The sequence below is a fragment of the Romboutsia sp. LXY-2 genome (genome assembly GCF_056171995.1).
This window is the reverse complement of sequence record NZ_JBKFGI010000004.1, coordinates 1-57671: the sequence shown is the minus strand read 5'-3', so window position 1 is coordinate 57671 and position 57671 is coordinate 1. Positions and strand designations below refer to the sequence as shown.

The window sequence follows — 57671 nt, the reverse complement described above, 5'->3', positions numbered from 1 at the left end:
GTGGTGGTAAAGGATCTATGGGTACTATGCCTAATATGACACCTCCTACTGCTCAATAGACAAGATTTTTCAGATATATTTATACCCCCTGATATAAAAAAGTGTACCTTAGTTACTTAATGGCTTAAGCTCTAAGGTACACTATCCATATTGAAACTTTTGCTATCTTAAAGGATATCAAATTATAAATTTAAACATCCATGTAATTTAATAAGTCTAAAATATTTAATACCAAATTTGCTGAGTTATTTGATGCTATCTTTTCAAAATTATTATACTCATTCATATCACCATCTGCATTATCTGAAATGGTATTTTATTCATATAAGCAACTTGTGCTATAGCTGCTCCTTCCATTTCCACACAATGAGGAGAATGCTCTTTAATTATCAAATCCCTTAACATTCTATCTGAAACAAATGATTCTCCAGTTACAATTTTTCCAAAGTGGTAATTGTATTTATACAAATTCATTTTTTTGTATGCTTTTATAGCTGTATCTATTAAAAATCTATCCGCATCAAAATATTCTTTATTAGGATGCCATCTTTGCATTTGTTCTTTACGAACGTCATGATGAGTTACTTTATCCGAAATAACAATATCACATATTTTAACATCTTTATTTAAGCTTCCTGCAATTCCAGTATTTATTATATGCGTAACTTGAAATTTATCGATTAATATTTGTGTACAGCTTGCTGAGTTTACCTTCCCAATGCTACAAGATGTTATTACTATACTTATGTTTTCTTTCTTTCCTATGTAAAATTTAAAACCAGCATATTCTTTTTCTTCTATTATTTCTATATTATCCTTTATTAGATTTATTTCAATAGACATAGCACCTATTATCCCTATAGTTCTCAAATCTATCATCCCCCTTTTTCTAATCCTATCTATACTATATTTAAATTTCTTATTATATTATATTCAAATTACCTAAAATCCTTTTTACTAACCACTTAATTTTTAATGGCGATAAGCAATACAAATTGTAAAAAAATCATAAGATATGACATTAATATGTCTCTCTATAGAATCTTATTTATTTTGGAAGTTCAACTATAAAAGTTGTATCACTTCCTACGTTACTTTGAGCATATATTTTACCTTTATGTTGTTCAACTATTGATTTTGCAATTGATAATCCTAATCCATAGCCTCCTGTTTCTCTTACTCTTGAGTTATCAATTCTATAGAATCTTTCAAATATTTTATCTAAGTACTCTTTCTCTATACCTTCTCCAGTATTTTTTACTTTTAGCTTAACTTTATTTTTCTCTGAATATAGATCAATAGTTAGCTTCCCAGTTTTATTGCTGTGTTTTATTGCATTGTCTATTAAAATGCTAAACAACTTTTTTATACTTTCTTTATCTCCATTTATTTCTATATTTTCGCTTATATTCGTTTCTAATGCTATATTATTTTCATAGATTACTGCATCAAATCCAAGTAATGTACTTTCTATTGTCTTACTAATACTCATTGGTAGTAACTTAATTCTATTTTCCTCAACATCTAGTTTAGCTAAATATAGCATTTCATTAACTAACTCTGACATTCTATCTGCCTGGGAGCTAATATAATCTATCCATTTTCTTTGCTTCTCTATCGTTTCTTTTGGCTCACTTAGTATTAATGATGTATTGGTTTTAATAATAGTTAAAGGTGTTTTTAATTCATGTGATGCATCTGCAATAAATTGCTTTTGCTTTTCAAATGTATCTTTAATAGGTTTAATACTTTTATTAGTCAAATATATACTAATAAATAATAAAGCTATTAAACTTAAAGCACCTACAGCAACAAAACTTCTTAATAAACCGCTTAATAGACTTTGTTGATAAGTCCTATCTATTAATGCAATCTTTATTCCATATGAAGTAGTTTTCATTAAATATGAATAGCTTGTGCCATCTATATTTATTTTGCTATTTTCTTCATTACTATCTATTATCTTATCTATTGAAGATTGTAAAATTTCTTCATCCACATCTAAATATGTTGATTTAAAAACCTTAGCAATATTTTCGGTTGTATCTAATTCTACTATTATTGAGTTGTCATTAGGCTTGCGTTTAGGTGCAGGACCTCCATTATAATGGTCTTCAAATCCAATTATCTCTCCCAAAGACCTTAGCATGTCTCTTTCTAGATTTACTGCAGTTACAGTGAATATTACTCCAAAAATGCATAAAAAAACTATAGTCAACAAACCCATATTTATAAAAATAAATTTTCGCCTAAGCTTTTCAAACATACTACTCCTCCAACCTATACCCTACTCTTCTAATAGTGGTAATCTTTACTTTAGATTCTATATAAGATAATTTTTTTCTAATAAATGAAATATACACCTCTATATTATTGTACTCTGCTTCAGAATCAAATCCCCAAAGCCTTGTAATTAAATCATCCTTACTTACAATCGCCTTTGGCCTATCCATAAAATACTTAAGTAGCTCAAATTCTTTAGCAGTAAGTCTAATAGAATTTTCTCCCACTTCCAAATCATAAGTCGTAAGATTTAACTTAACATCTCCAAACTCTAATGTATTGTTATTAATAATTTCTCCTCTTCTTCTAGTTAAAGCTCTTAACCTTGCCAGAAGTTCCTCTGGCGCAAAAGGCTTAGCTAGATAATCATCTGCGCCTAAATCTAATCCTGTTATCTTGTCCTCAACACTACCCTTTGCAGTAAGTAAAATTATAGGAGTTGAAATTCCCTTATTTCTCAACATTTTTAGAACTTGTAAACCACTTAACTTAGGTAGCATTATATCTAAAATAATCACATCATAAATGTTACTTAAACCATACTCTAAACCATCTTCACCATTTAGAACAGCATCCACACTATATTTATACTTAATAAGAATATGACTTAAAGCCTCAGATAATTGAACCTCATCCTCTACCAAAAGTACCTTCATATCATCACCCATCCTATAATTTACATTTTTATCTATTTTTAATCTATTTTATCACATATCTCCAATCCAAACTAAGAGGTTGTAACAATATTTTGAATTACTGTTTAGTCTAGCGAAACGTCGATTAAACAGTAAATTCAATTTGCTACAACCTCTTATAATTGACTTATTCGGTTATTCCGGCTAATGTAAGTGTTATGTTTAGATTTCCATTTCTACATCTTAACTCATCTATAAACTTCTTCTGGTCACTTTCAGCTTTCATATTTATCATATAACTTAGCTCAAATAAAGCGCCAAAATCTCTAGTTCTTACTCTTTGTATTTGCCAAGAATTAGTATACTCATTTAATATTTCTTCAAAAACTCCATCATAGTTTAAGTCTTCTGGAACTATGATTCTAAGTTGCATAGCTTTATGCTTAGGCTGTCCGAATTTTGTAATATCTATTACAAACATTACAGAACATAATATTATAGTAACTATTACAGCATATCCAATGTATCCCATACCACATGTCAAGCCTACTGCCAGTGTAAAGAAAACATAAGCTATATCTTTAGGCTCTCCTGGTGCACTTCTAAAACGAATTATTGAAAATGCACCTGCTAAACTAAATGCTCTTGCTATATTGTTCCCAACCAATAAGATTATTATTGCAATAACTACGGGTAGCATTACTAGAGTTATTGTAAAGTTTGAACTATCTATAGTCTTTTTACTAGTCTTCATATAACAAACACTTATAACAAGTCCTAATATTATTGCCGAGACTATGACTATAAGTGCATTTACAAGTGTAAATGACTCCCCATTTGTTGATGATATTATTGTTTCTAACATACTTTTACTCTCCCTCTTACTTTCTTATTTTGTGTATTTCTACAATACTCTATATATTCATTTCCATATTTTGAAAAGTGTGTATTGTATATTGATAATTCTGATAGTATTTTTGTAAACCATATTGGTATTGCACCTAGGATTTTAACTTCCATTAGATATCTTTCTTCTCCTAAAATGTTTTTTCCATAGTAACCACCTTCTAAAAATAAATCTTCTCTTCTTGCTAATATTTCTGAGTCAAAGGTTAATCTAAATTCTTTATCATCTATTGAGAAGAATGCTTTTCTACTATAGCCAATGTATACTGTTTTATGAACTTTATTATTTTTTAGATAATATTCTATTTCATTTATTACTTGTTCATTTAGATAGTCCTTAGTCACTGGTCTTTGTCCAAATTCTACAAATTTAGTAGCTTCGTCTAAGGTAAGAACTACCCTTCTTTTATTTACTATTCCATTTATTTTCTTTTTTAGCTCTAGAAATACTTTGTCATTTCTACTTTTGGGAATCATGTAACTTCTAATTCTTAACTTTTCTTTAAAGTATGGCTTTCCTATAGAATGTCTTATTACATCACTTTCTTCTGTGTCATAATAAATGTTGTATATTGTGTAATTTTTTTCATCTTTACAATATTTGTCAGGTTCCATGTATTCGAAAAGTCTTGGTAATAGAGAATCATACTGCTCCTGGCTTAGTATAAATTTTTTCTCATAACGCTTAAAAGATTTAATTGCCATTTTACTCCTCCTATCTATTTACGCCTGTCTTTATGAGATAATTATATAAATTAAACCTTAAAGCTATCTTAAATTTATGTGTAGGTTTTATGAACTTGTACAAAGGTGATTAATTAAAAATATCCCCATACTTAATTGAATTTTTACTAATTCATTTAAATATGGGGATATTTAATCTATTCTAATTTTTCTCTATTTCTAAGATAATATTTATCTCATTATTGTTTTCTTCTTTTATAACTAATTTATAAGTTTCTCTATTTTCTGATATAGCATCATAAAATATTCCTGTGCTTGAACTTATAGTTAAGCTATTTCTAAAGTTTCCATCTTGTCTAAAAGAGTCAATAAATGGATGCTTCTTCAAGTACTCTTGCGATATAGATTCTTCATGTTCTATCTTACTATCTTGAATATAAATAAATTTCCCATTAGCTTTTAGGTTCTCATCACAAGCTAATAATCTTTCAACTATTTCTGTAATTTTATAAATTAATTTGCTTTTTTCATCTTTATCAAATGCTAGCTCTGTCATCTTTACTCTCCTTAATTTATTATTCCAAAGACTAATCTTAATAAGAATAACGAATGTGTGTTCGGTATTTATTTTAGCACAATACTAAATTTAAGTCTAGCAAAATTTGTTAAAATTCACTTACCTTACTTCTTTTTAATAATATATAAAAATAAAATAGCCCTAAAATATTAATATTATTTATGAGTATAAGTATATAATAATCTTCCAACTGTAGCTACAACAGTTGTAATCCCAATGGGTATACATTCCTCATCATATATAACTCTTCCATTGTGCTGAGGAATAAACTCACTTTCTTTACTTCTACTTCCTACCCATATAAACATTGATGGTACTAGCCTAGCAATAAATGCAAAGTCTTCTCCACCTGCACACTGAGGATAATGGACTACACTTTCTTCCCCAAAGTTTTCTATACAAACCTCAGTTACTAAATCTACTAGATTTGAATCATTGTTTAAAATGCAATAACCTTTAGTGTACTTTAGCTGGCACTTTGCTCCATATACTGCACAAGAGTTATTAGCTACTTGCCTTATTAACTTAGGCATATCTTCTACATATCCTGGAGTCATCATTCTTACTGTTCCATCAAGTGTTACTGTTTCACATATTATATTTCGAGCATCACCACCGTGAATTTTTCCAATTGATACTACTGCTTGATCATGAGGATCTACCATTTTTGTAAGAATTGCTTGCATGTTCATAATTACATTGGCTGCTGCTATTACAGCATCTACTCCTTTGTGTGGAGTTGAGGCGTGACCTGCTTTACCAATGATCTTTATACTGAAAGAATCTGATTGAGCTGTTACTGCACCTTCAGTTATTCCAAATTGTCCTGTTTCAAGTTCAGGCATGGTATGAGTTGCTATTGCATAGTCTACTTTTGGATTTTCAAGAACTCCATCTTCAATCATGGATCTAGATCCTCCATTTGGGCTACACTCTTCTGCTGGCTGAAACATAAACTTAACATTACCTTCAAGATTGTCTTTATGTTTGTATAATATTTCTGCGGCTCCTAACATTATGGTCATATGAAGATCGTGACCACAAGCATGCATTTTACCGGGGACTTCTGAGGCAAAATCAAGGTTTGTTTCTTCTTGAATAGGTAGAGCATCCATATCTGCTCTAAGTAACACTGTCTTTCCTTTATTTTCTCCTCTTATTAGCCCTACAATACCATTACCACCTACATTTCTTGTAACTTCTAAGCCTATATCTTCTAAGATGTTTGCTATGAAGTTTGATGTTTTAACTTCTTCGTAACCAAGCTCTGGATTCTTGTGAAAGTTTCTTCTATAAGTAATAAGTTTATCTAATATTTCATTTATTTCTTTTTGTATTAATTCTTTTTTCATTTTACTCCTCCCTTAAGTATTCATATTTTTCAGTAAGAATTCCTCTTATTTATTCTTATGCATTAAACACTAAGTTCTTTAAAACTATTTGTACATAAAAAGTGCCTAGGCAAATTAATTTAGCTAGGCACTTTAAATATATAAACTATTAAATTATTCCTAAAATACCTAATATAATAGGTATAAATATTGCGGGTAATAAATTTGCAACTTTTATTTTTGTAGCCTCTAACATATTAAGCCCTAAACCTATAATTATAAGACTTCCTATTGCAGTCATTGCTGATATTACACTTGAGCTTAAAACTCCTGCAAGTATGCCTGCACACACAGTTATTATTCCTTGATATACAAACACTGCTCCAGCAGAAAACATAACTCCTATTCCAAGGCTAGCCGTAAAAATAATTGCAGAGATTCCATCTAATATTGATTTTGCAAATAGAGTTGCATGATTACCTTGAAGACCACTTTCAAGAGATCCAACTACTGCCATTGCTCCAACACAATAAATTAAGCTTGAGTATACAAAGCCTTGTGATATAGATATTTTTGATGTTGACGCAGTCATATGCTCACAGTCTATATCAATGCTTAATTCATCATCATTTTCAACTTTTGATTTTTTACTTACCTTACTTTCTATAAAATCACCTAGTTTGTTTAGTTTGCTATCAATATCCATTAGTTCCCCAAGAAATGCTCCAATAGCCATACATACTATTGTAATAATTGTATTTTCACCTTCAAAAGATCCACTAATACCTATGTATAAAACGCATAAAGCAAGGCCTTTCATTATTGTATTGCTTATTCTTTCGGGTATTCCCCCTTTTAATAATAGACCTATTAAGCTTCCAAATATAATTGCTATACTGTTTACAATTGTTCCTAACATTTTCCCCCTCCTTATAAATGATCTTTTACTTCTTTTTAATTCATTGATTTAAATATACTAATTTATTGTATCACAATATTACTAGATTGAATTTTTTTAATTTCAATATTTTTACAATTTATAATATTTGTAAATTTTATTTTGTTATTTTTTTACTAACTTTTCTAATTCTAATAAGTGTGTTAATATAAAATATTATATATAGTAAAAATTGGAGGTTAAAATAATGGAAAACAAGAATTTAAAATGCGGCTGTTTAAGTACAAAGTGTGTGAGACATGGCAATTGTAAGGAATGTATAGATCATCATTCTGGAGGAAAGAAACTTCCATTTTGTAAGAGACCAGAAAATATAGGTTTAGATAAGAAAAAAGATTCGTTAAAACATATAATTTGCTAATTAGATAGGGACCTATTGAATGATTAATTCAATGGGTCCCTTATTTTTTTATAAATATATTTAGCTTATTTATTCATGATACAAATGCACATACTTATTTCTTCCATTTTCTTTTGCAATATACAGTGCTTCATCTGCCTTTTTTATATAATCATAATATTCTTTGTCATCTCTTACAAGTGCAGTAGTTATACCTATACTAACAGTTACTCTGTCGCTTACCTCTGAGTATTCATGATTAATATTTAGGTCATAAATATTTTGCTTAATTCTTTCTACTGCTTTTATAACTTCTTCTTTGTCAGTATTTAACATTATGATTATAAATTCTTCTCCACCATATCTTGCTACAAAATCAGAGTATCTACAAGATTCTTTTATAGTATTTGCAACCATTTCTAAAACCTTATCTCCCATGACGTGACCATAGTTGTCATTATACTTTTTAAAGTAGTCTACATCCATCATTACTATTGACACTGGCTTATTTATATTTTTGTAAGAATTCCAATTAAGATTTAAATATTCTTCCATAGCTCTTCGGTTTGCAATATTTGTTAAATCATCTGTAACACTTAAATCTTTTAAAAGACTATTTAATCTTCTAATTTCTTTGTTCTTAATATAAATAAATCCAATAATAAAAAAGGTTATTATAATTATTAATACTAAAGAAATATAAAGCATAATCATTCTCTTTTTAGCTATTTCTAGCTCTTCTATCTTCTTTAAATTTTGCTCATTTTCAAATTTTTTCAGTAAATACTGCGAGTATTGCAAGTTTTGATCTTTTTTATCTTTATCATTTATATTATCTTTCTTTTCTAAATATAATAACGCATTACCAATATCTCCTGATGCTTTATAATCTAAATATATACTATTATAGTGTATAGCTTTTAGGTGATCTATTCCCCTTTCGTCAGCTATTTTTTCTGCATATTTATGTGCTTCAAGGGCGCTTTTGTAATCTTTTAATATGTAGTATGTATCACCATAAATCTTAGCTATTTGAATATCAAAATCATAGTATGTAAAATTTTTACTACTTTCATAACGATTTGATGCTAATTCTAGTAACCTTAGTGATTCTTTAGGATTATCTAGCTTATTCTCTAAATCTGCTTTATTTACATACATAACAGTTTTAGTATCACTTTTAACTTTTCCATTTTTTAATTTACCAATATATCTTTCTAATTCTTTAAAACTATCTTTAGCCTTTTCATAGTCACCAATAGATGTGTATGCCTGAGCCAGATTTAGTAAAGCATAAGATTTTAAATCTGCATCTTCTGTTTTGTCTTCTATATGATATTCTAAAGATGACTCTAAATATTTTATAGCTTCATCATAATTTTCTTTAAATAAATAATCTATTCCAATATCTATCATTATTTCAACAGATTTCTTATCTAAATCTTTTTCTATTGCTATTCCTAGTGCATTTAATTTACAGTTAATAGCTTCTATATTTCTATTTACATACCAATAGCATATTCCTAATTTTAAATAAACGTCTTCAATATGCCCATAATCTATTTCCTTTGATAATTCAAGAGTTGATTCCATTAAATCTACTGCTTTTTTTGTCCCATCTGAAGTTTGTGATAAGTGCTTTGCTCTTAAAAGAGAAAATTTAATTATATCTTCTTCAAGATTTTTTTCTTTTCCAAGCTTAATAACCTTATCAAATGCAACATACGATTTGTGATAGTCATCTAGTGTCAGATAGCACTCACTAATTTCAAAAAATGTTCTAATAATAAACTCTGGTTTTGTATCTTTATCGAAGTATGATATTGCTTTGTCATATTTTTCAATAGTTTCATATATATTAAATTTTGTGCTTTTGATATAAGCTGACATGAAATATGCTTTTGCTAAACTTTCTTTATCTTTACTTTCCCTAATTATATCGTTGATTTCTTTTTCTATATTCTGTCTGTTATCTTCACTAAACTCTTCAATGCCATTGTATAAAATATCTTCATAAATTTTATCTACGTTGCTTTTTTTATATGAATTATCTGAAATAGCAGCCTTATACGTTATTTTACTGCCTATTCCTAAAACAAGTAGAAGTATTGATATAGCAAATATGATTTTACATATCCTATTAATCTTCATTTTGCCTCCATGCAATTTTTTTATCAGTGGTTAAGGTTAAATATTTTAAGAATATATATATATTATCAAATTTTTAGCAATATTTATATTTATTTTTTCCAGTATTCCCTTAATTTAATAATAAGTTTGTTTTTGTAGACTTAATTTTATTATGTGATTAATATATTTTTACTATCCTATTTTATTAATAGGTCAACATATAAGAGCATATTTATAAATCCCTTATACGTAAAAAAGCCTGCCCATCTTTAATGAGCAGACCTTATAATTAACTAGCTTGCTTTAACAAGCTCTCTATCACTTTCTCTGTTTACTTCTTTTTCCTTAGGTAATACTAAGTTTAATACTGTAGCTATTACAAACGTCATAATTATTCCATTTTGAGCAAATATGTTTGATACCCAAAGTGGCATTTGTTCTAATACTTCTGGAACATTTCCGATTCCTACTCCAAGCCCAATTGATACAGCAATTATTAATCCATTTCTTCCATCTATTTTTTCTCTAGTTAATGATTGTATACCACTCACTAAGATCATCGCAAACATTATCACTGCTGCTCCACCCAAAACTGATTGTGGCATAACTGAGAATATTGCACTTAACTTTGGACAGAATCCACATATTATTAAGAACACTGCCCCTGTCATTATAACAAACTTATTTACTACCTTAGTAACTGCTACTAACCCAACATTTTGGCTAAAAGATGTATTTGGTAATATTCCAAATAGTGCACCTATAAAACTTGCAACACCATCTGCTACAACTCCACCTGCTAACTCTCTATCTGTTGGTTCTCTATCTAAACCACCATTTGTAATTCCTGATATATCACCTATTGTTTCAACTGTAGTTGCTATGAACATTATTGTCATTGCAATTATTGCTTCCATGTTAAACTCTATTTGTGATACAAATGGTGTTGGTAAACTTAACCATGCTGCTTCTTTCACTTGTGTAAAATCAACCATACCTAAAGTTATTGATAATATGTATCCTACTGCTATTCCTAATAAAATTGATGATTCACTTAAAAATCCTTTAAATTGCTTTAATACTAATATAGTTATAATTACTGTACTTCCTACTAATAAATGTTGCCAGCTCCCGAAGTCACTTGCTCCTACCCCTCCTCCAAAGTATTTAACTCCTACAGGTAATAATGATAATCCAATAGCAACTACTACTAAACTTGTTACTATTGGTGGGAATAATTTCTTTAATGGCTTTATGAAAAATCCTAAGAACACTTCTATTACCGCACCTACAAGTGATGCTCCAAGTATTGCTCCGTATCCATATGTAGCCCCTATTGCTTTTGCTGTTCCTATAAATCCAGAACTTGTCCCCATTACTATTGGTAAGCCCGCTCCTACTTTAAGTATTGGATATAACTGAAGTAATGTAGCTAGACCTGCTATAAACATTGAGTTTTGTATTAACATTGTTTTCATTTCTAGTGGCATTTCTAGCATTCCACTGATTATTATAAGTGGGGAGATATTACCTAAAAACATAGCTAATACATGCTGTATTCCAAGAGGTATTGCTTTATTAAATGCAACCCTACCTTCTAATTCGTATATTGATCCATTGTTCATTATTTTCCTCCTAAGTCATTCCCTTTTTTTTACTTTTTTATAATATCATAATAAAAATATTTTTTCCATATTTTTTTATTTTTTTTTATATATAGTTCGTATTTATATTTATTTTTAATGCAATCATTTTTTTTTCATTCGATATTTAGATTTTAAACTATTATTTTTTACAAATATTAAGAGCATTTTAATATTTTTCAAGTTATTTATACTCCAATTTATAAGAATAGTTGTTTATTATATTAATTTATAATTAATATAATACTATAGAAACACACAGTATATACAAATATAAATCAAAATCTAGCAACTAATGTACGTATTTTAGAAGTCAAAATTATTATCACTGCACTTATTATTTATGGACCGTTTATTATCTAGTTTGATTTATTTATACATAAAAAGGCCAATTTCTATTTTCAGTAGAAATCAGCCTTTTGGTTTTCTTAAAGATTATTTAGTAATTCTCCATTTATTCATGTTGTAAATATTGGGTTTATTAAAGCATCATTTATACCTGATTCTTTTGCTCCTTATATTAGTTGATCGCAAAACATATCAGAGTTTCCTTACTTTCTCCTATACCCTCATTGGATTAGTATGTTTTTGTTAATTGTTACTCCCCACCATTTGTTTATATTTATAAGGTAATACTTAGAGTTAGCATAAAAAAAATACACTTCACATGCTGTACTTATATACTTATTTCTAATATTTTCCTGTGAATAACTTATTTTCATATGATCAATACATTTTATTTAGACTAGTAAGTATGGAATATTTGTCATCGTATAAAAAACATCTAAAATAGATAATAAGTCTATTTGTAGAGTATTTTTTATCTTCGTCTATTAAAAAAACTCTATTCAATCATTTTGTATATTGCTTCAATATTTTCTTCTCTAAATCCAATCATATCAATAACTATATTATTACTTAATAACATAGATTGTATTTCCTCCATTAATATACCTTTGTCTTTAGTATATAATATGGAATCATTAATATTCTCAAAAATAGGATTGTTACTTATCTCTCCACCCCAATCTCCTGTACATGTAAGATTTACTCCACAAGATGGGCTACCATCAATTCCTATTAATCCAACTATTTCATAGCCATTATTAATATAATCTATTAATTGGTCTAACACAGGCTTAAACTCTTTTCTGCATACTTCTCTAAAATGAGGAGTATTAAACTGCTCTTTTAAATGTCCCCATCTTTTGCAGCCATAGATAATTTGCTCTGGACATGGTAGCTGAATAATCCCATAATCTTTTTCTATCATTTGCTTTATAATATCTTTTCTTAGCTCTTCTTTTATAGAATTATTATAAAAGCTCTTTACTTTAGAGTTTTTATTTAAAATACAATGTGATACTAATATAATTTTTTTTGGTTCATTTATACTCATATTATTCTCCAAATGATTTTTTCGCTTCATCTAAAGCTGTTCTAGTGTTAGTTTCTGCTTCTTGTAAAGCCTCTTTAGTATCTTTTTCACCTAATATTATTTGTTGTAGTGCCTTGTCCATATTTTCATGAATAGCATATCCATTTAATACTTTTGGATCACAGTATCCTGATTCAAAGGCTTCTACTGCTATACCTTTTGCAGGACATTCTTTTTCTGCAAATTCTTTAAATTCTGTTGAGTTTAATACTGAATTTCTAAGAGGTAAGTATCCTGACTTAGTTCCCCATAAAAGTTGAGTATCTTCTTCCATAAAGTATTTTATATATTTAAATGCTGCTAATTTTTCTTCATCAGATGAAGTGTTAAATATGGTTACATCTGTTCCTGAGAATAAAGAAGCTTCTTTTTCACCCTTAGGTAATACTACTGTTTCAAATTTTACATTTGTTCCTTCACAAGCAGCTATTATATCAGGAAGGGCTGACATTGAAGATATCCCCATAGCAGCTTCTCCTCTACTAAATGGACCTGTCATATACTTTTCTTCTCCTGCAATTTTAGCAGTTTTATCTTTAACCATTCCAGCTATAAAATCAAAAGCCTTCGCTGTTTCATCAGAGTTAAATAGTATTTTATCATTTTCTTCATCTATTAAATCTCCACCTGCCTGCTTAACCCAGAAAGAAGAGTCTATTCCAACTGAAGAATTTAATGCTAGTCCATATATATCATTTTTTCCATCTTTATTTTCATCTACAGTAAGTTTCACTGAAGCTTCTTTCAACTCATCCCAAGTAGTTGGTGGTTTTACTCCGTACTTGTTCAGTATATCTTCATTGTAGAATAGTAGATAAGTTGATTTGTTAAATGGTAATGAATGATGTTTTCCTTCCCACATACCATTGTCTCTTAAGAAAGCAGGAATATCTTCCCAAGTTTCTTTATCAAATCCAATTTTTTCGTTTTCTATGTATGGATTTAAGTTTTCTACTAAGTCATTTTTTACGTATGCAGTTAATCTATTTGGATATATCATAGCTAACTCTGGTAATTGATTTGATTTAGAAGCTCCTTCGAGCTTTGAGAATAAATCCTTATAGTGTCCTTGATAAACTAAATTTACAGTTATTCCATCCTTATTTTCTGCATTAAACTTGTCTGTTATTTCTTTTAATACTGCTTCATTTTCCCCTGTCATTGCATGCCAAAACTCTATAGATACATCTTGTGTGATTTCTGTAGCGATTTGCGATTTGTCTGAAGTACCTTCTTTCTCCTCACCTTTTGAACTGCTACACGCAGTTAAGCTTAGTGTTAATAGTAGTGCTGATATGATTGATGTCATTTTCTTTAGTTTCATAATATCCCCCTCTTTTGTGCAAATAAGTATTTATTGATAAAAGTTAACCTTTTATACCCGATTTAGTAATCCCTGCTATAATGTGTTTTTGTGTAAAAAGATAGACTATAATAACCGGCAAAATAACTATTGTAGATGCTGCCATCATAAGATGATAGTTTCCACCAGCTTCTGTAGTAAAGTTCATTATGCCTACTGGTAATGTTCTCATTTCTGGCAGATTAGTAACAATAAGTGGCCATATAAATTCATTCCAACTATTTACTATTCTAAGTAGTCCTATTGTTATTAATGCTGGTTTACATACAGGGACCATTATTCTAAATAAGAATTTAAAGTCACTGCAACCATCTATCTTTGCTGCATAATATAGTGAACTAGGTACAGTTAAGAAAAACTGTCTAAGTAAAAATACTGAAAAGACACTGGCTACCCAAGGTATAGTAAGACCTGCGTAAGTATTTATTAGACCTAATTTTGCTATAGTTATGTAGTTTGGTATTAGCATTACCTCACTAGGAACCATCATAGTCCCTATTAAGATAGAAAAGATTATTTCCTTTCCCCAAAAGTTAAATTTTGAAAAAGCAAAAGCTGCAAGTATTGTTGTTATTAGTGTTCCTATAGTTATTACAATTGTTACTATCAAACTATTTATAAAGTATCTTACAATAGGAATAGTAGTAGCAACTTCTTTATAATTTTCAAGTTGTATATCATTTGGTATAAGTTTGGGTGGCATTGTAAAAATCTCACTTAAAGGCTTTAATGAGGTACTAATCATCCATACAAATGGAATAAGAGTAACTATACACCCAAGTATTAAAATCCCATAAATTATAATTTTACCAATTAAAGACTTCGTGTATTCATTTCTATTAATCATAGTTTACTTTCCTTTCTCCTATTTTGAATTGAATAAAGTTTAAAGTAATTATAATCAAGAATAAAATAACTACAGCTGCTGATGCTATTCCATATTGGTAGTGATTATAAAATTTGTTGTATATATAATAAACCATTGTCAAACAGCTATTTAAAGGTCCCGGTTGCTTATCAAATAAAGCAAATACTTCTGAAAATACTTTAAAAGCATTTATTAAAGTTATAATACTTACGAAAAATATTGTTGGTGATAAAAGTGGTATTGTTATATTTTTTGTTCTTTGAATAAAATTTGCTCCGTCAATTCTTGCAGCTAGTGTGTAGCCTGAATCAATATTTTGAAGTCCTGCCAAAAATATTATTATATTATAGCCAAGACTCTTCCAAACACTAAGTATTATTAAGCTTACCATTGACCATTTTGGGTCAGTAATCCATTTTATAGGATCTATATTTAATAGATTTAAAAGATAGTTTAATATTCCATAGTCATAATGAAATATCCATCTAAAAACTATTGAAATAGCAACTGTTGATGTTATAAAAGGAAGAAAATATATACTTCTAAATAAATTCTTGAATTTGATTTTACTATTTAAAAATACTGCTATAACTAGAGATAATATTATTGATATTGGTGTTACAAATAATACATAAATACCTGTATTAGTAATTGCAGTCCAAAAATCTTTATCTTTTATTAAATATATATAATTGTCAAAACCTCTTTCAAATACTATATCCTTTATATAGTTATAGCTACTATAAAAACTCATATCAAAGGTCTTTATTATTGGATAAATATAAAAAATAGAAATTATTAACAAAACAGGAAGTAAATATAACATTGCTTTTAAAAAGCTTTTAAGATTCTTTTCATTATTTAACATAGCAAAGATTCTCACCGCTTTCTCTGTTAAATATAATAACTCTATCTAAGTTAAATCCTATGTATAATTCTTCTAAACTTGATTCTATTTCATTACTCGGAAGTATAACCCTAATCTCTTCATCATCAACCTTTAATTTAAGAATTGTGTCTTTACCTAGATTTTCATATATATCAACTTTGGCTTTAATATAGTTATCTTTAGGATTTTTGCTAACTTTAAAATCTTCACTTCTTATACCTAATATATAATTATTTTCATCATATAGTAAATTGTTTAAGTTTAATATATTACTTATGTTATATTCTTTATTAAAAACTTCTAGTTTATTGTCTTTTTTATTTATCTTGCAGCTTATGGTGTTTATTACTGGATTACCTAAAAACTTAGCCACAAAGATATTTTTAGGATTATTGTATAAATTTATAGGTGTGTCAAATTGTTGTAATACTCCCTTATCTAAAATCGCTATTTTATCCGACATGCTCATGGCTTCTTCTTGGTCATGAGTTACAAATACAGTGGTTATTTTCATTTCTTGCTGTATTCTTCTTATTTCTTCTCTCATCTTAACTCTTAGTCTTGCATCTAAATTTGATAAAGGCTCGTCTAAAAGAAGAATCTGAGGCTCCTTTACCACTGCTCTTGCTATTGCAACTCTTTGTTGTTGTCCACCTGATAATTGAGAAGGTTTCCTTTTTAATAAGTCGTCTATATTTACTAACTTACTTATCATTGCTACTTTTTCTTTTATATCACTTTTAGGTATCTTACTTATTTTTAGTGGAAAGGCAATGTTTTCAAATACATTCATATGTGGATATAAAGAATAGTTTTGAAACACCATTCCTATATTTCTATTTTCAGGGACTATATCATTTACTATATTATTCCCAAAGTAGACATTACCTTTATTAGGCTTATAGATTCCTGCCAAAGTAAATATTGTTGTGCTTTTTCCGCAGCCACTAGGACCTAGTAAGCTTATTAGCTCTCCCGATTTTATGTTTAGGTCTAGGTTATTTATAGCTTTGCATCCTTTAAAATTTATAGACAGATTCTCTATCCTTAAGTCCATACTAATCCCCCCGTGTTTCCTGCAAATTACCCCTTTTATTTCAGCTACGATACAAATTATAGATAACTTGTATTATTTTGTCTAATTGCTATTTCCTATATAAAAGTTATAATATATATTATTTTTCTATTTGACTGTAGATAGTTTTTGTATTGTATGAATTATAAGTTGTGAAATATGTATTTTTATTTATAGGTTCACAAAAACTAGTAGCCGATTTTCAGCTACTAGTTTGATAAGTTTTTACTATTTATTTTTATTCGTATTGCTTACGATTATTTATTAGCATATTTTTACTTAAAATTACTATCCAAAATATTTTCCAAATAGATCATCTTTATCTTTATCTTCTGCATTTAGATTTATATATTGTATGTTTTCTATTCCACAAACTCCTAGTGTACCTTTTACTACTACATTTTCAATAGGATTATTAAATTCTTTTACTAGGTATTCACAGCTAGATTCTGATGTACTTATAACTAATCCTGATTTTATATTAGTTAATAATCCTTTTGTTTTGTTGTTTTCTTCTGTAAAAGCAAATTCTTTTAGAAGTACTTTATCGAAAAATCCTTTAAGTATTGCTGGTACATTGTTGAACCATAGAGGGAATACTAATATTATTTCATCAGTATCTTTTAAAATTTGTTGGTATTTTTTAACTAGTTCATCTTCACTTTGACCAACATTATATAGTTCTTCTTCTTTAGCACTCATTACTGGATTAAAGTTGTCTTTGTATAAATCTATTGTTTCATATTCTACTTGGTTTTTTGTTAATCTATCTATTAATCTATTTACTATTTCTTGTGTAAAAGACTTTTCGTTGTTACTTGCAAGTATTATTGTCGACTTCATATATAATTCTCCTTTTATCTCTAATTCTAATGGTTACTAATATATTTTATCCACTGAAGCCTATATTATGATAAAAGTATCTTTGTTTTTTCATTTATATATGAGAGTTTAATCTTTTCAATAAATTATTTTTTGGCAAAAATCCTACTATAGAATCTATAAGCTTCCCATCTTTAAATATCATTGTAGTTGGAACTGATTTTACGTTGTATTTTCTTGCTATATCTGCTACTTCCTCTACATCAACTTTTACAAATTTTGCTTGGCCTCTCATCATAGTGCTAGCTTCTTCAAATACTGGTGCTAACATTTTACATGGTCTACACCATGTAGCAAAGAAGTCTACTATTACTATCCCATTACTATTTTCTACCTCATTTTTAAATTGTTGAGAATTTGATATTTTAAGCATTTTATACCCCCACTTTTTTAGTTATTAATTATTATCTAATTTAATATATGCATGGTGCTTAAAATATTACGTGACTTTGTCACAGTTATTGATTATTTTTAAGTTTAGTAGATTTTATATATTCTATAGGTCTATATATTTCTCCCTGCTTATATGTTTTAACTGACGTCTCACATACTCCACCTATAGGATAAGGTGCTTTACTTCTGGATTGAACTACTCTTCCTTTGCCTATGTACATAACTACATGGCCTGGGGTATAAATTAAGTCTCCTGGTTGGAGATTTTTTAGTCCTACTCTATAGTCCTTCAGTACTTCTTTTTGCTGTGAGGTAGAATATCCTATTTGGACATTTGTTTTTTGAAGATATGTCCAGTAGGTAAGACCTGAACAGTCAAAGGCTTGGATTCCTATGTATTTTTCTCGGTTTAATGGGTAGTAATCTATTCCGTAGTAGCCTATAAGTTCATCAAGTCTTTCTTCGGTCATTATTTCACCTTTTCCACCCCAGACATATTCTAGACCTATTTTTTCTTTTGCTAAGTTTATTACTGTATTGACTATAAGTAAGTCTTCTTCTGTCATGTTTTTTGTTTCATTTATGTATTTTTGTTCTTGGTATTTGTTGTAGGATATGAATCCTATTAGTATTATGACTAGTATTATCGTAATGTTTCTTAGGAATTTTATTAGTTTCATAATTCTCCTTTTATATAAATTAATACTGGCTACTTATGCTGCCAAAGATTTTTGTGATGATACTTTTATCATGTTTACATATGTTATATTTTACCACATAGTTGTATTTAATTCATTTCGTATATATAGTTATATTTTATTAATTTCCCTGTTGAGTGCTATACTACTACTTATTAATAGTATAATATTTATAAGTAGTATATAATTTTATTAGGGTATATTAAAAATTTTACTTTTGTAAGGAGATAGTTATGAGTCTAAGTTTATTAGTTATTTTATGTATATTTTTAGCTGGTTTATTTACTTATACTGACTACAAAGGTCATTATAAGATTTCTGTATTATTAAAATCCGGTGCCACACTGCTAATAATATTACTTTCAATTAAATGCTTTGTTTATAAAAATCTAGAGTTAAAAATTTATTTTTATTATATTTTTATTGGGCTTTGTTTTGGTTTGCTAGGTGATTTTTTGTTGGCTTTAGAAAATATATCTAAAAATAAAAAGGTCTTGTTTTTAACAGGTCTAGTTGCATTTTTATTTGGACATTTATTTTATATTATGGCCTTTAGTCAAATACATCCTATAGGTATTATTGACTTTGTTCTTACAGGTTTATACTTAGGTATTGCTTACTTTGTATTTACTAAGTCTGATCTTGATTTAGATAGTTTTAAATATGGTGTGCTTATGTATGCTTGTGTGATATCTTTTATGTTGAGTAAGGCTACTACTCTATTGATTTTTTCACCTAATTTTATTTTGGGATGTGTAGCTTTTATTGGGGCTTTGTTGTTTGTTTTATCGGATTCACTTTTATCTTTTAGTGTTTTTGGTGACTTGAATAAGGATAAATTCTCTTTATGTTGCCATATATTATATTTTCCTGCACAAATAATATTGGCTCTTAGTATTTTATTTGTTTCTTAATTTATTTTTTAAATGTTAGCTTCTCTAATCAGCTTAAGATATTTGAGCAAGAGGCTTAATCTTTAATGGATTAACTCACATAAAAGCTTTTAGTAATTTTATATTTTTTCAATGATAAATAGCCTAAGTTATTATGTTCTAATATATAATAATCTAGGCTATTTGATAATCTCTCTATTCAAATGTAATTATAATCTTGAGGTTATCTCCTCTTCATACTGCTTAACATACAAGGAATGATAATAACCTTTTTTACTTAATAACTCTTTATGACTTCCTTTTTCAACTATCTTTCCATCTCTAACTACTAAAATAACATCCGCCTTTCTAATAGTAGACAATCTATGAGCAACTAAAAAAGAAGTTCTATCCTTTAACAAATGAGAGATTGCCCTCTGAATTATCTGTTCTGTTTCTGTATCTATAGATGAAGTAGCCTCATCAAGTACAAAAATCCTCGGGTCTTTTAATACTGCTCTAGCAAAGGATATAAGTTGTTTTTCTCCAGTAGATAAATTTGATCCTCCCTCCCCTACCTGACTATCATATCCTTTTTCCATCTTCATGATTATCTTATGGGCAGAAACTATCTTTGCCGCTTCTTCTATTTCTTCATCACTTGCATCAAGCTTTCCATATCTTATATTTTCTTTTACGCTTCCTGAAAATAAGTGAGGATTTTGTAGTACATAACCTATGTTATTGTGTAACCATAGCTGAGATCTTTTTTTATAATCTTTACCATCGATTAATACATTCCCCTTTGTAGGCTCAAAAAATCTACAGGCTAAATTAACTAAGGTACTCTTGCCTGCTCCAGTCTCTCCTACCAAAGCTACAGTAGTTCCAGCAGGTATTTTAAAGTTAAAGTTTTCATATATATATTCGTCACCATCAGGATACTTGAAATATACATCTTTAAATTCTATATCACCTTTAAGATCTTCCCAATTTTCTTTTTTAGGAGAGAAATTATCTCCATATTTATCTATTATCTCTTTACTATCTACTATATCAGGTGTTTTTTCTAATAGTCCAAATACTCTTTCTATATTTGCTTGAGTAGATATAAAATCAGATATATTTCTTGCTAATTGTTGTATTGGTTCAAATATACTTATTGCATAAGAAATAAATGCTGATAATGTACCTATTGCCATTAATTCTTCATTAACTAAATTTCCACCTTTTGCTAACACAAATGCTACTGCTAGAGAACTAAAAAATAATATTATCGGCATATAAATTGCATTTAGTCTTGTAGCTTTTATACTTGTGCTATACATTGTTTCAGTTATTTTTGAAAACTCATCTAAATTTTTATCTTCTATTGCTAAAGTCTTCGATGTTATACATCCTGTTATTCCTTCATTAAAGGCCCCTGTAATTTTAGAGTTTATACTTCGTATATCTCTATTTACGTTTAGGATTTTATTTTGAAAATATACAGTAAGCAATGCTATAAATGGCACTATTGATATTACATATAGTGCAAGCTTTACATTTAGCATTAGCATCGCTATAAACACCCCACCTATATATGTAATAGACCATAGTATATCTACAAGCCCCCAAGCTATCATTGAGCCTATTTTATTAGTATCACTCATCACCCTTGCTATAATATATCCTACAGGAGTAGTATTATAAAATGAAAAGGATAACTTTTGTAAATGAATAAAAGTTGCTCTTTTCAAATCCTTACCAATATTTAAGTCCAAATACATAGAGTATCTTGTAAATACTATTACAAAAATTGCCTGTAATACTATTGCTGATATATATACAAATGAAAAGTTTCTGATTCCGCTAGTATTCATTGGTACAATAAATTTATCAATGGCATATTTCTGAAAAATTGGTAGCATTACATCAACAAAAGCTACCAATAGATTAGCGAGTATAGCAAATATTAACTGTAATTTATACTTTTTTAGAAACGGAAACAGCTTTGCCCATATTTTTATAGAAAAACTTTGTTTATATTGTTCTTCATTTAGCATCACTCTCCACCTCCCAACTCATCTATACTAGACTGCATATTATAAATCTTTTTATATACTCCATCAATCTTTAATAGTTTTTCATGATTTCCTTCTTCAATTATTTTTCCATCATCTAACACAATAATATTGTCACACTGCATAAGTGTAGTTACTCTATGAGATATTATAATTACTGTGCTATCTTTTAATTTTGATTTTAATTCTTTTCTTATATTTGCATCTGTTTCAGTATCTACCGCTGATAGAGAATCATCAAATACTATTATTGGGCTATTTTTTATTAAGGTTCTCGCTATTGCTACTCTTTGCTTTTGACCTCCGGATAAGGTTACTCCCCTTTCTCCTACAATAGTGTCATAACCTTTACCAAACCCTAATATATTTTCATGAACACATGATATTTTAGCTGCATCTTCTATAGCATCAATATTTTCATCTTCACTTAAGTACGATGATATATTTATATTCTCTTTTATAGTTTTTGAAAATAAGAAAGGCTCTTGAAGTACTACCCCTATGTTATTTCTTAAGTAATTAAGTTTTATGTTGTTAATGTTTACTCCATTTATAAGTATTTCTCCATTCTCTTCTCCTAAGTCATACAATCTATCTAATAAATGTACTATTGTAGATTTACCAGACCCAGTTGAACCTAATATTCCAAAAGTACTACCTTTAGGTATTTTAAAGCTTACATCTTTAAGTACTAGTTTTGAGTTATAATAATCAAATCTTACATTTTTAAATTCTATGTCTGACTTCATATTAGGAGTTGTTGCATTTTCATCATCACATTCTTCTCTACCTTCTAATATCTCTCCTATACGCTTTATGGATACTTTAGCCTTACCCATTTCTGAGATAATTCTTCCTAGAGATCTTACTGGCCAAACTAACATTGAATTATAAAAAATAAAAGCTAAAAACTGGCCTAGAGTCAAATTTAGTGATACTGTTTCTATACATCCAAATACTACTATCGACATTACTTGAAGCCCTGATATTAAATCTCCAGTACCCCAATAAAAACTAAGCACATGACCTAGTTTTATCCATAGATTTGAGAATCCTATATTTTTTTCATCAAATCTATCTATTTCATAAGACTGTCTACCAAAAGCCCTTACAACTCTTACTCCTGTGAAGTTTTCTTGGACAAGGGATGATAGTTCTCCCTCAGCCTCATCTGCTGCTTGGAATTTCTTTTGGATAATAGTATAAAATACTACTGAATATATAATTACAACAGCTATGAATCCTACTGCTATTAAAGAAAGTTTTACGTTCATTGAAAACATTAAATATAGTGATATGATTATTAAAAAGACTATTCTCACAAATTCTAGTAGCTGTATTCCTAGGAAGTTTTTTACTACTTCCATATCTGAGGTGCATCGTTGTATTATGTCTCCTGTTGGATTTTTCATATGCCAGTTAAACGGCAGTTTACTTATATGACTATATAGTCTGTTTCTTAGATTTTTAATAGTTCCATCTGATGCTTTTGACATGTTCACTTTGTATAAATAGTTGCATATACCTGATAAAATAGCACATATTACTCCTACCATAGCTGGTATGTATAAGTTTTGTCTTAGGTATTCTCTTCCTCCTATGCTGTTTATAGTGCTTTCTATTATACTTGGTAGGTTAAATGGTGCATCACCTATTATTGAATCTACTGTTATTCTTATGACTTGTGGTGTTAAATAGTTAAATCCTATTCCTAAAATTGTGGTTATTAATGCTAATAAGAAATATCTTTTTAATCCCTTAGTGAATTCTATTATCATTTTTCCCCCTTTCATTGCTAGATGACATTTTATAATCTTTGACACGTCCCCTGTTAAGTCAAATATTATTTATATATTAATTATATAATAAATAATTCCTCTTATCTTCTAAATCTTTTCATTATATGATTTTTTGAGAACATATTATTACTTAAGTAAGTTCTGACATAAAAAAGCATCCATATGTTAGATGCTTTTTTATATCCAATATATAAATTATAGGCTTTTATTATCTTCAATAATTAATCTTACTTAATACTACATCATCAGTAGTTATAACGTTAATATCTTTTAAACTCAATTTTTCATCATAAACCCTACTACTTTGTAATCTTATCAATTTATCTAAATAACTTTTAACTAATAGACCATTTTTCATAGTTGGATTCTTCTTATAAATCTCCGTAATAACTTCATGCAACATTTTCTCACTATCTTTAGAGACTTCAAATCCCTTTTCTTTCAATATATTTACACATATAGTATATAGCTCCTCAGATGTATAATCCTCAAAATTAAAATATATAGGGAATCTATAATTTAATGAAGGATTTAAAGCCAGCAACTTTCTAATTCCTTCTTTCTCACCAACTAAAACCAAATATATACGATTCTTATTTTGGTCTATAAACTTTATTAATGATGATACTATCTGCTCATAATTATCTTTATTTATCATATCATGAGCCTTGTATATTATTACAACTTTTTCTAAGGATTTATTAAAAATATCTTCTATGTTATTTCCTTTTTCGATCATAGATACTATCTCATTAATATCAAACTCTACAATGCTTTTAGCTTTTACCAATCCTCTGCTATAGTACATTTCTGATAAGATGTTTAGTGTTTTTTTCTTACCTGTACCAATGTTACCTGTAAACACTATATTTTTATATTTGTTTATTTCATTTTTTATTCCTAGTTTTTGTCTTTTTTCTTCTATCTTTATAAATTTGTATTGATTTCTTAGAAAGTCTTTTACCTTTTCACTATATACCAACTTTTCTAATTTTTCTTCTATATTAAATTCATTTTCATAATCTGATAAATCTACTTTTTCTATATCTTTTACAGTAATTAAATTCATTTCATATACACTAGTATCTTCTTCTGAAATTCTTATACTCTGATTTCTTATTAAGTTTTCCACATAGTTTCTAACCATTCTTCCATTGCCTGATTGGGAGTCTGATTTTTCATATATATCTACAAATCTATTTTTAAGAGATAAGTAAGCATTTTTCGATAACTTAAATCCTTTAGATTCTATTAATTTAATGGACATTTCTAAAAGTTCATTTGGGTTATAATCTGCAAAATTTGTCCATAATGGAAATCTTGATCTAAGACCAATATTTACATCAAAAAAGTCTTCCATATCTTCACTGTATCCAGCAAGTATAACTATTACTTCTTTAGAGTAGTCTTCTATAAGTTTTAGTAATGTTTCTACGGCTTCTCTACCTAAAGAATCATTGGCTAGTGTGTATGCTTCATCTATGAATAATACTCCACCTAAAGCTTCCTTAAATTTTTCTTCTGTTTTTCTAGAAGTTTCTCCTGGTATTTCAGAAACAAAGCTTGATCTATCAGTCTCTACAAGTTGTCCAGTTTTTAGTAGCCCCATACTGTTTAGCATTTCTGCTACTAATCTAGCTATACTAGTTTTTCCTGTTCCAGGATTACCTGTAAACACCATATTTAAGTTTTGGTCTATTTCAGTGTTTACCCCTACAGACTTTCTTTTTTCTTGTGCTACTATTAATTTGTATTGGCTTCTAAGTAATTTTTTTACATCTGATAGGCCTATTATCTCACTTAATCTTTTTTCCAAATCAAACTTTGCCTTTGCTTTAAAGTTAAAGTTATCTCTCTCTAATAAGTCTATTTCTTTATTTTTATTATTCAGATATTTTTTCGAAGCATCTAGTATAGCATTTTCTATTATATTTCTTGCAAATCTAGCATTTCCTAGATCATTTTTTCCACTTAGTTGATTTTTTGCAAATAAATCAATAAGGTCATTTTTCACATTTTTAGCTATTCTGTATCCCTTTGATGCAGCAATATTTACAGCTATTTCATACATCTGTGAAGGACTATAATCATTAAAATGGATTATATTTGGAAATCTTGATTTAAGACCTTGGTTAAATGATAAAAACTCTTCCATATCTTTTTCATAACCTGCTAGTATTACTACTAAATCATCTCTATTATCTTCTATTCCCTTAAGTAGTGCATCTACAATTTCTTTACCTACCTTATCTTCATTGCTCTCACATAAGGAATATGCCTCATCAATAAATAGCACTCCACCTATTGAAGAATTTATTATATCTATAGTTCTTTTAGCAACATCACTAGTATTCTCGCTTAAAAAATCCGCCTTACTTACTTCTTTGTAAACACCTTTTGTTAATACCCCAAGTGCATTTAAGTATTCATAGGTTACTCTAGCAGCATTTGTTTTTCCTGTACCTGCATTTCCAACAAATATCATATTCATAGATATTTTTGAAGTTTTTAATCCTAGTTTTTCTCTTATTTGTTGCACTCTAAAATTATTTTTAACATTTTTTATGAATTCTTTTAACTCATCTATCCCTATTATAGAATTTAGTTTGTATTTGGCTTCTTCTAATGTTGGTATTGAATAGTCATCTAGGTTAAATTGACCTCTATCACATTTTAAATATATATTATTATTTTCTACATAAACGATTATTGAACTTTGTGCTCGTATTTCTTCTTCTCTTATAAAGTTAGTAAGTGGCTTACAAAGTTTATATGATACATATTCATAAATCCCAAAGTTAGAGTCACTCTTATAACTTTCTTGTAAAAACTTATAAATTCCTATGTTCTCTCCAGTTTCTTCATTTTCTATAGCATCTAATATTATTTTTACTTTAGAGTTATTCTCTATCCTTTTGGCAGTTTCTTCTACTTCTTTTTTTAGTATTAAACTTCTTTCGTGCTTATTTAGTTTTTTTGTATGTAATACTAAATCTACTTTATTTTCAAAGTTTCTCCCAAATAAATCTTCTATTTTGAAGTTCTCATTTTCTGAAATAAAAACTAAAAACTTATTATGGCATATTATTTGATTTACAGTATTTTTTTCGTTTCCCTCATATTCTACTAAAAATCTATTTTTCATCATATAGTTTTTATCTAGCACAATACAGCTATTTGGTGAAACTTCTTTTACTGTGTTAATTATATCACTTCTTGCTCCTTCTATATTTTTAAATATAATACATTCTGATAGACTATTCAGCTTTTCATACAAATCTGTTAAGAATGCATTGTAGCCTAAGTTAAAGTTATAGGCTGATAAATCTATTATATCTACTTCATTAGTTGGTGATAGGTTGTACTTTTTCAAGTTTTCAAATATCAACTTTATACTTGTCTTTTTTGAAGTTTCTTTTTCTCCTATTAAAAATATCATTCCTTTTTCTTTTAATAGAGTTTTGTTTTCAAAGTAATTACATAAACTATGTAAATATTTACCTTGACCTATTAATTCTTTATTTAAATTTTTTTCTATTTGAGTAAATATAGATTTAATATTTTCATTCATAAGTTTTTGCCCCTTTTATCTATTTTCATAGTCTTATTATGTATTATTCTGTTAATTTAATACGATGTTTACCATATAAAAAGATGCTCCTACTCAAGTTCGTAATTCCGCCTCCCTTGATTTAAGTATTCCTGTGAAAAACTATATAGTGTGATATCATCTTAATATATGAACAATTTTAAATTATGAATTTCAAACAAGGGGGAATAGAATTAAAACCAGGGATACAATGGTAAGTGGTGGAAAATAAAAAAAGGCCTAAGAATAAACTTAAGACCTTTAAAAACTTACTTATTATATTTATATTTTTTCAATAAAATTAAACTTTAACCTATGCTAATTTATCTTTCAAATTTTTCATTAATAAATTCAATTAACTCTATTTCACTTTCAACTTCGGCTTTAATTGGATATGTTTTTTTCACTTTTTCCATTTCTTTAAGTATTTGTTCTACTTTTTTCATATCCTTTTCTATAATTAAATAATATGCATACATTAATCTTTTTCTATTTATATAACAATCTGTTATTTTTATATAGTTTTTTAATTCTTTAGTATATAAATCATTAATTTTTTCTATATTACCTTCACCTATTATCTCATAAAATAACAATTCACATTTTATTTCATTTTCATATAAGCTTATTATCTTAGGTCTATAATTAAGTAAAAACTCAAAATATTCTTTTGCTTTTTCAAAATCAAAGTTGTCATGATAATAATTAGCTTCCATAATTTTAATACTGCATACTAAAGGATTGCTAAAATCAGAGTTTTCATCTATATTAAACCAATCTAGTGGCATATCTTTGTATCTCATTCCTTTATGTAAAAGTCCATTCACCCTTAACTGTGTATAGAAACAATACTTCATAAGTTTATTTTTCATTATTGAAATAACATTATATCCATCATTAGCAACTCCACCAATTTTCATAGGGATACCATTTGTAATAAATATCATAACTCCAACAATAATTAATGATAAGAACAATTCATGTATATATCTATTTAAATGCAATGTTTTTATGGCTATTGAACACAAAATTACAACTAAACCATTCATAAGTAATCCACCTAAGTTATATAATACATATGATATTTTCTCGTAATTATCTTCCTTAGGCATCATTAGACATTGACCACCAGTTCCTTTTACATTAAACTTTTTCATAAGAAATTTATCATTCTCTTTGACTAGTGTTAAACTACCTACTCTAAATGAAACAAGCTCATATCCTGATAGTAAGCCACAGATTAAATGGCCTAATTCATGCAGTATTACTTGAATTAAAAATGCTACTAAAAATGATATTAGAAAAAGTAGTGTATCCCCAAATATATTACTAACTTCTATGTTGTCTGTTAATGACAAACTTACACCTATTAATCCACCAATAAATCCTATTAGCATTATTATGATATATCGTAATACCTTCATTGATTTTTTTTCTTTTTATTATCTTTAATTCTAATCACTCCCCTGATTATATACTTTTATGTTTCGAATAATATAACTAATATTATATTTTAATTAACCATTTTGAGATAAAACTATAGGCTTTCTAGTTTGAATCCATATTTCACCCGGCCCCTTAAATCTTGCTAAAAAGCCTTCTCCACTAAAAAATGACGATGCTAATCCTTTAGCCGCTAACTCTGTTGAGTATTCCATATCATTGTCCCATAAAACTAAATGACTAGAATCTACTATGTACTCTTGACCATGACTTAGATTTATCTTATGTATTGATCCACAAGAATTTACAAATAAAGTACCACGACCTTTAGTTCTAATTCCAAATAACCCTTCACCACTACCGAATATTCCTTTTACTTTAGCTTTTGTCTCTAGAGATAAACTTTCTGTACAAGCTAAAAAGTTCCCATTACTTATTCTTAAACTTTTACTTCCATCTAAATCTATCATAGTAATATCCCCTGATCCTGTTGGAGCTAACAATAACTCCCCATCTTCTAATGCTCTGTACTCTTGTAGTAGTGCACTTTCACCAGACATTACTCTACCAAACATTTTTCCTAAACCTCCAGCTTTTACATTTAAGTCAAAGCTTGGTGTCATTGCAACCATAGATCCTGCTTATACTATGTATGCTTCTCCTCTAGTTGCGTGTATTTTAAGTATTCTACTATCCCCTTGGCATAATAGTTCAAATTTTTCATTACTCATAGTTTACCTCCCACAAAATTTATTTAAATTATTCATCAATAATAATATTTATTAATTTTAATAATTACCTTTACATTAAACTCTATCAATATACTTCTAGCTTAAACACTCCTGATCTCTACTATATAAAAGTTCATTTATCTGTAATATATCAACTTTTTTATTTATCCCAAATATAATAACTGCATCTCTTATATTTTTTGAATAAAGTTCCCCACAATTACCTAACTTTAGTAGCTTATTAGTTTCTTCTAAACTAAATCCACCACCAATACAAATCATTAGTATCTTATCCCTGCTTGGTTTTTTACTACCATTTAAGACCTGATATCCATATGTTCTATCTATGTCAGCATTTTTTATTAAATCACTTTTCTTAATTCCTTTATCTTTTATTGACTCTTTAACATAATTAATAAAATCTAAATCTTTAAACTTATCTTCTATGCTATCTAAATAATTATCAAGATAATCTTCATCATCAATATTTTTTAATATGCTCATAAGTTTTATTGTCTCATTACTCATTAAGCAAACTCCTTAATTTTTATTCATTTATTATATCATATATGTATGAATCCTAACTACTCATTTCTTCTAAGTCCATATCAGTATGCTATATTATAGTAGGAATCATGAGTTTAAAATAATAAATCCCTCTACCTAGTTATTCTAGATAGAGGGATTATTAATTTATAGGGATAAATATTAATAATTAACTTACATTAAACCAGTTACCATTATTATAAATACTGCTATTGGTATAAGGTAAATAACTATTGGTTTCATAAACTTGTAAACCCTTACTTTACCCGCACCAATATTTACCTCATCCATATAGTTTTCATACTTCCACTTATAAGCAGTATATAAAGATATCATTAATGCCCCTAGTGGCATAAGAACATTTCCTGATATAAAATCTGCTAAATCAAAGAAGTTTCTTCCAAGTATTGTTATATTACTCCAAGGACCATTTGCTAATATACAAGGTATACTTAAAGTAAATATAACAAGTAGTGTTGACCATACCGCTTTCTTTCTTTCCAATTTAAATACTTCTGATATAGTACAAACTATAGCTTCTAAATATCCTATACCAGAAGTTATACCTGCTATTATTACTAAGAAGAAAAAAGCTGTCCCAAACATTACTCCTCCGCTCATTTGACTAAATAAGTTTGGCATAGTTACAAAAGTAAGACCTGGGCCTGCTGCAGGAGACATTCCAAAAGAGAATATAGCAGGGAATATTATAAATCCTGCAACTATTGCTATCATTGTATTTGATAATACTATTATAGTCGCATCTCCTGGTATATTAGACTTTTTATCATCTAAATAGCTACCGTATACGAATGCAGCTGCAACACCTATACCAATTGCAAAGAATGCTTGCCCTAGGGCTGCAAGAATGACCTGTGGAGTTATTTTACTAAAATTAGGTGTTAAATACCACTTAATACCTTCCATTGCATCTGGCAACATAACACTTCTAACTGCTAATATTATTAATATTACAAACAAAGCCGGCATTAGATATTTACAACAGTTTTCAATACCATCTTTAAGCCCTTTTGTAACAATAACTCCTAGTATTATTATCATTAACAAAGTGAAAAATATTCCTTGCATTGGATTTGCAATAAAACTAGAATAAACATTACTTACTTCTTCAATTGATAGTCCAGAAAAAGCACCCGTAGCCATTTTTAATAAATAAGCAAGCATCCATCCTATAACAACTGTATAATAAGACATTATTAGTAAAGATGCTATAACTCCAATCCAGCCAATTCCGACCCATAGACTACCTTTTTTAGTTAGTTTTCTCATTCCCTCTACTGGATTTAGATGAGTCTTTCTCCCAAGACCCATCTCAGCTATAAATAGAGGTATTCCTATTATTATAGATATTAATACATATACTATAAGGAATGCTCCTCCTCCATTAACTCCAACCATATAAGGAAATCTCCACACTGCACCAAGACCAATTGCAAAACCTATAGTTGACATTATAAAACCAAATCTACTCCCCCAAGACTCCCGATTTTTATCCATCAAATCACTCCATTTTTATTTTTCAAATACAGTTTGCTCTTCTACTTCTGTTGATAGGGCATTAAGTGCTCTTAATACAAGGCTTCTTCTTAACTTTTTACTTTCAACTTCTGTTAACTTTGGATCTCCTAAAGGATATGGTATACCTATTGCAGGTACTATTCTATTTGCTCCTATTGTTAAAGATATTGGTACTACAGTACATAGATGAACTACAGGGATTCCAGCTCTTTCTATTTCTTTTACCATCGTTGCACCGCAACGTGTACAAGTACCTCATGTAGATGTTAGAATTACTGCGCCAACACCATCTTCAACAAGTTTTTTAGAAAAATCTTCTCCAAACTTTTTTGCATTACCTACACTAGTGCCTGTACCTGTAGTTGTTATGAAGTAATTTGACATCTCTCCTATAACGCCTTCTTCTTCTAATTCTCTTACAACATCTAGAGGAACAACTAAGTTTGGATTTTCTAAAACAAATGCTCTATCATATCCACCGTGAATAGTAGTAAATTCATCCTTAGACATAGAATCTTTTCCAGTTAAGTCATAAATACCATATTTTGTTGCACTTGATGATTCTATTCTATCTGGGTTATTTGTTGGAACTATTCCCCCTGATGTAACTAAAGCAACCTTAACTTTTGACATATCAACAACTGCTTTATTTGGAGCTACTCTGTCAAACTCAGGCATTGGATATTCTGTTGCAAAAGATTCTTTAGCCATTTTTTTAACTAGCATATCTAAAGCTCTCTCAGAACCTCTCTTTTCATGGAAGAAATTCATTCTTATACCTCTCATGATATATCCTTCTTCTTCAGGTGGTCCTACTACTTCATTTTTAGCTAATTTTAATCCTAGTTTTGCAATCTTTGGAACTGATTTTCTAAGATCTGCAGCTGAGTTACCTGTTGATATAATGTGTAAATCTAGCTTATACATATCTACACCTGGATTTTCTACGTACATACCTGTAACAACTGGTATGTTTAATTCTTCTTCGACTTTTTTGCAAATACCACCACATGCTACTCCATATCTTCCCGCATTAAATGCTGGTCCTGCAATAAATAGATCAGGCTTTTCTTTTTTTATCATTTCTAAAAGTTCTGATGTTGCACTCTCCATGTTCTCACCAAAGTAACTATCTCCACAAATTACTGTAGCAACTATTTCAGCTTCATCGCCAAATTCCTTTTGAAGTGCCATACCTGGACCTACTACACCAGTTCTTTTTTCAGGTGGTATATCAGCTTTTTCTTCTCCACCGATTCCAGCAAAGAAGTTATTTATATAATGAACTACTCTAATTTTACCCATAAACTTATCCTCCATTATTTTTTATATTTTAATAATATCTAGCTGTTAAGTGATTGTATCCATTTGCTATAGTAGAGGCTATTATTATTTGAAGTTCTGCATCCATGCTTCCATCTTCGTTAATACATCCTTTGTAACCACCAATCATCATTTCTACATATTCTAATGTTCCTATTACCTTTTCCATAGCTGGGAAGTGTACTATTAAGTTACCTTGACCACAAGAAACCAAAGCATCTGCTTCTTTTGTTGCATCAGCAACAGACTGACTCTTACCATCCCTACCAGGAAATTCATCAGTTATTAATACTACATCAGCTCCAGCATCTGTACATTTTTTACAGTTCATCATAAGATCTGTGTCTGGGTTTCCATATCCTTCTTCAGTTATAAGTACACCATCTGCACCTATAAACTCAATAAGTTTTGCAACCATATCAGAACTTCTCTCTTTATCCATTAAGAATACATTTTCATTAGTTAATATTACACCAACAAAGTTTATATCTTTTCCATGTCTCTTATATAAATCTTCAATAACTGGGTTATTTAAGTGATGGAAAGTAGTTACCTTATCACAAGGAGCAACACAGTTACCAGATATTATTGCACCATCCATTATTTCTGTAGGATACATAAAAGTAGGTACCATTTCTTTAGCATCTACTCCGTAGTAGTAAGTATCATGTAATAACCCTTGAGATTGAAGCATATGTATATATGCTACTGTAGGTAAATCAGGGTATTGTTTTACTTGTTGAAGTAATGGTTTAGTTTCATAAGTTACTATCTCATCTGGCTCAACTGCTCTACCAGCTTCTCCTATGTAAGTAGCAACTTTTAACCCTGCAAGTCTTGTTGCTTTTTCATAATCATGTGTTTCTAATCCTTCTCTTGGCTCAACTACTATACATAAGCTGTTAGTTTGTGAAAAAGGAGTATACTTAGCAGTAGGACCACTCATGTCTATTATACCTTCTTGAAAACCTACAATACTTCCGCAAGTAATAACATTTGAACCAACTAGCGCATGAGTTCTTCCATTTCCAACAGTTTTTACTTTATTTATAACACCAGGGAATATTTCACCATCTCCACTTACCTTAACCCTTGGCTCAATAACATCTTTTACTGGAGCTATTCTTATTGATTCACCTGGTCTAGCTAATTCTACCTTTACTCCTACAAACTTTTCATCTTCTAAGACGATTTTTTCTACATCTTCTTTATTAACGTATAGAGTTGAGTTTTTTACTTCTGTTTGCTGTCCAAACTGAATATCCTTGATAAATATTTTGCCTAGTTCCAACTTCATATAATGTACCTCCTTATAGACTTTTGCCTTATATAACTAGCATTAACTATGCCAAAAAACTAATAATTGTAATTTCAATATAGAAATTACCAATACAAACCCTATAATATAAAGGTTTTTTCAATAAATAAAAGTTAAAAATAAAATAAAAAAAGATAAACAATAAATAGAATCGTTTATCTCTTTTATAAGTATCCATTAATTGAGAAGTTTTTTTCCCACTTTAGTATGAAATTTTCTTCTCACACGCTATATAATCTATATGAATATTGTTATCTAATATTATATTCGGTTATTTTGTTAGTTAGTTGCCTTCTACTAATATCTAATTTTTTAGCTGCTTGAGAAATATTATTCCCACATGATAATAAAGCTTTTTCTATGTACTCGCATTCAAACTCTTTTCTTATCTCTCTAAGCGGTCTGATACTTTCTTTCTCAGGTGTTTTATGAATATTAGTTATTACTGGTAGCCCCCTGTTTGTTATCCTTTTACCATCGCTTAGTACTACTAATCTACTTATAATATTTTTTAATTCTCTTATGTTTCCTGGATAGTCATAGTTTAATAAAAATCCCATAACGTCATCATCAACAGATGTTATATCTTTATTAAATTCTTTTTTATATTTATTTAAGAAAAACTGAATTAGATCATCTAAATCTTCTTTTCTTTCCCTAAGTGGTGGTATTGTAAGTACGATTGTGCTTATTCTATAAAAGAAATCTTCCCTCATTGTCCCGCCTAAGATTTCATCTTTTGGATTTTTATTAGTTGCGCTGATAAGTCTAAAGTCTACTTCAAAAGGTTTGTTGCTCCCAAGTCTTTCTACTACCTTATTTTCTAATGTTCTAAGAAGCTTTACCTGAACTCCTAAAGAAACATCTCCTACTTCATCTAAAAATAAAGTTCCACCACTTGCCAACTCAAATCTACCTTTTCTAGATTCATAAGCACCTGTGAAAGATCCTTTTTCGTGACCAAATAACTCTGACTCTAAAAGATTGTCTGAAAAAGAGCAACAGTTTATTGCTACATACTGATTATCCTTTCTCATACTATTTTCATGTATAAATCTTGCAAAAACATCTTTTCCTACACCTGACTCCCCAAGTAATAGAATATTAACATTACTTTTTGCAGCAGTTTTAGCAAGTTCTATAGTTTGAGCAAATTTTTTATTTTTAGTATTTAAAGTGTATTTTCCATTGTTGTTTAATTCTTTTTCTTTAGTTACTATTGTATTTATTTTTTCTAACTCTTCTAATAAACTTTCAACTGAACTACCTTTAATAAAATAATAATATGCTCCTTTTTTCATTGCCTCTACAGCGTTCTCAATACTTCCATATCCTGTTACCATTATTACTCTAATATTTTTATCTAACTTCTGTATTTCTTCAAGTAGTTCTACACCATTCATATTATTCATAATAAGATCAGATAAAACTACATCATATTTTTTATTACTTTTAAGTATTTTTAAAGCTTCTTGACCACTATGAGCAACATCTGCTATATGTCCTTTTTTCTTGAGTATTTTTTTCATTACTTCACTATATTGTGCTTCATCATCAACTATTAATATCCTCATAATATTTAACCTTCTCCCTATTTATTGGAAGCTTAACATGAAAACAAGTTCCAACTTTTTCATTACTTTCAACATTTATTTCTCCATTTTGTTTTGTAACAAGGTTATAAACGATGTATAGACCAAGGCCAGTCCCTTCCCCTACTGGTTTTGTAGTATAGAATGGATCAAAAATATTATCAATATCTTTAGCTCTTATTCCTTTTCCATCATCTTTAATATCTATATACAAATAATCACCTTTGACATAACAATCAATTATAATAACTCCATGGTGACTAACTGCATCTATTGAGTTAGATAATAAATTTGTTAATATATGATTTAGTAACTCTACGTTTATAGATAATACTATTTCACTACAATTTATAGATACATTTATGTTTTTGATTAATATACTATTTTTTTCTCGATCTAATAAATTAGTTATAAATTCGCGTAGGTTTAGCTCATACTCCAAATCACTAGTTAATTTACCAAAACTCAATAGATTGGTTACTATATTGCTAGCTCTGTCTACATTTGACTCTATCTCTTTAACGTACTCATTTTTTTCATCTATACTAATATCATCATCTTTAAGTAGATAACAATAATTACGAATTATACCTAGAGGGTTACGAACTTCATGAGCAACTCCAGATGCAAGCTGGCCAATAGCTGCCATTTTACTATCTCTAATTAATTGATTCTCTACCTTCTTTAATTCTTCTGATTTTTCTTTTATCTCTTTCTTTAATATATATGTGCTTCCAGAAATAATGTATATTGAAACTAACATGGCAATAAACAATATATATACAATTTTAGGTTGTGGGTTTTGATATATTATTGAATTAATATCACTACATTCATATTTCCATTTATCTATTATACTATCGTACACGCCTGTTTTTTCTAGCTGAAAAATGCCCTTATTTAAAATCTTTACTAAAGTTTCTTGACCTTTTGGAACTGCTAAACATGCTTTTTTCATATAAATTGGATCACTTAGTACAGTGTATTCCCTTCCAAGATCCAATTGTTTAATGTAGTGATTTAATACAGGTTCATCACCAACTACAGCATCTACTTTCCCATCTAATAAGTACTCTACAGATGTTTTAACGTCAGGAGTTAATTCAATATCGATGTCATTAACTCTACTATTCAAAAACTCAATTGAGTAGTCACCTTCTATTATGGCTACATTTTTTCCTTTTAGGTCATTATAGTTATTAATACTTTTATTGTTTTTTTCTTTTAAAATATTTCCATTTAATGAATATAATGGGTCTGTAAAAAGATAATCTTTAGATCTATCTTCTGATTTTATTAAATCAAAAAAATCAATAGAATTGTTTGATAAATCATCTAATGATTCCCTCCACCAGTCATGCTTTTGAAAATCAATTTTCTGCCCAATAGTAATTGATAAAGAATTGATTATATCTACTGCTATACCCTTATATTGATTGTCATTAGCATCTTCATATCTTAACGGTGGTGATGTCTGGTCTGAACCAAAAACTAAGGTACCATTTTCAACAAGCCATTGTTTTTCTTTTGACGTTATTGGTTTTGCTTTTTCAATGAATTCTTTTAAACTAGTGTTATATTCAAGTTTTACATATATACTAAAAACTATGGTTGTAACAAGAAGTGAATAAATTATTCCAATAATAATTACGTTTCGTTTCCTCATTATTTACTCCTTTAATCATAAATATATATTATTAAATTCTACATTAAATTACAAAATCCTCCAGTACTAACGAGTTGCTATTAAGCACTCTCTCATAAATCTTTACTGTTATAATAAAAATAAATCCCAGGCTCACTAGAGCGTGGGATTTTGTATAATAATTTTATTCTCTATTCTCTTTTAAAACCTCTTGAAGTGAAATTTTACTAATTTTCCTCTTAGCTGAGTTACTTCCTATGGCAAATATAATTATCATAATGACAAACCCAACAACACCATGCCAAATCTCAAATTCAAATGGCATAATCATATTAAATTCACTTGCTAAGTATTTAACTCCATATCCTAGACCAAATACAGTCAAAGGTATGCTTATCAAATATGAAATCACTGAATATACTAAATAGCTATTTAACAACATTGAATTTACTTCTTTTTTAGAGTATCCCATTACTTTTAATAATGATATTGAGTAATAATTATCTTCTATTGTCATAGTCGTAAGTACATATAATACTATTACAGCAATTAATACTGCCGTCCCTATCATTGTGTATACTGCTATCTTTACAAAACCTTGCATAGACTTTGTTTGTTCTAAAATATCACCTTTATTTGTAACCATTAAGTAGTCATCTTTATCAAGCTCATCCTTTGAGTATACACCTGTATAGAAGTCATCTTGATCAATATAATCAAATAGTTTATCACTAGTCATTATATTGCTTAACTTAATCCTATCCATATAAACCTTAACCCCTGAATACTCATTAGAAATTCCTACTACTTTATCTTCGAATTCCTTATCATTTATAATAATTTTTATGTTATCTCCAACTTTTACTCCATATGTTAAGCTAAAGCTTTTATTTATAATAATGCCTTCTTCTAGCTTATCAGTAATAGTATTACCCTCTTTATTAAATAACTTATGAAGATTGTTATCATTATCTAATCCAACTATAGTTATATTATCATCATTGTATATTCCATTAGGTAAGCTTATAAACTTCTCATCTTTAGAATTAAGTTTTGGATATTCTTTTGACATATCAACAATACCTTCATATACATAATCTATCGAATTATAATAATCAACACTAATCTTATCAAAGAAATTAACCATCATAAGACTCATTATTATAAGCATTGAAGATAATGATATGCCTAAGAAGAATACTAAGAATTTATTAGTATTTGATAATATAAATGAGTATTTAAACTTAGTCTGTGGCTTTGATTTTTTTAGTATTTTACTAGCCAACTTAGTTAGTATTCCTACCTTACCACTTTCATTAGATTTTATTAAATTAATAGCTCTCTTAGAAAGCATCTTATTTATAAGAATAGTTGATAAACCAATTATTACTATAAATGGAACTCCTATCGCTACTATTAATACACTTAAGTTTGGTTTAATCTCTCCCATTGGTATTAAGTAAAATTCCAAATACATTTCACTCATAGATGGAGCTGCAAACATTGCACCTATATATCCTATAATTAATAAAGGTAGAGATATCATACTAAGAATAATTATATAAGGCTTTAGTATTTCTTTGCTAGAATAGCCAAGGGCTTTTAAAACTCCTATTTGTGCTCTTTCATTTTTTACTATTCTGTAAGTTATCATAAGCACAATTAACACAGCGATTGTACTAATGCTTACGCTTATACCTATAGTCATCATCTTTCCACCCTTTAACTCCTCATATATAGCACCACTTCTTATTTGATTTTTAGTAAGCACTATACTTGTTATATAATCTAAATCCTTATTATCCTTATATGTATTTACTACTTTTTTATTAAAATCTTCTAAACTTTCTTTATTTTTACATACTGCAGATAGATAGAAACCTTCTTTTCCTTTTATCTTTTCATACTCACTGTCATTAACAAGCCCTAAGGTAATCTTAGAATTATCAATATTAAAATCTGTTCCACTTATAGGAAGTGTGTTATCAGGAAATAGCACAAACCCTGTAATAGTATAATTTTTGTTATCTATCTTTATACTATCACCTATTTTTAAGTTATTTTTTTTAGCATATATTTTTGTTATAGCTATTTCATCATCATTTTTAGGCTTATTTCCTTCTTCGATAAATGATTTATTAATATTTTTATTATCTTTGTATAAAGTAATTTTGTTGCTTACAGTATTATTTTTAAAGTTAATTTCTTTAAATGATCTATTTTCTAATTCAAATTCATCATAGGCTTTTTCAAAAGATTTAATCCTATTTCCTATAATCTTATTATATAAATTTTCATCTAAATTCTTTATATCACTTAATGAATAAACCATCATGTTCATTTTTTCTTCATTATTTAGTTTATTAATATCAGAGTCAGTTAATCCATTTATCATACCTATTGAAAAATCTTCTTGATTAGTATTTTCTATAAATTTTTCTAGAGGTATCTTTAAACTATCTATAGCATAAAACATAGTAGTATATAAAAATGAACTCATTGCAATTATTATGCCTATAGCTAAAAGCTGTAGTTTTTTCTTTTTAAAGGTGTTTAAAGTGTTTTTAAATAGAATTTTTACCCCCATTTTATTTCACTTACCTTTCTTTTTTCTGTATTTATGATTTCCTCAACGATTTTACCTGAATTCATCTTAATAACTCTATCTGCCATAAGTGCTATATTTTGATTGTGAGTTATAACCACAGTTGTAGTTTTAAACTTATTATTTAGGTTTTGTATCAACTCTAAAACTTGTTTTCCTGTTTCTTCATCCAAAGCTCCTGTTGGCTCATCACAAAACATTATCTTTGGATTTTTTGCCACGCTTCTAGCTATGGATACTCTTTGTTGTTGACCTCCACTTAGTTGGTATGGATATTTATCCATTTGTTCTGTCATACTTACAGCTTCTAGAACTTCATCTATATTAAGAGGATTAACTCCAATACTTGATCCTAGCTCTATATTTTCTTTTACCGTAAGATTTTGAAGGAGATTATATTGTTGGAAAATAAATCCTAGGTTATCTCTTCTAAATTTTGTTAATTTGTCTTCATTATAATCACTTATTTTTTTATCATCACAGTATATTTCACCACTGCTAGGTGTATCAAGCCCACTTATTACATTTAGCATAGTACTTTTTCCACTACCACTAGGTCCTAATATCACTAAAAATTCTCCATCTTTAATTTCTAGATTTATATTTTTTAAGGCTACTGTTTCTATTTCCCTTGTTCTATAAACTTTTTCTACATTGATTAGTTTTATGGACATAACCTAATCTCCTTTTCTTTAATTAATACATCTTATAGATTATTATAATATATAAACTAAATTCAGAGTAATATAGTTTTGGTAATCTTCACTTGGAATATATGTCATCAATGTGTGAGGTTTTAAGTTTGCTTCACAATCAAACACCTCCAATAATCCACAGAGATATCAAGCCTGAAAATATAGTTATAAGTAATGACAATGTTATAAAAATAATTGATTTTGATAAATCAATAATATATAAAACAGGTGAAAATCTTGATACTACCTTATTAGGTACAAAAGGATATACCTCACCTGAGCAATTTGGATTTGAGCAATCTGATGGTAGAAGTGACATTTATGCTATGGGGGTAATGATGAATGTACTAACAACAGGTAAACATTTCAAGGAATTTTTAAGTAATTCTAAATTAAGAAACGTAATATTAAAATGTACGGAAATATCTCCAAAAGATAGATACGAAAATGTAGATAAACTAAAATATGATTTAGATCTTTTACTTTTTAAAGAAAATAACCCTTTTGAGAAAAAAGAAATTCCAAATTCTAAGTCTAATCCAAAATCAAATACAATTATTCCAGGCTTTAGAACTAAAAACAAAATCAATATGACTTTAGCTACATTATTTTATTTGACTTTGAGTACAGGGTTGTTTGCTTTTACTAGCATGTCATCTTTTATTGCTAATGTAATACTTATTGTCATGGCTCTTATGTATGTATGTTTATTTGCTAATTTTAAGGATATAAATGAAAAATTACCACTTGTAAATAGCGGTAATAAAGTCACTAGAGTTTTTGGTTTTTCTCTATATTCATTTATAATATTTATTTCTTTAGGATATTTATTAACTTTATTTTCATAAATTCTTATTTGTATACTACTAGCATACCAACTAAGAATTAGCCTTCACTATAATAAGAGTATAATAATTATTAAATTTTGGAGGTTATATTTATGAAAAAAATAATATTAGGTGTAATAATAGGTTTTATAGTAGTTATAGGTGGCTGTGCTGCTTTTATTAGCGCAGGTGTTTCTTCAGTAGACCAAGCTATTAAAGATACTGAAAATGAAATATCTAAGAATGATGAATCTGTAAATGAAATGGCTAAAAATATTAACTGGGAAGTTACAAAAACTGATTTTAGTACTTCTATAGTTGGTATATTTGAAAATACAAGTGATGAAGTTATTGATTATATAGAATTTGATTACAAGCTATTTGGTAGTGATGGTACTGTTGTAGGAAGTTCTTTTACTAATGAATCTGGTATAAGTCCAGGAGAGAAAAGAAAAGTTGAAATTTTATGTATAAAAGATGATTTTGATAAATTTGAAATAACTGCAAAGTCTAGCGTATTCTAATTATACAATACATCTACTTTGTGAAGTGATGTGTTATTATAAAGTTCATCTGGTAGTTCTTTTTATCTTTGCAGCACCCATTAATAACTCCCCATTTATTCATTTTTTTCCAATATGTGTATAAATAGAGTATTATTATATTATACCATCCTTAAGGGGCTAAATGAAAACATCCAAATAAAAATGTTATTTGGATTTTAAATTTGTTAACTATGTATGAGTTAAATATATATTTGTATGGAGGAACTATTATTATGAGAGAAGAATCAAAATTATTTCTAGAGAAACTTATCAAGACACCTTCACCATCTGGCAATGAAATAGAATTACAAAAATTATGGATGGAATATGTTAAAGATTTTGCACACAAAATTGAAACTGATGTTGTTGGTAATGTTATAGCATCTGTAAATCCCGATAAACAATTCAAGGTTATGCTAGCTGGCCACTGCGATGAAATTGCTTATATGGTAAACTACATTGATGACAGCGGATACTTATATGTTGCTAAAGCTGGTGGTATAAATCCTAAGTTAGCTCTTGGAAATAGGGTTAGAGTTTTAACTAAAAGTGGAGTTTTAAAAGGTGTAGTTGGTGTTAGAGCTGAACATCAAGGTGGTGCTAAGGATAATATAGAAGCTAAAGATCTATTTATAGATTGTGGCGCTAATAATAAAGAAGAAATGGAAAAGCTTGTTTCTATTGGTGATTATATAATATATGATGTTGACTATGAGTATATGCTAAATGATACTTTTGTTGGTCGTGGTCTAGACAATAGAACTGGTGCATTTATAGTTGCTGAAGTTCTTAGAAAAGTATCTGATAAGGGTCCTAATGTGGCTGTTTATGCTGTAAGTACTGTTAATGAGGAAACAAATATGGGTGGAGCTTATTTTGCCGCTAGCCATATAAATCCAACTATGGGTATTGCTTGCGATGTATCTTTTGCTACAGATTATCCAGGAATAGATCCAAGAGAGAGTGGTTATTGTACACTTGGAAATGGGCCTATATTATCTAAAGGAGCTCCAATAAGTTCTAAAATTAATGAAATTTTAGAAAAAGCTGCAAAGGAAAATAGTATTGAGATACAGTACGAACTTACTCCAAGAAATACTGGTACAGATGCTGATAAAATAAGATTAACTGGTAAAGGTGTACCCGTTGCGCTTGTTTCACTACCACTTAGATATATGCATGCGCCTTGTGAGACTGCAAATCTTAATGATATAGAAAATGAAATTGAATTATTGGTTCAAACTATCTTAAGTATGAGTGGAGAAGAAAACTTAAATCCACTTCAATAAATTTAGTTAATAATTATGTTTAATAAATATTAAAGGTCTAAGAATAAACTTAGACCTTCAACTTCTTACTTATTATTTTTATATTTCTTATTAATTAAATTAAAAATATATTTTAATCCATTCCTATTATTTTAAATTCTTTATTTCTTAATATCTCAATTAAATCTTTATCTGACGTGATTTTTTTATCTGTACATATACCTGTTGTACACATATCCTCTTTTTGATGTACATCACTTCCACCTGTAGCTATCAGTCTAAGGTTCTCTTTATAAACATCATATGTCAGATCATTATGGTTATTATGTCTTGGATTTTGATTAAATACTTCTAGCCCATGTAGAAAGTTTATATCCACTAAATTACTACCTCTTTCTCTATAAGGGTGAGCCTGAATAATGATAGCTTTATCCTTGAACTTATTATAAAATTCCTTTAGCTCCATTTCTATCATCCACTCATTTTCAAAGAAATCATCTTTTTCAAATCCGTATACCAAAAAATCATTTGTACTACTATTAAAACTAATCTCCATTCCTAAACCTATATAAAAATCCTTATCTTTGCAATAATCAATAGCTCTATCATAACTGTAAAAGAATTCTTTGGTTTTCTCTTTCCATTCTTCTCTCCTACATTTTCTGTAGTAACCCTTTCTCATATGGTCTGTAATAACTAATCCAGAGTAACCTTTTTCTATATATTTGTCTATTATTTCCTCTATACTAAGACGTGCACAAGGACTAACTTCTTTTGTATGTACATGTAAGTCATATTTGAACTTCATATTTATGCTCCTTATTTTAAGTATATACACTTCATATTAAAACAAAGCTGTAATCTTGTAAACCTAATTTCTATACTAAACACAAATATCCTTTGCATATTCAAAAATCTAATTACATATTATTTAATGAAATATATTGTACTTAAAGAGTTTAAATTTGAATTTTATAAAGTATCAATTATTAATTTATTACTTACATTAAAATCATAAATAAAGTAAAGGAGGTTTACTATCACATGAGAGAAATGAGATGCCCCGTTACTGGAAGAACCATGAACTCTGTATCAGGAGTAGGAGCAACAAATAAGGATTGGTGGCCTAACCTACTAAACCTAAACATTCTTCATCAAAACTCAAACTTAAGTAATCCAATGGGATGTAAATTTGATTATGCTAAAGAATTTGAAAAACTTGATTATTATGCACTAAAACAAGACTTATATGATTTGATGACAGATTCAAAGGATTGGTGGCCAGCAGACTTTGGTCACTATGGACCACTATTTATTCGTATGGCATGGCATAGTGCAGGAACATACAGAATAGGTGATGGTCGAGGTGGTGCAGGAGATGGACTCCAAAGGTTTCCACCATTAAATAGTTGGCCTGATAATGTTAATTTAGATAAAGCTCGTCGATTAATTTGGCCAATTAAACAAAAATATGGTAATAAAATTTCTTGGGCAGATCTTATGATATTAACTGGTAATTGTGCCCTTGAGTCAATGGGACTTAAGACCTTTGGATTTGGTGGTGGACGTGAGGATGTTTGGGAGCCACAAGAAATATACTGGGGTTCACAAACTCAGTGGCTTGGAAATAATAAAAACTATAATAATGATACATTTGAAAATCCTCTTGCAGCTGTACAAATGGGATTAATTTATGTAAATCCAGAAGGACCTGATGGAAAACCTGATCCAATGGGCTCTGCAAAAGATATTAGAGAGACATTTTCACGCATGGCTATGAATGACGAAGAAACTGTTGCACTTATAGCTGGTGGTCATACATTTGGTAAATGTCACGGAGCCGCTCCTGCAACATATGTTGGGCCTGCACCTGAAGCTGCTAGCATTGAACAACAAGGTCTTGGTTGGAAAAATAGTTATAAAAGTGGTAAAGGTATTGATACTATCAGTAGCGGTATTGAGGGAGCTTGGAAACCAAATCCTACAAAGTGGACTATGGGATATTTTGAAATGTTGTTTAAATACCAATGGGAGTTAGTTAAGAGTCCTGCTGGTGCCTATCAGTGGTTGGCTAAAGATGTGGATGACAAAGATATGATAATAGATGCACATGACCCATCAATAAAGCATCGACCTATGATGACAACAGCTGATTTAGGTATTCTCTATGATCCTGTATATAATAAAATTGCTAAAGACTATCTAAATAATCCTGATAAATTCACTAATGACTTTGCACGTGCTTGGTTCAAATTAACACATCGTGATATGGGTCCAATTTCTAGATATCTTGGTCCAGAAGTTCCTACAGAAAAACTTATATGGCAAGACCCTATACCTGAAGTTGACTATAAATTAATTAATAAAGATGATATTGAGTATCTTAAAAAGAAAATCTCAGAGTCTCGATTGTCAGTACCTGAACTTGTAACTACAGCTTGGGCATCTGCATCAACTTTTAGATGCTCTGATAAACGCGGTGGCGCAAATGGTGCTAGAATTCGCCTTGAACCACAAAATTCTTGGGAAGTTAATGAACCTGAAAAGTTAAATAAAGTTTTACAAGTTCTTGAAAAAATACAGTCAGACTTTAACTCTTTACAGACAAAAGGAAATGATCTATCTCAAGTAAAACCTAAGAAGGTATCTTTAGCAGATATAATTGTTCTTTCTGGATGTGTAGGCATTGAACAAGCCGCAAGAAAATCCGGCTATAAAATTACCGTACCTTTCACTGCTGGACGTAGTGATGCATTACAAGAAGAAACTGATATTAATTCATTTGCCGTACTTGAGCCAAAAGCAGATGGATTTAGAAACTATCTTAAATCAGATTACTCAAGTCGTCCTGAGGAATTATTAATTGACCGTTCACAACTTTTAACTTTAACTGCTCCTGAAATGACTGCTTTATTAGGTGGTATGCGTGTATTAAATGCAAACCATAAACAATCTCAACTTGGTGTTTTTACATATAAACCAGAATCTCTTTCAAATGATTTCTTTATAAATCTTTTAGATATGGATACTGTATGGGAGCCTACTTCTTCTAATGAACAAATATTTGAGGGACGAGACAGATCTACAAAAAAATTAAAGTGGATGGGAACTCGAGCTGACCTTATCTTCGGATCTAATTCTCAACTTCGTGCTATTGCAGAAGTATATGCAAGTAAAGACTCTGAGATTAAATTTATAAAGGACTTTGTCTCTGCTTGGAATAAAGTAATGAATGCAGATCGTTTTGATGCAGATTTAAACAGTAAGCAAGGACGTCACTGTAACTGTTAGTCTATATATTGAATAACTTAATATCTTTATGAAGGAAAAATGATAGCAAAGGTTTAGTGAGAATTCACTACTACCACGCTATCATTTTTTACTAGTTATTATAACTATAATAATATTTAATTTTTTAAATTTTAACTTAAATAATTATCCAGTAGAATTCATTCTGATATAATTTTCATATATCCACAATAAGTCAACTAAGTATGACTTTCTCAGGAAATGCTATGTTTCTAGAGATATTCCACATTTTATCAATATATTCCGTAGTATACACCTGCTCAATATAATGATAGTAGTAAGATGCTTTATCACTAAGTTCATAAATATTTCCATTTTTCTTTACATACCCTAACTTCTCAGCAATCCAAAACTCAAATCCATACATATCCTTTAGAGACTTCCCTACTATATTTTCAAATTTTTCACTATCTATTTTCATACTATAAGCACTCCAAAATAGATAATATACAGCTCGTTGTCTAGGTGTAAAATCTAGAGTCAAGGATGTTGGAAGTTTTTCTTCTTCTACTCGTTTTATATACTCCTCAATAGAAAAGGTATTAACCTTAAATTTATCCTTTAAAAGGGTAGTTGCTGATACTCCAAATCCTAAAAAAGTATCTCTAGTAATAGAAGAATATTTATCAGTATTCTTCTTGGCAAAAGTCCATACAGAGCTACGTTCCACACCCATTTCTTCACATAAATTACTTAAATATTTAAGCATCTCCTTTTTTGTACTATGTGATAAAGGTTTATAAGCATTATTTGCAAAAGTAAAATCAATAAATGGATATGTAGAAATCTGTGTAGCTCCATATTCAAAAGCTGTATAAATATCATTTTTCAAAATCATCTCAGTCTGACCTGGTATAGCAAATATCAAATCAATATCTACTACTTTAAAATTTGCCTCTCTTACTATTTTTAGCTTCTCTTTAAAGTCTACACTACTTCTACCAATCTTTTTTAAACAACTTTCATCAAAGGATTGCATCCCCAAACTAACCATAGTAATACCAATTTTCTTTAGCTTTTCTAAATTAGAATATGTAATATCCTCAGGATGAAGCTCAACACCTATTCCATCTGTAATTTCAAAGTACTCACCTAGCCTACAGATAATTTCTTCCAAACTATCTATCATCAAAGTTGGAGTTCCTCCCCCAAAGTAAAGACTTGTTACCTTCTTCTTTTTATTGTCTGTTTTTCCTACTAGTTCAATTTCCTGAAGAAGTGCTTCCTTATATTTCAAGGCTAAGTCTTTGTCATATATTACTTTACAATAAGGACAAAATGAACACAAAGACCTACAAAATGGAATATGTACATAAAGGCCTAAGTCCTGCAAGTTTTCGAATTCTAGCTTATTTTCATATTTTCCCTCAAATGTAAAAGGCTTTAAAGAGCGTGTCAAATAAATTCTCATCATTGATGTAAGTAACATTAGCCATTCCCCCTTAAATATATTTAGTATAAGTAGTTACCATCTCCCAAATAACTTTTATATTTCCTCCAAATAACAACGTATATTCTGCCACAAAAAAATAACCACACTTATCACATAATCCTGGTATATCAATACATCTTCCACAAATAGACTCTTTACCATTTTCCATAACTACACATTGATAGCAAGGTACTTTAAAGTTATTGTTTATTAAATAAGGAAAAGCACTCTTTAAATTGAATATAGGGTATCCCTCTTTCATTAAAGTCTCAATCTCATTGCAACATGCTTCTTTATCTTCAGGTGTTAAGCTTAAATACTCTGTTCCTGGGTAAGGTGTATGGAAATTAAAAGATACTGCCCTAATATTTTTACTATCTCTAGCAAGGGTGCAAGTATTTCTTATACCTTTTTTGTTAATCTGATTTATAGCCATATACAAACAAATATTGTCTGATGTAGCTTCTTCTACATTAGATAATATATTATCGTAAGTATCTCCTCGTATTTCATTGTGGCACTCTCTTCCTCCGTCTATGCTTAACAAGATAAGATCTGCCTCTGGTAAATCAATCTTAAGCGTTCCATTCGTAACTATGTTAACTATTAAAAAACCCATCTCTTTAGCTTCTATTACAAGGTCTCTTAACTCATATCCACTATCTTGCCATAAAAAAGTTTCTCCTCCACAAAAGAACAATATTCTAATTCCCTGATTGTATAGAATTGTCATTTCCTCTTTAATCGTCCTATATGGATGAATTTTACCAGTAATATTATTAACTGCACAATGTTTACACTGAAGATTACATTTATCTGTCAGTATAATAGTGCCTAAGATAGGTTTCTTTCTTCTAAATAAAATGGTACTAACCCCAAATAACGAAAGCTTTGTCAAATAACTTATCTTCATAGACACCCCCCTTTTAACTATCTCTTATATTTTATATATATTATAACAAAATCCCTAAATATAAGCGATGTTAATAAAACATAATAACTCGCTCTCAATGGTTTTATACCCAAATATTTTTATACCTAAAAAGACCACGCTAACTATTTATTAGCATGGTCTTTTAAACATTTAGTAGGATCTAAGTTAATATTTAACCATTTTCCATCTTTACCCATTCTAAACTGAGCTATCTCTATATCATAGCCATTAGTTAGCTGATAATACAGTATCATATACTCATTTCCATCAGTTCCTAAAAACTTTACCTTCTTTTTATATCCATCCAGCTCTATAGGGTGCTTTTCCTTTATAAGCTTACACCAATCTCCATACCTAATATCTGTAGAAAGCACAGCATCCCATTTCCAGCTATGATATGGTGCACATAGATAATTTTCTCCACTATATTCTATATCACTTATTTTATAAACTCCGTCTTCCTCAGCTAGATATACATATCCATAATAGTATGCAAACATTCCCATACCTTTTGGTGAGCCTTGTATTGTTTCTAATTCTATAAAATATTTCACATCATTTGGATGTTCTTTATCTGTTTGTACTTCATCTAGTTTTATTAAATTAATATGTAGTATATCTTCAAAAGATTTTATGAAGCTTTTGTATGTATGTTTTTCTTTATAAGTTTTTGTGAAATAGTTATATGCATAGGGATAAGGTTCTTTAGCCTCTCCTAAAGTTCCACATCCTGTGTAAGACTCTGATGTTGATGTTGGGTTTGCTGCTTCTCTTAGAGTTGAAAAATAATTTATTATTGCTTCTTCTGAGGTTTTTAGAAGTTCTTTTGATATGTTTATATCCTTAGGGTTACTTTTATTATAATCAAAGCTAATAGTGTTAGTATTTAATATTGGTAATTTTGATGGTCTAAAAAACCTATCATAATCTTTGCTATAATCTATATCTTCTACTTCAACATCCTCTTTATCATTTTCACAGGATATAATAACTTCTCTCCCACCCATTATTATATTACTTTTGGAACTCATTTTATTGTTAATGTTTTTTATGTTAAAAGCTATAGCAGTTAAAGTTATTACTATAATAACTAAATATATGTACTTCTTTTTCAAAATCATCACTCTATATAGTTCCCCCTTAGCTTAGTACTTGAAAATAGGTTTAATTCAAAAGCAACTTCTACTTTGATATCATCAAATTCTTTGATAACAGCAATTTAATAATAACCTCCTTTTATAACTATTTAAATACTATACTAAAATTTATACTTATCTTTCTCGTAAGTTATACTTAACTATTAAAATTCACAAAAAAGTTTTATAATTAGTTATAATAATTATAGTTAATATAAATAGGAAAACATTCCCACACTAAGATTCCCTACTTATTTTTTTAGAATATTTCATAATAACTATTCCATCTTCAACTGCATAATACTGAAGTGATAAATCAATCTTTGGATTATTTTCTAAAAATAACTTTCTACCCTTTCCTAAAATAGTAGGTATTATTCCTATAATATATTCATCGATAATATCATTTTTTAAAAAGCTATCAATCAGAACTCCACCACCGAATAAATATATATTTTTACCGTCAGCTCTTAAGTCACATATAATCTTACATATATCTTCACCTACAAAGTGGTAGTTTTCATAATCCTCCATCTCTTTAGAAGTAGCTATATAAACATCTTTACCTTCATAGTCTTTATGCATTCCTTGATCATAACAATTCCTTCCCATAACCACAACATCAATATCTTCTAAAAACTTGCCATGATCCCATTTGTTATCAGTATCTAATGAAGAATTACTATCGCCAGCTATCCACTCATATCCACCATTTTCATCTGCTATATATCCATCTAAACTTATTGCTAAATTTAATATTATTTTTCCATTCATATATTAATCCTCCATATGTAATATCTATATTTTATCTCGTTTTCTTCTTTTATACCCTTATATTATAAGATTCAACTTAAAATACCCCCTTCAAGTTGATATATTTTGTAATTTAATCTATCAACTTGAAGGGGGTTGTAGCTTATTATTGTGAATAACGCAGTAATTAGAATAACTTAATAAGTTCTTCTAACTCCTGTGATAAAGTTCTTGCTAATTCAAAATCCATATTTATTAAAGCCCTTGCAATTTTTGTTTCAACAGTCTTTTTCTTTTCTTCTATTTCTAAATAATCTTTATCAAAGTGGTTAGCATAAATCATTCTTCTAAACTTTTTCATACTAACTTTTCTAATAGTCTTATCTTCAATCAATAAAACATAATCCATACAATTACTTATAAACTGATAATCATGAGATATCATTAAAACAGCACCATTATAATCTTCTATAGCTTCCTCAAGTGCCATTTGAGAATAAGTATCTAGGTGGCTAGTCGGCTCATCAAAAAGCAACATATTAGCTTTACTAGATGAAACCTTAGCTAGTTGTAGAATATTCTTTTCTCCTCCAGATAAAGATTCTATCTTTTGTTTAATGAACTCTGATCCAAAACCATATTTTGATATATATGACCTAATCTCCCCGTAAGTTTCAAATCCTGCGTCGTAAAACTCTTGAAGTATAGTATTAGACTCATTTAATACCTCACCTTGCATCTGTGATAAATATGCAACTTCAATATTATTATTTATTTCAATAGAGTCATTATTATTTATATATATTGATTTTAATAAAGTCGTTTTCCCAACACCATTTGTACCAACAATAGCTACTTTATCATTAGACTTAATCTCAAAGTTAACATTTTTTAAAAGCACTTCATCAAATGCTATACTAAGATCTTTAACTTTTAAGGCAACAGTTTCTTCTATTTCATTATCAGTAGTTAATCTAATGTAAGGTTTCTTTATATCTACGAATGGAGCTTTTATTCTACGAGCCTCTAATCTTTCTTGTATTTTAACTCTAGCTTTTAATGCTCTACCGTTAGATGCTTCTGCATTATAAGTTGCCCTTTCTCTTAATCTTTCTATTCTTATCTCATTTTTTGCTATTTCTTCATCATCAGCAGCTGATAATTCTTGTAATTCAATTTTAGTTTGAAGTAGCGATAGATTATAATCAATGTATCTCCCATCAAACTCTTGAAGCTCTGTATTTTCAAGATGTATAATCTTGTTAAAGCAATGATTTAGTAAGAATCTATTATGAGTAATAACTAATATTGTTTTTTTGTGAGAGTTAATTAGATTTTTAAGAGCATTTAAGTTTTCAAAATCTAAAAATACATCTGGCTCGTCCATAACCATTAAGTCAGGATTATTTAACATTTCTTTTATTACTTGTATAAGCTTAAACTCCCCACCACTAAGTTCAGATATCATTTTATCTTTATGCTTACTTAGGTTTGCAAGATTTAATTTTTTATTTATGTTGCTTTCATAATCATCACCATCTATTGCATCAAATGCATCTAAAGCTTCTTGGTAATTTTCTAGTAAAGTATCAATGTCTGATGATGTTTCCATTTCAGTACATATAGATGCGATTTTTTCTTGTAGCTTTATAAATTCTTCTGCTATATATTCGAATACTGTAGTTTCTTTACTTTTATCTCTCTGTGAAAACTGGCTTACATACCCGATTTTACAGCTTGGATCCATTTCTAATTTACCATCATAAACGTATCTTTCTGGGTCCATAATTATATCTATTAGTGTACTTTTTCCGCTACCACTTGCTCCTATAAATGCACAGTGTTGACCTTCTTCTAATGTAAATGAAATATTGTTGTATAGGTCTTTTTGCGGAAATGAGTAGGACATGCTGTCTATTTTTATCATATGATTTTACCTCTCTTTATGCGTAAAAAAAAGCCTATAAATATAAGCTCTTCAATATATAATCAATTGATTTGATTATATATGTATTAACGACATTTTTTTGGATTTACTGTTGATATCATAACATTTTTTTCGACATTTTTCAATCGTTTTATATTTTAGTGGATGTGTTGATTACTATTTTAAAGTTATTTAATTTTACTAATATTCATATGTAAAAATGAGTATTATTTCCTACTAGGAGATATTATTCACGATATTTAAAAAGGTATTATCTTCTTATGTTAGATAATACCCTCTTTATTTCTCTGTAATATATACAGAAAGCATATTAAATTTTTATAAATTTTCTTCAACAGCTTTTTGTGCCATTGCTATAGCACCTTCTCTTGTTTTATTACCACATATAAATAGTGCTGGATGGCAGAATATACACTCTTTTATACCAGTGTGATTTGATAATTCGTCTTCTCTTAATCCACCCCATGTTTTTGGTAGATTCTTTCTAGCAACAAAACTATTTGCTTCTTTAGGCACTGTTTGAGTACACCATGATCCTGTTATATCTTGATATACTACGAATAGTACATGTTCTTTTTCATCAATTTCAATTACAGTATCTTTCCATGGAACTGACTTTTCTAATATTAAAATATGAGACTGCTCTACATTTTGTTTTTCAAGTTCATCTTTAACCAGTCTTTGGTTATCATAGTTATCTGCGTATATCTTTGTTGTTTTATATAATATTTGTTTTGCAAAAGCTACTGCTTCAAAGAAGCCTTCTTCTAACTCTACTTCCCCTCCTCGAGTAGGTATAAAAGTATTTATGATATCACAAAGTGTCATAACTGGAACTTGGCTAGTCATAACATCTACACCATTATCTTGTGCATCAATTTGTTGAATAAATATAGTATCTACCTTTTCAACTACTCCTTGTTGCTCGCTTGTGTCTGTTAATTCTGGGAATTTTTTATTTATATAATCTAATGCAAAATCTTGCCATAGTAAACCAAATCCACAGTAAGGTATTCCGTTTTCTCTTTTTTTCTTATCAACATGGTGATGATCATACTTTCCATTTCCTACATCAGATACAATATCACATTCTTGTAATTTACTTTCGTCTCTTGTTCTTATTATTTCTAAATCTTCATATATAGATTGCATAAGTGCTACGCCGAATACATCATCTGCATGAAATATGCCGTTATGAACTGCCATTTTTTTCATTTTTATGTACCTCTTCTTTCTGATATAAAAGTATTGTTATTTTTCGTTTACTTACTATTTTTATCAAATAGTTTTTTATTATGTTAATAAAATTTCTAGGGAATATATTTAAATGGTACCATTGTTTATTTAATGAATCAATTTTTTGTTTTTTATTAATGTTTTCTCCTCCATATAGATGTGACACCGTTATCTATCAACCAAAGCATCATCATAAAACTTATCAAACGAAATGATATCATCTCACCAAATCCACCATCAAGTATGCCATCCTCTAATATTATTACTAATTTGTGGTTTTATTTTAACTTACTTAATAACTCTTCATCTACACCTGTTATGAATTTTGGATTTATTAGTGTAGCATTTATTCCTGAAGATTTTAATTTAAATTATACTTTATTTCCTAAATGGGAGAACGATACAAGACCTATTATTGCTACGATATTTTCTTTTCTTCCTGTAAGTATTTACATGCATATGATTGGTGCAACACATCGTATACAAACTTACCTACTGGTGAGTTAAATATATAATGAAGAGTTATAGTTGCTTCTACCTTAACTAAGTTTAGACCAAAGTGTCCTCCTGTCGTACTAACTTTACTTATCAATATCTCCCTGATTTCTGTAGATAATAAATTCATTTCATTTTACTTATGCTTTATATATTAAATTCCCATCATTTTTGCAAGATTTATTGTAAGCATTTTCCATGCTCTTTCAAAGTCCAATCCGTCTCTAACCTCTTCCCCTATACGATGATAAAGTGATTCTTCACTCAAAATAAGTGAATCTGTTATTCTATTTACGTAATACCTGACTGTCAATTTATTCACGCAATTGTCATAGAGAGTTTTCCCCTATTATTCTACTTTAATCTTCATAGTCGTACAAATACAATAATCGTCTCACAGAGTAAAATTATTTATGTTAATTATCTGTTCATAAACTATATATTTCTCCATTATCATTGACAGTTTTACAATAAAGTTATAATATCAATAGGATTATAGTTTTTTATAATACATAGAAAATTATTTCCATTTTAAAACTGTTAATAAATATAATTGTTTATATTTTGATAATAATAAAAATAAAATAAAGGATGATTAAAAATGACAGAACAAAATTTAAGCTTGATTGATGAAGTTAAAAGAAGAAGAACTTTTGCAATCATTTCCCATCCCGATGCAGGAAAAACTACATTAACTGAAAAGTTTCTATTATATGGTGGTGCAATTCGTGAAGCAGGATCAGTTAAATCTAGAAGATCTCAAAAACATGCAGTATCTGACTGGATGGAAATTGAAAAACAAAGAGGTATATCTGTTGCATCAAGTGTTCTTCAATTTGAATATAATAACTTTTGCATAAACATACTTGACACTCCAGGGCACCAAGATTTCAGTGAGGATACTTACAGAACCCTTATGGCGGCAGACAGTGCAGTAATGGTTATTGACTCTGCTAAAGGGGTTGAGGATCAGACAAAGAAATTATTCCAAGTTTGTAAAATGAGAGGAATACCAATTTTCACTTTTATCAATAAAATGGACCGTCAAGGAAAAGATCCATTTGAATTACTTGAAGATATTGAAAATGTCTTAGGAATTCGTTCTTGTCCAGTAAACTGGCCAATTGGTTCTGGTAAAGAATTTAAAGGTGTATATAACCGTCATAAAAATCAAGTTGAAGTATTTAATGATGGTAATCATGGACAAGCTATTGCTAATTCTATAACTGGAGAAGTTTCTGATGAGAAATTCAAGACTTTACTTGGTGATGCCCTTCATGAAAAACTACTAGAGGATGTAGAACTTTTAGATATTGCTGGAGATAATTTTGATTTAGACACAATATTAAGTGGTGAATTAACACCTGTATTTTTCGGAAGTGCCCTTACTAACTTTGGTGTAGAGCCATTTTTAGAGTCATTCCTAGAAATAACATCATCACCAAGTCCTCGTAGCAGTAACTTAGGTGATATTGATCCTGCGTCAGACAATTTCTCAGGATTTATATTCAAAATTCAAGCTAATATGGATAAAAATCATCGAGATAGAATTGCGTTTCTTAGAATTTGCTCTGGTAAATTCGAAAAGGGTATGACAGTAAATCATGTTCAAAGAAAAAAGAAAGTTAAGCTTTCACAACCTCAACAGTTTGTAGCTCAAGACCGTGTTATAATTGATACAGCTTATCCAGGTGATATTATAGGTATACATGACCCAGGTATATTTAATATCGGTGATACATTAAGTGAAAAACAATCAAATTTACAATACACTGGTATACCACAATTTGCGCCTGAACATTTTGCTAGATTATCTACTAAGAATGCCCTTAAAAGAAAGCAATTTGTAAAAGGTCTTACACAGTTATCAGAAGAAGGTGCTATACAGGTATTCAATCAACCTAATTTTGGTATGGAAGAGCTTATTGTCGGTGTTGTTGGTGTTCTTCAGTTTGAAGTTTTAGAATATCGTCTAAAACAAGAATATGGTGTTGATATAATAATGAACCCACTACCTTACTGCCATGTACGTTGGATTGAGAATGATATTTCTAAATATGGTAAGCTTTCAATGCCAATGGATACATTACTAGTTGAAGATAAAGATAGAAATCCTGTAGTGTTATTCCAAAATGAATGGACTATTAGAACTTTAACTGAAAGAAATGAAGGTATAGTTTTGAAAGAAACTTCTTTATAAGAAATTAATATTAATCCCCCTAAGTCTGTATTAGACATAGGGGGATTAATATTTATATGTATTAATAATATTTTATATTTCAAATACTTTTCAATTTTAAATTTAAATTTATCATCACTAGGAAAATTTATTATTAAATTGTGATACCTAGGATGTGTACATTCTAATAAATAACTAATTAGCCTATATACGCTATAAATTATACACTTAAATTTGGTACAAATTACTTTCCATCTCAATACAATAATATATAGTACAAAACTTCCTGGAGGTGACTCACATGAGTGAAATTGTAAAAGTCACTGACTTATGTCAGACCTTTTACACAAAAGACGGCGAACTTGAAGTTCTAAAAGACATCAACTTTACACTTAACGAAGGACAAATCCTAACCCTACTTGGCCCATCAGGCTCAGGAAAATCAACAATCCTAAATATACTAACAAAACTACTAAAACCAACTAGTGGTGATGTAATAATAAATGGAAATATCGGATATATGTTTCAAAAAGACCATCTACTAGAGTGGCGAAATATAATGGACAATATAACTATCGGCCTTGAAATACAAAATAACAAAGACCCAAAAGCTATAGAGCGAGTAGAAAACTTGCTCAAAACTTACGGTCTATGGGAATATAGAAACATGTATCCAAAAGAACTATCAGGAGGTATGAGACAAAGAGTTGCACTTATTCGTACTCTTGCCGTAAATCCTGATGTGCTTTTACTTGA

49 protein-coding genes (1 of these 49 running past the window's edge) are annotated in these 57671 nt (G+C 29.0%); 9 read left to right on the top strand and 40 right to left on the bottom strand.

Features of this window, described 5'->3' with window-relative positions; all coding sequences use genetic code 11:
- A protein-coding gene (locus ACI48P_RS08570) for a carbohydrate-binding domain-containing protein (RefSeq protein ID WP_475214883.1) crosses the window boundary here: on the top strand, window positions 1-59 show its 3' end. The gene continues 1855 nt to the left of window position 1, outside the view; 59 of the gene's 1914 nt are visible here — the last part of the coding sequence; its start codon lies beyond the left edge, outside the window; its stop codon occupies window positions 57-59.
- Between the two features lie 223 nt (window positions 60-282).
- Here the strand turns inward: ACI48P_RS08570 and mtnN are convergent, their stop codons facing one another.
- The 8 genes from mtnN to ACI48P_RS08530 form a co-directional block, all read right to left on the bottom strand.
- Window positions 283-879, bottom strand: a complete 597-nt coding sequence (mtnN, locus tag ACI48P_RS08565) for a 5'-methylthioadenosine/S-adenosylhomocysteine nucleosidase (RefSeq protein ID WP_475214882.1) — start codon at window positions 877-879, stop codon at window positions 283-285.
- 169 nt (window positions 880-1048) lie between these two features.
- The gene (locus tag ACI48P_RS08560) at window positions 1049-2266 is read right to left on the bottom strand and encodes a sensor histidine kinase (protein WP_475214881.1); all 1218 of its coding nucleotides are present in this window, start codon (window positions 2264-2266) and stop codon (window positions 1049-1051) included.
- Between the two features lies 1 nt (window position 2267).
- Entirely contained in the window at window positions 2268-2939 is a 672-nt protein-coding gene (locus ACI48P_RS08555; protein WP_475214880.1) for a response regulator transcription factor, read from the bottom strand.
- Between the two features lie 166 nt (window positions 2940-3105).
- On the bottom strand, window positions 3106-3783 hold the full coding sequence (locus tag ACI48P_RS08550; RefSeq protein WP_475214879.1) for a DUF4956 domain-containing protein: 678 nt from the start codon (window positions 3781-3783) through the stop codon (window positions 3106-3108).
- Window positions 3777-4529, bottom strand: coding sequence for a VTC domain-containing protein (locus ACI48P_RS08545; RefSeq protein WP_475214878.1), 753 nt, complete (start codon window positions 4527-4529; stop codon window positions 3777-3779). Before ACI48P_RS08545 ends, ACI48P_RS08550 begins: the two co-directional genes overlap by 7 nt.
- A gap of 181 nt (window positions 4530-4710) precedes the next feature.
- Window positions 4711-5064 carry a hypothetical protein gene (locus ACI48P_RS08540; RefSeq protein WP_475214877.1) on the bottom strand — a complete coding sequence of 118 codons (354 nt, stop codon included), beginning with the start codon at window positions 5062-5064 and terminating at the stop codon, window positions 4711-4713.
- 176 nt (window positions 5065-5240) lie between these two features.
- Window positions 5241-6437, bottom strand: coding sequence for a M20 metallopeptidase family protein (locus tag ACI48P_RS08535; protein WP_475214876.1), 1197 nt, complete (start codon window positions 6435-6437; stop codon window positions 5241-5243).
- Between the two features lie 148 nt (window positions 6438-6585).
- Window positions 6586-7335 (bottom strand): DUF554 domain-containing protein, encoded by a 750-nt coding sequence (locus ACI48P_RS08530; protein WP_475214875.1) that lies wholly within the window; start codon window positions 7333-7335, stop codon window positions 6586-6588.
- Between the two features lie 226 nt (window positions 7336-7561).
- Between ACI48P_RS08530 and ACI48P_RS08525 the strand changes: the two genes are divergently transcribed.
- On the top strand, window positions 7562-7735 hold the full coding sequence (locus ACI48P_RS08525) for a hypothetical protein (RefSeq protein ID WP_475214874.1): 174 nt from the start codon (window positions 7562-7564) through the stop codon (window positions 7733-7735).
- A gap of 69 nt (window positions 7736-7804) precedes the next feature.
- Here the strand turns inward: ACI48P_RS08525 and ACI48P_RS08520 are convergent, their stop codons facing one another.
- From ACI48P_RS08520 to ACI48P_RS08475, 10 genes are all read right to left on the bottom strand, one after another.
- On the bottom strand, window positions 7805-9865 hold the full coding sequence (locus ACI48P_RS08520; protein ID WP_475214873.1) for a diguanylate cyclase: 2061 nt from the start codon (window positions 9863-9865) through the stop codon (window positions 7805-7807).
- Between the two features lie 272 nt (window positions 9866-10137).
- Entirely contained in the window at window positions 10138-11469 is a 1332-nt protein-coding gene (locus ACI48P_RS08515) for a uracil-xanthine permease family protein (RefSeq protein ID WP_475214872.1), read from the bottom strand.
- An 862-nt stretch (window positions 11470-12331) separates the two neighbouring features.
- Window positions 12332-12886 carry a CD3072 family TudS-related putative desulfidase gene (locus tag ACI48P_RS08510; RefSeq protein ID WP_475214871.1) on the bottom strand — a complete coding sequence of 185 codons (555 nt, stop codon included), beginning with the start codon at window positions 12884-12886 and terminating at the stop codon, window positions 12332-12334.
- Between the two features lies 1 nt (window position 12887).
- Window positions 12888-14249, bottom strand: coding sequence for an ABC transporter substrate-binding protein (locus ACI48P_RS08505; RefSeq protein WP_475214870.1), 1362 nt, complete (start codon window positions 14247-14249; stop codon window positions 12888-12890).
- Window positions 14250-14292: 43 nt separating this feature from the next.
- The gene (locus tag ACI48P_RS08500; RefSeq protein WP_475214869.1) at window positions 14293-15135 is read right to left on the bottom strand and encodes a carbohydrate ABC transporter permease; all 843 of its coding nucleotides are present in this window, start codon (window positions 15133-15135) and stop codon (window positions 14293-14295) included.
- Complete coding sequence (locus ACI48P_RS08495; protein WP_475214868.1) at window positions 15128-16024, bottom strand: carbohydrate ABC transporter permease; 897 nt, start codon at window positions 16022-16024, stop codon at window positions 15128-15130. The genes ACI48P_RS08500 and ACI48P_RS08495 overlap by 8 nt, the downstream gene beginning before the upstream one ends.
- Window positions 16014-17102 (bottom strand): ABC transporter ATP-binding protein, encoded by a 1089-nt coding sequence (locus tag ACI48P_RS08490; RefSeq protein ID WP_475214867.1) that lies wholly within the window; start codon window positions 17100-17102, stop codon window positions 16014-16016. Before ACI48P_RS08490 ends, ACI48P_RS08495 begins: the two co-directional genes overlap by 11 nt.
- Window positions 17103-17408: 306 nt before the next feature.
- Complete coding sequence (locus tag ACI48P_RS08485) at window positions 17409-17963, bottom strand: NAD(P)H-dependent oxidoreductase (protein ID WP_475214866.1); 555 nt, start codon at window positions 17961-17963, stop codon at window positions 17409-17411.
- A gap of 94 nt (window positions 17964-18057) precedes the next feature.
- Complete coding sequence (trxA, locus tag ACI48P_RS08480; protein WP_475214865.1) at window positions 18058-18375, bottom strand: thioredoxin; 318 nt, start codon at window positions 18373-18375, stop codon at window positions 18058-18060.
- A gap of 85 nt (window positions 18376-18460) precedes the next feature.
- On the bottom strand, window positions 18461-19075 hold the full coding sequence (locus tag ACI48P_RS08475; RefSeq protein WP_475214864.1) for a C40 family peptidase: 615 nt from the start codon (window positions 19073-19075) through the stop codon (window positions 18461-18463).
- 251 nt (window positions 19076-19326) lie between these two features.
- Here ACI48P_RS08475 and ACI48P_RS08470 point away from each other — a divergent pair, with 251 nt between their 5' ends.
- Entirely contained in the window at window positions 19327-20007 is a 681-nt protein-coding gene (locus tag ACI48P_RS08470) for a lysoplasmalogenase family protein (protein WP_475214863.1), read from the top strand.
- Between the two features lie 188 nt (window positions 20008-20195).
- Here ACI48P_RS08470 and ACI48P_RS08465 read toward each other — a convergent pair whose 3' ends face one another.
- The 13 genes from ACI48P_RS08465 to ACI48P_RS08405 all read right to left on the bottom strand — a co-directional run bounded on the left by ACI48P_RS08465 (window position 20196) and on the right by ACI48P_RS08405 (window position 40832).
- Window positions 20196-22010, bottom strand: a complete 1815-nt coding sequence (locus ACI48P_RS08465) for an ABC transporter ATP-binding protein (RefSeq protein ID WP_475215033.1) — start codon at window positions 22008-22010, stop codon at window positions 20196-20198.
- Window positions 22010-23806 (bottom strand): ABC transporter ATP-binding protein, encoded by a 1797-nt coding sequence (locus ACI48P_RS08460; RefSeq protein WP_475214862.1) that lies wholly within the window; start codon window positions 23804-23806, stop codon window positions 22010-22012. Before ACI48P_RS08460 ends, ACI48P_RS08465 begins: the two co-directional genes overlap by 1 nt.
- A 235-nt stretch (window positions 23807-24041) precedes the next feature.
- Entirely contained in the window at window positions 24042-27398 is a 3357-nt protein-coding gene (locus tag ACI48P_RS08455) for an AAA family ATPase (protein WP_475214861.1), read from the bottom strand.
- A 341-nt stretch (window positions 27399-27739) separates the two neighbouring features.
- Window positions 27740-28840 carry a site-2 protease family protein gene (locus tag ACI48P_RS08450; RefSeq protein WP_475214860.1) on the bottom strand — a complete coding sequence of 367 codons (1101 nt, stop codon included), beginning with the start codon at window positions 28838-28840 and terminating at the stop codon, window positions 27740-27742.
- A gap of 93 nt (window positions 28841-28933) precedes the next feature.
- On the bottom strand, window positions 28934-29491 hold the full coding sequence (locus tag ACI48P_RS08445) for a TIGR00266 family protein (RefSeq protein WP_475214859.1): 558 nt from the start codon (window positions 29489-29491) through the stop codon (window positions 28934-28936).
- A gap of 195 nt (window positions 29492-29686) precedes the next feature.
- Window positions 29687-30118, bottom strand: a complete 432-nt coding sequence (locus ACI48P_RS08440; RefSeq protein WP_475214858.1) for a hypothetical protein — start codon at window positions 30116-30118, stop codon at window positions 29687-29689.
- Between the two features lie 192 nt (window positions 30119-30310).
- On the bottom strand, window positions 30311-31654 hold the full coding sequence (locus tag ACI48P_RS08435; protein ID WP_475214857.1) for a sodium-dependent transporter: 1344 nt from the start codon (window positions 31652-31654) through the stop codon (window positions 30311-30313).
- Between the two features lie 15 nt (window positions 31655-31669).
- On the bottom strand, window positions 31670-32980 hold the full coding sequence (grdF, locus tag ACI48P_RS08430) for a sarcosine reductase complex component B subunit beta (RefSeq protein WP_475214856.1): 1311 nt from the start codon (window positions 32978-32980) through the stop codon (window positions 31670-31672).
- Window positions 32981-33008: 28 nt separating this feature from the next.
- Window positions 33009-34295, bottom strand: coding sequence for a sarcosine reductase complex component B subunit alpha (gene grdG / locus ACI48P_RS08425; RefSeq protein ID WP_475214855.1), 1287 nt, complete (start codon window positions 34293-34295; stop codon window positions 33009-33011).
- A 272-nt stretch (window positions 34296-34567) separates the two neighbouring features.
- On the bottom strand, window positions 34568-35890 hold the full coding sequence (locus tag ACI48P_RS08420; protein WP_475215036.1) for a sigma-54-dependent transcriptional regulator: 1323 nt from the start codon (window positions 35888-35890) through the stop codon (window positions 34568-34570).
- Window positions 35871-37574 carry an ATP-binding protein gene (locus ACI48P_RS08415; RefSeq protein WP_475214853.1) on the bottom strand — a complete coding sequence of 568 codons (1704 nt, stop codon included), beginning with the start codon at window positions 37572-37574 and terminating at the stop codon, window positions 35871-35873. Before ACI48P_RS08415 ends, ACI48P_RS08420 begins: the two co-directional genes overlap by 20 nt.
- A gap of 163 nt (window positions 37575-37737) precedes the next feature.
- A complete protein-coding gene (locus ACI48P_RS08410) occupies window positions 37738-40140 on the bottom strand; it encodes an ABC transporter permease (RefSeq protein ID WP_475214852.1) in 2403 nt (800 codons plus the stop codon).
- Window positions 40131-40832, bottom strand: coding sequence for an ABC transporter ATP-binding protein (locus ACI48P_RS08405; protein ID WP_475214851.1), 702 nt, complete (start codon window positions 40830-40832; stop codon window positions 40131-40133). Before ACI48P_RS08405 ends, ACI48P_RS08410 begins: the two co-directional genes overlap by 10 nt.
- Window positions 40833-40933: 101 nt before the next feature.
- On the opposite strand from ACI48P_RS08405, the gene ACI48P_RS08400 reads away from it, so the two are divergent.
- From ACI48P_RS08400 to ACI48P_RS08390, 3 genes are all read left to right on the top strand, one after another.
- Window positions 40934-41701: a protein kinase domain-containing protein gene (locus tag ACI48P_RS08400; protein ID WP_475215032.1), complete on the top strand. Its 768-nt coding sequence runs from the start codon at window positions 40934-40936 to the stop codon at window positions 41699-41701.
- Between the two features lie 92 nt (window positions 41702-41793).
- Window positions 41794-42204 carry an FxLYD domain-containing protein gene (locus tag ACI48P_RS08395; protein WP_475214850.1) on the top strand — a complete coding sequence of 137 codons (411 nt, stop codon included), beginning with the start codon at window positions 41794-41796 and terminating at the stop codon, window positions 42202-42204.
- Between the two features lie 254 nt (window positions 42205-42458).
- Window positions 42459-43514: a M20/M25/M40 family metallo-hydrolase gene (locus ACI48P_RS08390; RefSeq protein WP_475214849.1), complete on the top strand. Its 1056-nt coding sequence runs from the start codon at window positions 42459-42461 to the stop codon at window positions 43512-43514.
- Window positions 43515-43626: 112 nt separating this feature from the next.
- Here ACI48P_RS08390 and ACI48P_RS08385 read toward each other — a convergent pair whose 3' ends face one another.
- Window positions 43627-44301 (bottom strand): PHP domain-containing protein, encoded by a 675-nt coding sequence (locus tag ACI48P_RS08385; protein ID WP_475214848.1) that lies wholly within the window; start codon window positions 44299-44301, stop codon window positions 43627-43629.
- Between the two features lie 236 nt (window positions 44302-44537).
- Between ACI48P_RS08385 and katG the strand changes: the two genes are divergently transcribed.
- Window positions 44538-46784 (top strand): catalase/peroxidase HPI, encoded by a 2247-nt coding sequence (katG, locus tag ACI48P_RS08380; RefSeq protein WP_475214847.1) that lies wholly within the window; start codon window positions 44538-44540, stop codon window positions 46782-46784.
- Window positions 46785-46977: 193 nt separating this feature from the next.
- Here the strand turns inward: katG and ACI48P_RS08375 are convergent, their stop codons facing one another.
- The 8 genes from ACI48P_RS08375 to ACI48P_RS08340 form a co-directional block, all read right to left on the bottom strand.
- Window positions 46978-48231, bottom strand: a complete 1254-nt coding sequence (locus ACI48P_RS08375; protein WP_475214846.1) for a coproporphyrinogen-III oxidase family protein — start codon at window positions 48229-48231, stop codon at window positions 46978-46980.
- Between the two features lie 13 nt (window positions 48232-48244).
- Window positions 48245-49147: a radical SAM protein gene (locus ACI48P_RS08370; protein WP_475214845.1), complete on the bottom strand. Its 903-nt coding sequence runs from the start codon at window positions 49145-49147 to the stop codon at window positions 48245-48247.
- A gap of 143 nt (window positions 49148-49290) precedes the next feature.
- Window positions 49291-50292, bottom strand: coding sequence for a hypothetical protein (locus ACI48P_RS08365; protein ID WP_475214844.1), 1002 nt, complete (start codon window positions 50290-50292; stop codon window positions 49291-49293).
- A gap of 249 nt (window positions 50293-50541) precedes the next feature.
- Window positions 50542-51078: a dihydrofolate reductase family protein gene (locus tag ACI48P_RS08360; protein WP_475214843.1), complete on the bottom strand. Its 537-nt coding sequence runs from the start codon at window positions 51076-51078 to the stop codon at window positions 50542-50544.
- Window positions 51079-51244: 166 nt separating this feature from the next.
- On the bottom strand, window positions 51245-52984 hold the full coding sequence (locus ACI48P_RS08355; RefSeq protein ID WP_475214842.1) for an ABC-F family ATP-binding cassette domain-containing protein: 1740 nt from the start codon (window positions 52982-52984) through the stop codon (window positions 51245-51247).
- 339 nt (window positions 52985-53323) lie between these two features.
- Window positions 53324-54220 (bottom strand): MYG1 family protein, encoded by an 897-nt coding sequence (locus tag ACI48P_RS08350; RefSeq protein ID WP_475214841.1) that lies wholly within the window; start codon window positions 54218-54220, stop codon window positions 53324-53326.
- 439 nt (window positions 54221-54659) lie between these two features.
- Complete coding sequence (locus ACI48P_RS08345) at window positions 54660-54833, bottom strand: 1-deoxy-D-xylulose-5-phosphate synthase N-terminal domain-containing protein (RefSeq protein ID WP_475214840.1); 174 nt, start codon at window positions 54831-54833, stop codon at window positions 54660-54662.
- A gap of 57 nt (window positions 54834-54890) precedes the next feature.
- Window positions 54891-55049 carry a hypothetical protein gene (locus ACI48P_RS08340; protein ID WP_475214839.1) on the bottom strand — a complete coding sequence of 53 codons (159 nt, stop codon included), beginning with the start codon at window positions 55047-55049 and terminating at the stop codon, window positions 54891-54893.
- 288 nt (window positions 55050-55337) lie between these two features.
- On the opposite strand from ACI48P_RS08340, the gene ACI48P_RS08335 reads away from it, so the two are divergent.
- Together ACI48P_RS08335 and ACI48P_RS08330 are read left to right on the top strand one after the other, a co-directional pair.
- Window positions 55338-56936, top strand: a complete 1599-nt coding sequence (locus tag ACI48P_RS08335; protein WP_475214838.1) for a peptide chain release factor 3 — start codon at window positions 55338-55340, stop codon at window positions 56934-56936.
- 280 nt (window positions 56937-57216) lie between these two features.
- Window positions 57217-57671: ABC transporter ATP-binding protein (locus tag ACI48P_RS08330; RefSeq protein WP_475215035.1), on the top strand; the 455-nt coding region annotated here is incomplete at its 3' end.

Coding starts and splice junctions, on each gene's coding strand:
- ACI48P_RS08395 (WP_475214850.1), top strand. CDS start 41,794: ATGAAAAAAATAATATTAGGTGTAATAATAGGTTTTATAGTAGTTATA.
- katG (WP_475214847.1), top strand. CDS start 44,538: ATGAGAGAAATGAGATGCCCCGTTACTGGAAGAACCATGAACTCTGTA.
- ACI48P_RS08550 (WP_475214879.1), bottom strand. CDS start 3,783: ATGTTAGAAACAATAATATCATCAACAAATGGGGAGTCATTTACACTT.
- ACI48P_RS08450 (WP_475214860.1), bottom strand. CDS start 28,840: ATGAAGGTATTACGATATATCATAATAATGCTAATAGGATTTATTGGT.
- ACI48P_RS08355 (WP_475214842.1), bottom strand. CDS start 52,984: ATGATAAAAATAGACAGCATGTCCTACTCATTTCCGCAAAAAGACCTA.
- ACI48P_RS08560 (WP_475214881.1), bottom strand. CDS start 2,266: ATGTTTGAAAAGCTTAGGCGAAAATTTATTTTTATAAATATGGGTTTG.
- ACI48P_RS08460 (WP_475214862.1), bottom strand. CDS start 23,806: ATGATAATAGAATTCACTAAGGGATTAAAAAGATATTTCTTATTAGCA.
- ACI48P_RS08485 (WP_475214866.1), bottom strand. CDS start 17,963: ATGAAGTCGACAATAATACTTGCAAGTAACAACGAAAAGTCTTTTACA.
- ACI48P_RS08375 (WP_475214846.1), bottom strand. CDS start 48,231: ATGTTACTTACATCAATGATGAGAATTTATTTGACACGCTCTTTAAAG.
- ACI48P_RS08535 (WP_475214876.1), bottom strand. CDS start 6,437: ATGAAAAAAGAATTAATACAAAAAGAAATAAATGAAATATTAGATAAA.
- ACI48P_RS08385 (WP_475214848.1), bottom strand. CDS start 44,301: ATGAAGTTCAAATATGACTTACATGTACATACAAAAGAAGTTAGTCCT.
- ACI48P_RS08515 (WP_475214872.1), bottom strand. CDS start 11,469: ATGAACAATGGATCAATATACGAATTAGAAGGTAGGGTTGCATTTAAT.
- ACI48P_RS08465 (WP_475215033.1), bottom strand. CDS start 22,010: ATGCTAAATGAAGAACAATATAAACAAAGTTTTTCTATAAAAATATGG.
- trxA (WP_475214865.1), bottom strand. CDS start 18,375: ATGCTTAAAATATCAAATTCTCAACAATTTAAAAATGAGGTAGAAAAT.
- ACI48P_RS08360 (WP_475214843.1), bottom strand. CDS start 51,078: ATGAATGGAAAAATAATATTAAATTTAGCAATAAGTTTAGATGGATAT.
- ACI48P_RS08525 (WP_475214874.1), top strand. CDS start 7,562: ATGGAAAACAAGAATTTAAAATGCGGCTGTTTAAGTACAAAGTGTGTG.
- ACI48P_RS08400 (WP_475215032.1), top strand. CDS start 40,934: ATGTCATCAATGTGTGAGGTTTTAAGTTTGCTTCACAATCAAACACCT.
- ACI48P_RS08555 (WP_475214880.1), bottom strand. CDS start 2,939: ATGAAGGTACTTTTGGTAGAGGATGAGGTTCAATTATCTGAGGCTTTA.
- ACI48P_RS08420 (WP_475215036.1), bottom strand. CDS start 35,890: ATGAGGATATTAATAGTTGATGATGAAGCACAATATAGTGAAGTAATG.
- ACI48P_RS08510 (WP_475214871.1), bottom strand. CDS start 12,886: ATGAGTATAAATGAACCAAAAAAAATTATATTAGTATCACATTGTATT.
- ACI48P_RS08455 (WP_475214861.1), bottom strand. CDS start 27,398: ATGAATGAAAATATTAAATCTATATTTACTCAAATAGAAAAAAATTTA.
- ACI48P_RS08505 (WP_475214870.1), bottom strand. CDS start 14,249: ATGAAACTAAAGAAAATGACATCAATCATATCAGCACTACTATTAACA.
- ACI48P_RS08475 (WP_475214864.1), bottom strand. CDS start 19,075: ATGAAACTAATAAAATTCCTAAGAAACATTACGATAATACTAGTCATA.
- ACI48P_RS08405 (WP_475214851.1), bottom strand. CDS start 40,832: ATGTCCATAAAACTAATCAATGTAGAAAAAGTTTATAGAACAAGGGAA.
- ACI48P_RS08350 (WP_475214841.1), bottom strand. CDS start 54,220: ATGAAAAAAATGGCAGTTCATAACGGCATATTTCATGCAGATGATGTA.
- ACI48P_RS08390 (WP_475214849.1), top strand. CDS start 42,459: ATGAGAGAAGAATCAAAATTATTTCTAGAGAAACTTATCAAGACACCT.
- ACI48P_RS08435 (WP_475214857.1), bottom strand. CDS start 31,654: ATGGATAAAAATCGGGAGTCTTGGGGGAGTAGATTTGGTTTTATAATG.
- ACI48P_RS08440 (WP_475214858.1), bottom strand. CDS start 30,118: ATGAGTAATGAGACAATAAAACTTATGAGCATATTAAAAAATATTGAT.
- ACI48P_RS08335 (WP_475214838.1), top strand. CDS start 55,338: ATGACAGAACAAAATTTAAGCTTGATTGATGAAGTTAAAAGAAGAAGA.
- ACI48P_RS08410 (WP_475214852.1), bottom strand. CDS start 40,140: ATGGGGGTAAAAATTCTATTTAAAAACACTTTAAACACCTTTAAAAAG.
- ACI48P_RS08495 (WP_475214868.1), bottom strand. CDS start 16,024: ATGTTAAATAATGAAAAGAATCTTAAAAGCTTTTTAAAAGCAATGTTA.
- grdG (WP_475214855.1), bottom strand. CDS start 34,295: ATGAAGTTGGAACTAGGCAAAATATTTATCAAGGATATTCAGTTTGGA.
- ACI48P_RS08415 (WP_475214853.1), bottom strand. CDS start 37,574: ATGAGGAAACGAAACGTAATTATTATTGGAATAATTTATTCACTTCTT.
- ACI48P_RS08530 (WP_475214875.1), bottom strand. CDS start 7,335: ATGTTAGGAACAATTGTAAACAGTATAGCAATTATATTTGGAAGCTTA.
- ACI48P_RS08545 (WP_475214878.1), bottom strand. CDS start 4,529: ATGGCAATTAAATCTTTTAAGCGTTATGAGAAAAAATTTATACTAAGC.
- ACI48P_RS08540 (WP_475214877.1), bottom strand. CDS start 5,064: ATGACAGAGCTAGCATTTGATAAAGATGAAAAAAGCAAATTAATTTAT.
- ACI48P_RS08370 (WP_475214845.1), bottom strand. CDS start 49,147: ATGAAGATAAGTTATTTGACAAAGCTTTCGTTATTTGGGGTTAGTACC.
- ACI48P_RS08490 (WP_475214867.1), bottom strand. CDS start 17,102: ATGGACTTAAGGATAGAGAATCTGTCTATAAATTTTAAAGGATGCAAA.
- ACI48P_RS08445 (WP_475214859.1), bottom strand. CDS start 29,491: ATGGTTGCAATGACACCAAGCTTTGACTTAAATGTAAAAGCTGGAGGT.
- mtnN (WP_475214882.1), bottom strand. CDS start 879: ATGATAGATTTGAGAACTATAGGGATAATAGGTGCTATGTCTATTGAA.
- ACI48P_RS08470 (WP_475214863.1), top strand. CDS start 19,327: ATGAGTCTAAGTTTATTAGTTATTTTATGTATATTTTTAGCTGGTTTA.
- ACI48P_RS08520 (WP_475214873.1), bottom strand. CDS start 9,865: ATGAAGATTAATAGGATATGTAAAATCATATTTGCTATATCAATACTT.
- ACI48P_RS08500 (WP_475214869.1), bottom strand. CDS start 15,135: ATGATTAATAGAAATGAATACACGAAGTCTTTAATTGGTAAAATTATA.